The following is a 57,671-nucleotide window of genomic DNA, read 5'->3' on the forward strand; positions in this document are numbered from 1 at the left end:
GATCTTCTGCTTCAAATAAACCACGCAATGCGTAAGCGGTTGAAACTTGTGTACCATTTAACAGTGCCAAACCTTCTTTTGCTGCTAAAGAAATCGGTTCTAAGCCCGCGATTTTGAGTGCGTCAACAGCAGGCAACCATTCACCTTTATAACGTGCTTTACTTTCACCGAGTAAAATTAAAGACATATGTGCAAGTGGTGCCAAATCACCAGAAGCACCCACTGAACCCTTTAATGGAATATGTGGATAAACCTCAGCATTGATCAGCGCCATAATCGCATCAATCACTTTACGGCGGATACCCGAAAAACCACGTGCTAAGCTATTGACCTTTAACAGCATGATTAGGCGAACCATGGCATCATCAAGCGGCTCGCCCACACCTGCAGCGTGAGAAAGCACTAAAGAACGTTGTAGCTTTTCTAAATCTTCAGGTGCGATCTTGGTCGAAGCCAATAAACCAAAACCAGTATTAATACCGTAAGCCGTACGCCCTTCATTGACGATTTGCTCAACGCAAGCAACGCTGGCATTAATCGCAGCAGCTGCACTGTCATCAAGTTTGACTTTGATTGGGTTTAAGTATGCGTGGCGCAGATCTGCTAACGTAAGTTTGCCGGGTTGAATTAAGAGTTCCATTTTGGCGTCCTGTTTTGCACTATATTATTTTCTTACGGCGCTTGTTACACAATTGCAAAAAACGCCGTAATCGTTGTTGTGATGTTTTTTATTGAGTGATCATCGGCAAGTTCAAACCCTGCTCTTTAGCACAATCAATCGCGATGTCATAGCCAGCATCTGCATGACGCATCACACCTGTTGCAGGGTCATTGGTCAATACACGTGCAATACGTGCTGCTGCTTCATCTGTACCATCACAGACGATGACCACACCTGAGTGTTGCGAGAAGCCCATGCCAACACCACCACCGTGATGCAATGACACCCACGTTGCGCCACCTGCGGTATTTAGCAATGCATTGAGTAACGGCCAATCTGAAACTGCATCTGAACCGTCTTGCATCGCTTCAGTTTCACGGTTAGGACTTGATACTGAACCAGAATCTAAATGGTCACGACCAATCACGATTGGCGCTGAAAGTTCACCACTACGCACCATCTCATTAAATGCCAAACCGAGTTTTGCACGTAAACCTAAACCTACCCAGCAGATACGTGCTGGTAAGCCTTGGAAGCTAATACGCTCACGTGCCATGTCTAACCAGCGATGTAAATGTTCATCATCTGGAATTAATTCTTTGACTTTGGCATCCGTTTTATAAATATCTTCTGGATCACCTGAAAGTGCGACCCAACGGAACGGTCCCACGCCACGGCAGAATAATGGACGGATGTAGGCTGGAACAAAACCTGGGAAATCAAAGGCATTTGCAATGCCTTCTTCTTGTGCCATTTGACGAATGTTATTGCCATAGTCAAATGTTGGAACGCCAATTTTTTGGAAATCTAGCATCGCTTGAACATGCTTCGCCATAGATTGCTTTGCCGCTTTCACCACAACTTCAGGTTCAGTTTTGGCACGTTGACGATATTCTTCCCACGTCCAACCCAGTGGTAAATAACCATTCAATGGGTCATGTGCGCTGGTTTGGTCTGTAACCATATCTGGGTGTACACCACGACGAACCAACTCAGGTAAAATCTCAGCAGCATTGCCATGTAATGCAATCGAAACCGCTTTACCTTCTTTGGTGTATTTATCAATACGCGCGAGCGCATCATCCAAGTCTGTTGCTTGCTCATCGATATATCGTGTACGTAAACGGAAATCAATACTGGCTTGTTGGCATTCGATATTTAAAGAACAAGCACCAGCAAGTGTTGCTGCTAATGGTTGCGCACCGCCCATACCACCTAAACCAGCAGTGAGTACCCAACGACCTTTTAAATCACCATTGTAATGTTGGCGACCTGCTTCCACAAAAGTCTCGTATGTGCCTTGTACAATTCCCTGACTACCGATATAGATCCAAGAACCAGCGGTCATTTGACCGTACATTGCTAAGCCTTTTGCATCTAACTCATTAAAGTGTTCCCAGTTCGCCCAATGTGGAACAAGGTTTGAGTTGGCAATAAGTACACGTGGTGCATCTTTATGGGTTTTGAACACGCCAACTGGTTTGCCTGATTGAACCAATAGGGTCTCATCAAGCTCTAAGTTTTTTAGTGTTTCAACAATTTTGTCATAACATTCCCAATTGCGAGCAGCACGACCAATCCCACCGTAAACCACGAGTTCTTTCGGATTTTCTGCAACATCAGGATCAAGATTATTCATCAACATACGTAATGGTGCTTCAGTCAACCAACTTTTGGCATTGAGCTGTGTACCGCGCGGTGCGCGAATTTCTACGTCACGAAATTTTGTGGTCGTTGTCACAATGAGACTCCTTTCAATCGAATATGGTCTGCAAATTAAACTGCTTTTACGATACAGCATGTATTAACTTGTATATACATCCATATACTACACAAATCTTTTCTCTTGAAAAGATGCATTTCATTCCATTTCTAAAAATAAATTTTAAGCCAATGAAATAAAATAATTTATTTTTTATCGAATAAGAAAAAACCCATACAACTACAATTTGTATGGGTTTTAAAAAAAGCAACTAATTTAGATTTTTGTGAGTTCGATTAGACAAGTTTGTTTCAAAAGCGACTCTCTTAATACAATAAATCTCAACAATTTTTCATACTGAATTTTTAGACTTTCTTGATGCTTCAAATGAAAAACCTGTTGATCAATTTCAATTTCTAACAATTCAAGGCTTTGATTAAAAATAAAGATTAAATCGGCGGAACTAAATATTTCTGATGATTTAGGTTCACATATCCACTGATATCTGGCATTTACCTTTTGAGGATCATAGATCAGATTAAAGTCTTGAATTTGCCCATGAGGTAATTCACAACTCACATCACGCTCACCGCTAAATTGGACAGACTGCAAAGTTTTTAGATGCCGATGATCATCATCGACATTCAATACAATGCCTTGACCATCTAACACTGTCAGAATCCGTTGCATCCCATGAAACTTGGAAAACTCACCAGCTGATTTCACATCGGCCATAGAAATACGCCAATCAAATACATCTAAACTTTCGCCCTCGCTACGTGCAAGTTCGACAGTGTAGCCAGCGCCATTTTTCCATCGCATTTTTTTATAATGTGCTGTCGTTAACTGCTCAATCATTGCGTAAATTTACCTTCCAGATAATAACGACTACCCGGATAAATCAAACGCGCACTGGAAATCAATTGTTTATTTGACCAAGTTCTACGGCGAATCAATAAGCAAGGCTCGGTCTTATTGATCTTCAACCATTTACATTCTTGTGCTGAACCAAGTACCGCTGTTACTACGTGCTCACCTTCTGTTACAGGTGCTTTTGACATCAAATAAGCGTTTGGTGTAATGCTGCTAAAGTCTTGAGCTAAATAATCTGGAATCAGTATAGGATCAACCAAACGGTCTTCAATTTGTACAGGCACATCATTTTCATAATGTACGATAATCGAATGAAAAAGCTTTTGCCCTTCCCGCATTTGCATGAGTGCACTTTGTTCAGCATTTGCTTGAATCTGTTCTAATACCAATACTTCAGCACGATGTTTATGATTCCGAGCAAGAATTTCTTCTGCAATATTATTGACATGAAAAAGTGCGGTACGACCTTGCCCTTCTGCTACAAACGAACCGACCCCTTGTATACGCACTAATAAACCTTCACTGGTCAACTCTCGTAAAGCTCGGTTAATAGTCATACGGCTACAACCGAGCAAATTCACCAATTCACTTTCTGAAGGAATTTTTTTATTCACCGTCCATGTGCCTTCATAGATTTTTTGTGAAATCATTTGTTTTACACGCAAATATAAAGGGACAGGACTATCTTCTGCGAGTGATAAATCCAAATCTTGTTGCTTGGACGTTCTTGACATTGGCTAAAACTCATACACAATACTTTGAGCTATTGTATATAGATTAACGCCAATTTGTATATACAAGCTTATACAATTAAACTTCTAAAATTAAATTAATGTTGAATTTCATTTGCTTGATTTTTCAAAATTCTATACTTGTATAACCCTAAACTGTATACCGCTTACTCAAACCCCAATCTGCTAATATACGACGATACATGGTCGAAGAACGATCTGCTTCAAAATGTGCTTCCATCGTAATATCTAAGGGTAACTCTTCGGGTTTCTGAGACTCCACCATCTCCTGATCTTCGGCAAAAATCTGCGCATTGAAATCATATACTCCTTGTAAATCACCCGTCGTATCAAAGTTTCGAGTTAAAGGCACAAACAAACGGGTTTTGTTATGCGAAGTTGGGCAACAGGCATTGAGGATTTTCAACACACCAGCATTCGGAAAATGGATGGTGAGTACTGCTGAAAATGGTGGGTAGACATCAAAAATACGTTCCCAAAGAAAATCATCAGGCGCTAAATGCTGCATCCCATGTGGGTAATTACTGACGTTACTCACATATTCAGTGTGTAAACCATAATCAGTGCGTTCAGTTAAATATTTTGGAACAACAGGATTTTCTCGATCTGCAAATGCGTTGTGATGCACCCAAGCAAAATGAGCGACATCAATGAACCCTTCCAATTGACGACCACTTGAACCCGCAATATCCACATACGGCGGCAAGATCGCTTGATGCTGTTCTGCATCCCACGTATCCAAAACAGGGAAATTAGCCAAGCTTTCATCTCGTCCTAAAATACTAGTCCACACCAAACCATATTTTAAAACCACAGGAAATTTGGTTAAAGAAAAACGATCCGAAATTTTGATTAAATCAGGTTGCGCAGGAATTTTGGTGCATTTGCCATCTTCATTGAAATGCAAACCATGATAAGGGCAAATAATCGTTTCACCTTCGACCCATCCCTTGCTTATCGGTACACCGCGATGTGGGCAAATATCACGCACCAAATGAATATTTCCCTTTTCAGTTTTATAAATCGCCATATTCAAATCAAGTAAAGTGACTTGCTGAGGGTTTGTAGTTACATCTTCAACTCGTGCAACGGGATACCAATGTTGCGCCAGTATTTCCCAATCTCGATCATCAAACTGGCTATGACAAGGTTTATTCGGCACATTAATTAAAGGGATTGCATTCATTGTTTGCTCTCAATTTTCTGCTATAGATCGAGGATCTGTATTGCTTAAAAGCAGTTTGGAGCAGAACAAAAACCTCGTCTATTAGAATGAATTTGATCAATCATTCTAAAAATTAGAACACTTGGGCACTAAAATTGCTTTTGCATAAATACTCATTTTATTCAGCGTGTTTGCAATGGCATTACCTTTTTCCCGTTTTGCAGAATATTTTATTGCTGTCGCCAAAACAGGTAGTTTGCGAAAAGCGGCAGATCAACTTTATATTTCTGTCTCTGCAGTGCATCGTCAGATTGCTTTGGCTGAAGAAGAACTCGGCGTTGCACTATTTGAACGTCTGCCAAATGGACTAAAACTGACTTTAGCGGGTGAGTTGCTATATGCTGATTTACGCAATTGGCAAAAAGACTTTCAAATGACACAAAAGCGCTTAAATGAGATTCAAGGTTTACAGCGTGGGGCAATTGATTTTGGAATGATTTCAGCACTCTGCGAAGGTTTCGTCACTCAAGTGATCCAATCTATCCATCAAGATTATCCTTGGATTAATTTTAATATTTATGTGCTCGATAGTGAAAGTGTGGCAGAGATGATCATTAATGCTGAGCTGGATTTTGGCTTGATTCTCAATCCTAAACATCGGCATCAATTGCAAATCAGTTCTTTTATTGAAGTACCGCTCGGTTTTGTCATTCCCAAACAACATCCCTTAGCAAATAAAGAAAAAATCTATTTCTCAGACACCATAGAATGCAACCATATCAGCCCTGCTGCACCTTTAATAATTCACGATCATGTTACCGCTTTATACAAGAAACATGATTTTAACCCGCCACATAAAATCGAATGCAACGACATTCGTATGATGATTTCCTTGCTGAGACAGAATTTAGGCATTGGCATCATGAGTTATTTGGATGCCTATCCTTTTATTGAAAATGATGCGTTCGAGTTTAGAGTAATCCATGAAAATGGACTGCATCCCATTACCCTTGCCTTATGTGTTGCACCAAAACGGCAACTCTCTCGAATATCACAAATCATGATGAATCAAGTCATTGAAGAGATGGAAGCACTAAAATTGCGCGTGACTGAAATTTATCAATAAATAAATTCAATTAATGCACCAAAATAAGACAACAAGTATTTGATTTATATTGTTTTATAATTTGACACCAAGTTATAACATCAAGTAATTTGATGTGAAGTTTCACATTTTAATGATTCAGACAAACTCATGACCATCTCAGATCAAGCTAATCATTTTTCAACAGACTATCCTCGAGATATGTTGGGTTATGCCAATCATCCTCCTCACGCCCAATGGCCAAATCAAGCCAAAATTGCCGTTCAGTTTGTATTGAATTATGAAGAAGGTGGTGAAAAACATATCCTGCATGGCGATGAGGGTTCGGAACAATTTCTATCTGAAATTAGCGGTGCGGAAAGTTATCCCGATCGTCATTTGTCGATGGATTCGATTTATGAATATGGTTCACGAGTCGGATTTTGGCGTATCCAGCAAGAGTTTGCCAAACGTCATTTGCCAATGAGCATTTTTGCGGTAGCGATGGCATTACAACGAAATCCATTGGTCGTGGAGACAATCAAACAACATCATTATGATGTGGTTTCGCATGGTTTACGTTGGATTCATTATCAAAATGTAGATGTTGAAACCGAGAAAGCACATATGGCTGAAGCCATGCAGATTTTAAAAGATTTATTTGGCGAATACCCTACAGGTTGGTACACAGGGCGTGATAGTCCAAATACACGTCGACTCTTGGCTGACTATGATCAGATTCAATATGACAGTGATTACTATGGTGATGATCTACCCTTTTGGACCTCGCTAACCAAAGTGAATGGCGAAACTCGTCCTCATTTAATTATTCCGTATACGCTTGATACCAATGACATGAAGTTCGCTTCACCAACGGGCTTTAACCGCAGTGAGGATTTTTTTGAATATTTAAAAGATGCATTTGATGTGTTGTATGCAGAAGGTGCCACATCACCGAAAATGTTATCCATCGGGATGCATTGTCGAATTCTAGGTCGTCCAGCGCGTTTTAAAGCATTACAACGCTTTTTGGATTATGTTCAGAATCATGATCGAGTTTGGGTCTGTACTCGTCAGCAGATTGCTGAGCATTGGTATAGACATCATCCTTATCAGGAGGAGTAAACCCCAAAATATAAGACCAAGAGCTAGGGTCTGTGAAATATCAACAGACCCTAATTTAGTTTATATCTTTTTATAAATGCTATCCCTTTTATCTACATCAATCACAAGGATCACGACCCTTTCATCAATGACTTGATATACCAGTCTATAACCTGCTGACCTAAGCTTAATTTTGTATAAATCACTAGATCCATTCAATTTATTTTTAGGTATCTTTGGATTTTCAATAATTGCTTCCAACTTACGAATCAATTGGTCAGCAATTTGAGGGTTTAATTTATCAAACTTTTTCAGAGCTGTTTTTGTGAACTCTAGCTCGTAAATCATTCATTGATACCTTTACTGTCTCTTCAGTATCGACCTGTTCAGCGAGTTTGATAAGCTCCTGATCTTCAATTAAATCCATCAGCTTTTCGTACATATCGGCTGGAACACAGTAAAAAGCAGGGTTATTCCTATTCAGAATAGCGACAGCTTCACCGAATCCATTATTTACGACTTGCATCGGATTCTTTTTAAGCTCAGAAACACTAGCCACAAATCGACTGTGAATGATGTGATTCATGCTTATTGCACCTTCTAAACATAGAAGAAAAGAATAAGATAAATTGATATCTTATTATCCAATTAAAAGAATAGCCAACTGATTGACTACTTTTCTTTATTCTCAGGTTTTTTATTGCAACCAGAGTTGTTCATCTGCAAACCACCAGATATGTAATTAATATAATCCAATAAAAGACCTAATACAAGCCCTTTAAAAGACACCCTTAACAAGTCATAAAATAATAAAAATTCGTATGTCTGATTTTACATCATCTTTCTTGCTTAGGCTATTTTAGCCATTTCCATACTCCGCTGCTGCAACACTTTTACGGATTGCTTCGCTTGCCAAGCCAATTCCATCATATCTAGATCTGGAATTTGATCATTTTCAATCACTATTTTCCCTGCAACAAACATCGCTTTAATACGTGCTCGCCCACCGCTCGCCACAGGACCAATCGCCATATCATGTAATCCAAAATAGCGTGGATCATCTAACTCATACACAACTAAATCGGCTTGTTGCCCAACTTCAATGGTTCCAACTTGATCTAAACCTAAGATTTTGGCACCACCAGCAGTGCCCCAGTGGATAATATCTTCAATACTGGCAGCATCTGCACCACCCTCAAACAGTCCACCTTCATACTGTGGTTTTGCCAACATCCCTTTTCTGGCACGTTGCAATAACCATGCAGCATGGGTTTCTGACAGCATGTCGGCGGCTTCATTAGAGCCTGCACCATCAACCCCAATCGAAATCGTCATGCCTGCATTTTCTAAACTGACCAGATCGGCAATCCCACTGCCCAAACGCGCATTACTTTGAGGACAGTGAGCAATGCCTGTTTGGGTTTGACCTAATAACTGGATTTCTTCTGGTAATAATTTCACAAGATGCGCAAACCAAACATCATTGCCAATCCAATCATGTTCAGCACAATACTGCACTGGAGTCATGTTAAATTTAGCTTTGGCGGCATCCAAATAATCGACTGTTTCTGATAAATGACTGTGCATCCGAATGCCGAGTTGCCGAGCGATACGAGCACTTTCCCTAAGTTGTTGAGGTGTCGTCGAATGTAAAGTTGATGTCGGCGCCATAACAATCTTTCGGAATGCAGTTCCACTTGACTGATGATATCGAGCGACCAGACGTTCAATATCTATCATATAGTCATCAAATTTTTCAGGTCGCAAGGCTTGTGGCAGCTCACTTTCCAAACCACGTGTTAGGGTCGCACCACCACGACACAGCACAAAACGCATGCCTAGCTTTTCCGCTTCATCAAATAAAATGGCTGCGCCATCAAAAGGCATCTTCGGCCAGTATAGATAATGATGATCTGCAACTGTGGCACAACCAGAACGTAATAGTTCAATCAAACCAATTCGTACAGCGACCCGAAATGTGGCTTCATCGAAAGCGCCACGAAACCGATATGGCGTACTCGCAAGCCATGACGTTAAGTTCTGATTTAAACCTTGTGGCTCGCCTTTTAATAAAGATTGGAACAAATGATGATGAGTATTCACCCATGCCGGATAGATAACGCAGTCTTTGGCATCAATCACCTGTTCATCCGCATGTTGTGTAAGTGCCCCTAGCTCGGTAATTTTTCCATCTTGTATCCGAATCGCTGTAGCTGACGAACGTGGGGTATCCTTAGATAAACCAGTCAAAATGGCATGGGCATTTTTAATTAAATAACGTTTACTCAAAGAATCTTGGCTCATGCTTGTTCACTCTCATGCCATTTACTTAAAAAGATACGGCTTAACAAAGACATCAATACAAACAGTCCCAAGCCAGTGCAGGTAATTAAAAAAAGTGCTGCAAACATGAGCGGTAAATCAAGTTGAAATCCTGCCTGTAAAATCTGATAAGCCAACCCCGCACTCGTTCCACCTGCACCTGCAACAAACTCAGACACGACTGCACCAATCAGCGCTAAACCACATGAAATCCGCAATCCACCAAAGAAATAAGGTAAGGCATTGGGTACACGTAAATGCATGAGAATTTGCCAGCGACTGGCTTTATTGATCTGAAAAAGATTGAGTAAACCCTTATTGACACTACGCAAACCTAAAGTGGTATTGGTTAAGATTGGAAATACTGCCACCAACATCGCACATACGACTAATGCCAAAGTGGTGTTTTGAATCCAGATAATCACCAAAGGTGCAATCGCCACAATTGGCGTTACCTGAAATAAAATTGCATAGGGCATAAAACACGCTTCTAGCACACGACTTTGCACAAATACAAATGCAATTAAAGTTCCGATGACCACCGCACAAGTAAAAGCCAATAAGGTGATTTTTAGCGTCACTAGCAAACTACCAAACAGCAATGAAGATTGATTGATCATCGCCATCACAATATCACTTGGCTTCGGCACGACATAAACAGGCACTTCTAATTGCTGAAAGCTCAATTGCCAAAACAATAACAATAAAAAACCAAGCATCATGGGTGCTGCTATTCGCTGTATCGCAGGATTATTTATTAATGGTTTAATCATGATTATGCTCCCCACTTGCTTTAGCCAATAACGCTGAAAATTGTGCACATTGTTGAATAAAAACATCAGATGTTCTGAAGGACTCATCGCGCAGATAAGGACCTTCAATTTCCAAATCAGCAATCACACGCCCCGGACGCGCCCCCATCACAATCACCCTTGAGGACAAATACACCGCTTCATAAATACTGTGGGTGACAAAAACAACGGTTAAATCTCGCTCAGACCAAAGTTTTCGGATATCACGATCTAATTTATGACGGGTAAATTCATCCAATGCCCCAAAAGGCTCATCCATCAATAACAAATCAGGTTCTGTGACCAGTGCGCGAGCCAAAGAAGCACGCATCTGCATCCCACCTGAAAGTTCCCGTGGATAGGCTTTGCTAAATTTATCTAAACCCACTGCTTTTAGTGCATCTAAAACTTTGGGAGTGCTCACAGCTTTGGAAATATGCTGTAAATCTAAAGGTAGACGAACATTGTCTTCAATATTTGCCCACGGCATTAAGGTCGCTTCCTGAAACACCATTGCCATTTTACATTGCGATTGAATATCAGCCTTGCCATTCCAACGCACTTGCCCAGCTGATGGTTGTTCAAGATCAGCAAACATTTTCAATAAAGTACTTTTGCCACATCCAGATGGTCCAAGTAATGAAATAATTTCACCCCGTGCAATATCTAAATCGAGCCGTTGTAATGCATGGGTACCATTGGGATAGGTTTTTTCTACCCCTCTCACCATGAGCATTGGTGTTACAAAATTTGATGATGTATTTACTGGAAGATCGACAGATAAAACTGAATTCATGTGGTTTCCCCTTGGTGCGATTGCCCTATTTTCTTAACCGTTAAATACAGCTTTTATTTCTTCACAGGACTGACAAACTGTGTGGTATAAGCCGATTTCCAGTTGGTTTTAGCATCTAACAATTTTGCATTCACCATGAAATCACGCGTCGCTTTCCAGCGTGCATCGGTCATAACTCCGACACCTTGTGTTTTGGCATCGCCACCATCAATTAGTTGTAATTTTTTCATTTGACTGCCTGCAAAAGCGAGCAGCTCATCATTCATATTTGGATTTTCTTTTTTGATAATGGCATTGCCGAGCTTGGGATCAGCCAAATAGTTTTTCCATCCCTCCATAGATGCTTGCACAAAACGGCGGACCACATCAGGCTTGGTCTGGATCACATCATTGCGTGTCACTAAAATGCCACCATAAGCTGGATAACCCGCCTCAGCAAATAAGAAGAAGTTGCTGGATGGTGCTGCTTTTTTTGCTTGAAAAACTTCAGAGGTTGCATAGGCTTGTTGGGCGACATTTTTGCCCGCTAAAAATGGCTGCATATTGAAAGTATAAGGACGCGCCTGAGCTGGATTTAAACTGTATTTTTTTCTTAACCAAGGCCACCAGCTTGCTTGTCCACTGGTTGAAACCAAGATGGTTTTGCCTTTTAGATCAGCCAAGGACTTTACATCGCTATGCGTTAATACACCTTGAGGATCGAACTGAAATGGTGCTGCAATCGCTTTGATTGGAAACTTACTTTCAATTCCTTTTAAAACCTGCAAATCATAATTAATAATAATGTCGGCACGTTTAGACAATAATAAAGACATATTATTGACTTGTGGCCCACCGATTTTAATCTCGACATCTAATCCATATTTTTTATAAATACCCTGTGCCAGAGCTTGATAATAACCACCCTGCTCTGCTTGCGCATACCATGTGGTTTGTAATACCAGTTTATCGGCAGCATGGGTAAATGAACCAAAGAATAATGCGCCAGCAATAACAGTGAACCGTGCTTTGCCTACATAGTGCTGAATTTTCATAAGTAAACCCCTAAATATATAAGAACTCATCTCGCTATTCTTTTAGGGGAATAAAAACCAAATGTATAAGTACATAGATTCTCTCAAAGCCAAACATTGGCTTTGTCCCCAAAAGAGGAACAGCAAACGCTGTAGAGCAATGTCCCGTGTGAAAGTACACACTGACCGCTTATACTCAGTAAAGATTTAGCAAACACCATGCCAGTATTTATTTAATCTTTATTTTTCAATAAAATAATCCAAAATAATTTATTTTAGGTTGTCATCCATCACCTATTTTTAATCGAATACTATTTTCAAGTAGAGATAATTTTTAATCAAACTCAAAAACGCACCATTCTAAAACATCATAATGCGCAAAAAAGAATCATAAAATCAAATTTTGATTTTTCATTCACCATTTAGCTTTATTTCTATCCATTAAATATCTTCACAACAGCATATTTTAAATTTGGTATAAAAAATGCTTATATCAATGAGGCAGAGTAGAAGCGTTCAGCATATATAGTTGATTCGACATATATGTGGGTCATTGCTCAGAAATAAGCTCATTTTCTATTGATTTAGAAAGTGCTGCTCTTTTTTGAAAAAATGATCCAGTCTCTTTCATTCAATTTGATTGGGTCATGGTTTATCCAAAAATTGAGGTGAAATATGAATAGCGCAAATATGACCAACTTAACTGACGATCACTACAACTTAGAAGAGTTACAAAAAGAAGTGCGTATGGGTGCTTTAGGTCAAGAAACCTTTGAAAGAGAAATTCGGGTGATTGATTTATCAGACTTTGAAAAGCGTAAATATGAAATTGCAGAGCAACTTTGGAGTGCTGCAACAGATATAGGTTTCTTTCAAGTCTCTAATCACGGTATTGATCTTGCCCAAATTCACAATGCTTTTGACATGACAAAAAAGTTCTTTGATCTTCCTGAACACATCAAAGCACAATATCCTCTAAATCGAAATGCAGGCTGGGAAAGCAAAGCACAAATTCGCCCATCGACCAGTACGCCCGATCAAAAAGAATCCTATCAAATTACGCGCCCACGTATGGCAGGGTTGTATCCTAGCGAACAGGAATTACCAGCATTTAAGACCACAATGCTTGAGTTTGAAAAAGCATGCTGGCAAGTGGGTATGAAAATTCTATCTTGCTTCGCTTACAAACTCGGTTTTGCAGATGATTTCTTTGCACTCGCCCACGAGCCTGATCAAGAAAGCTATCAAAGTACCTTACGCATGTTGCATTACTATGCGCTTGATCCTGCTTTGAAAGATCAACTCGGTTTATGGCGAGCAGGCGCACATACTGATTTTGATTGCTTAACCTTACTGTTTCAACGTAAAGGTCAAGGTGGTTTACAGGTTTGTCCAGGTAAAGACATGGAACAACAGCAATGGACCAGTATTGAACCACGTGATGATGTGATTACTTGTAATATTGGTGATATGTTGATGCGTTGGAGCGATGATCAACTTCCATCTAATTTTCACCGCGTTAAAAACCCTAAAGCCAATGAATATCAAGGTGCGCGATATAGTTTGGCATTCTTCTGTCAGGCGAATGAAGATGTAATCATTGAAAGTCCAAAGAAAAAATACCCAGTAATCACTGCAAAGGAATATTTAAAACAACGAATTAGTGCGAATTTTGAAGGGAAATATTAAACACTGATACAGTCAGAGATTCACAATCTCTGACTGTTGCTACTCGACAACCCATTTCGATTGAGTCAAATGATACACATCGCAGTTCTTTCCCTCACCAATACGATCCACCACTAAAAAATCACTTTCAGCTTCTAATGTAATCAATGGATGATGCCAAACCCCTTGGCGATAAGTAACTCCCTGCTTACCATTAGTTATAAATGCATAGATTTGCTGTTCATCTGGTTGTGTTTGATCCATAGGCAAAGCCACAATAATGATAAATTTTTGCTGTTGTAATGGAATGAACGACTGTGAACCACAAGGATGACGCTCAAGCATATCAATTTTAAATGGAACTTCTGTTGCACATAAATTATGAAAAATACTCATACCTACCGCAGCATTTTCACCTGACACTTGTGCGAGAGAAAGTGCATGATAGCGCTCAGTTAAACCTTGGTTAATCGGAAAAAAATCATGGTTGTCTTTTTCAATCACATCACCAAAAGGTGCGAAGTTGGCTTGAGTTAAAGGCTGAATCTGGATGTTTTTTCTCATATATTGAACTTCACTTTATTTTAGCAGAACGAAACTTCGTAGATTTTGCCTCTCTAATTCAATGCATAATGAACATTTGCTATCGAGCTAGACGGCATGGATGCCGCCCGTTAGGCTGTGGCATCAAGGATGTGCCATCAGCCTAACGAAAGATTTTTGTTACTTTTGATCTTTCAAAAGTAAGCAAATACCAATACAAAAATGATCTGTTTTATCAAAACTTATATGACTCTGCTCATTACTGAAAAAACAATTTTATTCTGTGATTTTGCCCCACAAGCGAATCCGACTAATCCCCCCATCTGGAATCATATTGACACGGATATAGTTCACTTTCTGATGCCGCAAAATCTCAGCAATATATGCATGAATGGCATCCATCGATAATGGTTGCTGCTCCAATAAGAAAGACCAAAACATACTTTGAGGAATCAATTGAGCATCCGTTGCATCCTCAACATACGCTGCTTGTATCGAACAAAATGCAGGATAATTGCCTTTAAAATGCGCTGTATCAATTTCGATTTTTTCTACTTGTCCAGCTTGACCTAAAGCAATAATGCACCAGTCAAAACCAGGTTCACGGCGACGCTTGGTTTCCCAACCATCTCCCATATTGATGCCGCGATCTGGGCTGAGTAAATTATTTGGATGACCGTAATGCGCATCGCTAAATGCCACAATACGTCCACCATTTTTCAAAGCAATCAGATCAATTTGTTGAGTTGAATCTATATTTTCAAGGACGACATTTCCATACACGCGTAAGCGAGCAATCCCACCATCAGGGAAAATATTAATGCGAATATGAGTAATTTTTTGTGCTTCGCAATTAAAAAAATGATGATGGTCTGGAGATAAAACTGAATTTTCTAACAATGGAGTCCAAGTGATATTTTCCAATTGATCATCAGGTGCATAACACCCCTCTATTGAGGCGGAAGCAGGATAATTCCCTGTAAAAAAAGAAGTATCAATATCAAAGCCAGAGACTGTTCCTGTTACACCTAAACGAACGATGCACCAATCATAACCAGCTTCACGCTTACGACGTGTCTCCCAGCCATCCATCCATTTACCATGATCATCAAATTTACCTTCAATAAACTTGGCGGGTTCAGTTTGCAACATTCTTTCCGCACATGCGAAAAACTCATCAGAACAAGACACTATGCTCGCGCCAATACGCGCATCAGCTAAATTGGTTAAACCCTGTAAGTTATCTGGCAAAGTCACTGCTTTGGCAATATGCACCGTCATTGATCAATCCTAAAACATTTTATATGATTCATTATATGCAAAATCCAGTCCAACTGGTCTGACCTGTTATAAAAAATTTGCTTAATTTCAGTTTGAGTCAATCTAAAATTATGAATTTTGTGTAGAATCAAATTGATTATTTTATTTAGGTTAGACCACTGATGAGCCCACAAGCAATGCTCAATGGAAAATCATCTCAAGTGACTGAGCAAGCTGTGGAAGTCATCCATCAACGCATTCAACAAGGGACTTATGCGATTGGTTCGACATTACCCTCTCAACGTGATTTAGCGCTCCAACTCGGAATAAGTCGTGCTTCTTTGCGTGAAGCTTTGACACGTCTTGCCGCTTTGGGATTGTTGGAAATCAAGGCTGGTAAAGGGGTTTATGTCATTTCACAACACAGTAAAGCCGCTGAACAATGGGAAGGTGAACACCGCATTTCCTTAAAAGATTTCTATCAATTACGCTACGTACTCGAAGGATTTTGCGCCCTACTCGCCTGTGAATATCTAACAGAACAAGATAAATCGATTCTAAAACAGCATTATGAAGCACTCGCAAATGCAATCTCGGAACAGAATTGGCAAGCAGCTTCCGAATTTGATTATGCCTTTCATCAACATATTATCGAATTAAGTCATAATCAGTCGATTATTCAGACACTTAAAATGCACACTGCATGGATGAAAAAAAGCCAGATCCTCCCTTTTGTCCAACCTAATCTTGCCTTTAAAACCATTCAAGAACATGATGTGATTTTACAAGCGTTATTTAAACAAGATGCTGTAGCGGCTGAGAAAGCCATGCAAGCGCATATCATTGGTGCTGCTCAACGTGCGGGTGTCTATTTTTCTCGGCATGAGCAATGATCTGATTCATTTAAGATAAATATAAAGCTATTTCTAAAACTAAATAATTCAAATTTTATTTGCGCACCACTTTGCCTCAAACTTTGAACCACAGCAACACACTCACCCCATTTCTGCTTTTTAATGAAGCACAATAACTGGTATGACCAGTAAAACCACATAGTAAAACTGGCATGCTTCTCGCTTAAGACTGTTTAGAAATTTTATATTTTTAACAATCAGGGTCTAAACGATGAATATTGCGATTATAGGCGCAGGTATGGGCGGTTTAACTGCTGGTATCGCTTTAAAAAAATTTGGCCATCAGGTTACGATCTACGAACAAGCAGCAGAAATTCTACCTGTAGGTGCAGCGATTTCGCTATGGTCAAATGGGGTGAAATGCTTAAACTACCTTGGCTTGACTGATCAAATCCAAGCTTTGGGTGGACAAATGGAGTCGCTGGCATATGTCGATGGAATCGCGCATCAGACCATGACTCAATTTAGCTTAACACCTTTATACAAAGAAGTAGGACAACGTGCCTACCCTGTCGCTCGTGCAGATTTACAACAGCTCCTCATGCAACAGTTTGGTTTAGACGATATTAAACTCGGCATGAAAATGACCGAAATTGAAAATCATCCTGATCATGTCAACATTCATTTTGCAGATGGCTCTCAAATAACGGCCGATTTATTGATTGGTGCAGATGGCACCCACTCCGCCACCCGTAAGTTTGTATTGGGTCATCAAGTCGAACGACGATATGCAGGCTATGTCAACTGGAATGGTTTAGTCGAAATCGACGAAAACATCGCTCCAGCGCAACAATGGACGACCTATGTGGGTGAAGGAAAAAGAGTTTCTCTCATGCCCGTTGCCCAAAATCGCTTTTACTTCTTTTTCGATGTACCTATAGAAATAGGTCTACCAAATCAACGTGATCAATATAAAACTGAGCTGAAAAAATATTTTAAAGACTGGTGCTCACCTGTACATCAACTGATTGATTGCTTAGATGAACAAAAAACCAATCGAGTTGAAATCCATGATATTGAGCCTTTTATGAATTTTTATAAAGGTCGGGTGGTTTTACTCGGTGATGCAGCACACAGTACCACACCTGATATTGGTCAAGGCGGTTGCCAAGCTATGGAGGATGCCATTTACTTGGCACGTGCTTTGCAGATAAATACTTTTGGTTTAACTGATGCACTAGAACGATACCAAAACAAACGTAATGATCGTACTAGGGAAATGGTTTTTCGTGCGCGTAAACGTTGTGATGTGACCCACATGAAAGATCAAAAAGTGACTGAGGAATGGTATCAATCACTTTATCAAGAACAAGGTTCACACATCATGCAAGGAATTATTAGCAATATTGTTGGAAATCCATTAGATTAATAAAAGAAAGTTTTAACTCCCCCCTTAATTGGGGGCTTTTTTTATCTCAACGCTTTTCAAGCAATCGCCAAAAAGACCATAAAAAAGCCCATTTCATATCTGAAATAGGCAATTGGGATAAGCAGACTTTAAAACTTATAGCTCAATGTAAATCGATTTTGTAGAAAGTCTTTTTCATAGCGTGGTGAAGTTTGGATACCAAAGAAATTACTAACGCTAAAACCTTGTAATGCGCCAGTAAAATTATAAATACCAAAGATCATATATTCAGACTGATTACGACTCGCAACCTTGTTAGACTCTTTTAAATCCATAAAAGAATATCGAGCACCAGCAATCACTTGATCTGTAAGCTTTCCTTCCAAAGAAGTCATGAAAGCATTTCCTGCGCCTAGGTCTTGGGTACTGGTAAAAAATGGCTGAGCAAAAATTTCACCTGATGAGGTTTTAGTCGCATAAGGCGTTAGCAGAGCACCGTTTAAATAACGATCTGTATGCGGTTTAATATAGTTATATGCAACTTTTAGATTGGCTTTTGGCAAAATTTTAAACGCCGCCTGAACACCAAAAATTTGGCTATCTACCTCTCCAGCTAAAGCTTTACCTTGATCTTTTCCTGAAATATATTGCAGTGAAAGTTCAGGTGTATATTTGAGTTTAGGCAATGAAAGATCTGCTTGTGTATAAATTAAACGGGTATAGTCATCATAGTGTTGATACCAAATCTGCGCTTTAAGTTTTTGATCTTCAGCCAAATCAAAACGCTTCCCTATACCAACTGACCATACGCCATCGGTTTCAATATTCGCATTTTGACGGGTACTTTTGCTAAATTCATCATCAGCATAACTTTTGAATTTATTCACTTTGGTGAGACGCAAGAAATCAGTATTGTTACCCACCTGAACATCGGCGGCTTGATACAAAGCCATCAAAATTCGTCGGTCTGCATAATCCCCCATAAACGGTAAATTAAGACGCTGATTCCCGATCGTAACGCGTGCTAAATCATTCTTCCATGTGATGTAAGCTTCAGCCAAACCATCACGATCTTCTTTTAATTCAGAAACTTCATCATTGTTGTTTTTCTCGTCTAAACGGCGTTGTAGATCATAACCAATTGCAGCTTGCACCCCATACAATGGCGCTGTTTCATATTTAAGATAGCCTCCAATTGCGACAGTATCTTGGTTTAAATTATTGACAAAATATCCATTATTTAAAGAATAATAAGCTGATTTCACAACGCCATGCACTGCCCCACAGCCAAACATTTGTTGCACAGTTTTGACTGAATTGTCCTGAACGCTACAGTCCTGATCCAATTGAAACAGCCCATTTAAACTAGTATCTGCTGCCCCGCTTTGCATCGCTGCACTCATTGCGAACACCAATATTGCAGATTTTAAAGTCAAATTTCTCATAAAATTTCCCCGATAATGTCATTCAAACAGTGATTTAAATCTATTCAAATAAATTTTGTTGTGTTTTAACTTTTGCAAAGCCAAAACTCCCCTAGACCTATTCAAAAATGAATAAGCGACGTTGAATGGTGAATGATTAAAAAATGTTACGGTTTTGGAAAATAAATAAAACCTGCCATCAATGCCCTGAGTTGACAGGCAATGTAGCGTCCTCAACTGATTTTTTGGTAAAAGGTAAATGGTGAAATAAAATATTCAACAAAATGGCAGTAATACATGCCGAGCTAATTCCTGAATGTAATAAGGTCCCGACCCATTTTGGAAATTGTGCATAGAACTCATGGTTTGCAATTGGGATCATGCCGATTGCCAATGACGTTGCGACAATAATGAGATTCTTGTGATCGTTATAATCTACTTTTGCTAGAGTACGGATACCACTGGCTGCCACAGTGCCAAACAAGACAATACCAGCACCACCTAAAACAGGCATTGGAATCGCTGCCACTAAACGCCCGACAATCGGTAATAAACCAAGTACCACCAGAATCCCACCTGCTGTTGCCACCACAAAACGACTTTTTACCCCTGTGATCGCGACTAACCCTACATTTTGCGCAAATGCGGTTTGCATAAATGAACCAAAGATTGGGGCAACTGCACTAGACAACATATCTGCTCGTAAACCATCACCGATACGTTTTGCATCCACTTTGGTTCCAACGATTTCCCCAATCGCAATAATATCGGCTGTGGTTTCCGTCATAATCACTAAAGTTACAATCACCATCGAAAGAATGGCGGTAAATTCAAACACTGGCATGCCAAAATGAAAGAAATGAGGAAAAGCGAACATTGAACCGTTAGCGACTTTGGAAAAATCTGCAAATCCAGCCAATGAAGCGAGTACTGTACCTAAAACAATCGCAATTAAAATCGCCAGACGACGCATGAGCTGACTCTTTAACATACTGAAAATAATCACAATCGCTAAAGTCATAGCAGCTAAACCAATATTTACTGGATCTCCCCAATTTTCAGCTTTCTGGTTTCCCCCCATCATCCAGCGAATCGCAACTGGTAATAACGAAATACCAATCATGGTAATCACACAACCTGTCACCACAGGTGGAAAAAAACGAATAATTTTTGAAAAGAATGGTGCGAGTAATAAACCAATCAATGAAGCAACAATCACCGCGCCAAACGCTGAGGCTAATCCCCCACCTGTGGTGACAATGGCTAAAATCGTTGCAACGCCTGCAAAAGATACACCTTGGACAATCGGAAGTTTTGCGCCAAAATGTTTAAAACCTAAGGTTTGCAACATGGTTGCGATACCACCAACAAAAAGTGCGGCAGCAACCAATAGTCCTATTTCCGAAGCCTGTAACCCTGCGGCAGCACCAATAATAAGTGGTGGTGCAATGATCCCACCATACATGGTCAGCACATGTTGCAAGCCATAAATGACGTTTTTATTCATTCCTAAATATTGGTGTTCTGCAGAAACGGTTGCACCCGTATCTCTGTGCTTTTTATCGTCGTGCATGGTGGTCTTTCCTCAATCAAAATTTATATTTTCTTCATTGCTTGTATTAACTGCCGCGATAGGTGGAATAAGAAAATGGGCTGATCAATAAAGGCACGTGATAATGTTGTTGAATGTCGTTTACCTTAAAATCGATACACACTCTGGGATAAAAGCTTTCAACCTCTAGAGATTGAAAATAATCATCAATGTGGAAAATGAGTTGATACTTGCCGTGTGTAAATGAATCAATATCAAATGCTTTAATACGACCATCAACATCTGTGAGTTGTTGATCCATCAAAACATAGCCGAGAGACGTTTCCTGCAATAATTCAACGACAACACCCGCAGCAGGCTTTCCCAGTGATGCATTTAAAATATGTGTACTAATACCCGCCATTATTGAATCTCCTGCTTTAAGCGAATTAATGCGATTTCACTGAGTTGTTGTTTGACTTCAAGCTGTTCTTGCTCGGTTGTGTTTTCTAAGCGGCGGTTGAGTTCTGCTAACATTTCCGAACCTGAACGTCCTGCGGCCCGAATTAAAAAGATATGACCAAATTTGTGCTCATACGCTAAATTGCCCTGATACAGTGCCTGTTGAAAATCATGCTCCGTATCAAGCTGAGCTTGTTCTTTTTGCGAAAACTGTTGCTCTTTTTCAGATAATGTCATGGCAGCTTTTTTCTCACCAATTCTTGGATGCTGTGCAAGCGACTCTGAGATTTCAGACCATTGCCATGTTTGGGCATGTAAGGCAGCGGTTTGATATAATTCATCTGCTGAAACAAAAGGACGTTGCATAACAATACTTTGAATCCAAGATGGGATAAGCACACACGGCTTTAATGCGTCCATCGCTTGCTCAACTTTTAATTGATTGAATTGATCTAAATCCATGTTTGCTCCAATTTGTGACACTGTCTGACTGGTCTGACCAGATAAAACATATGAAGCAATGAACATGCCAATTCAAAAGGCTTCGTTCATAAATCCTTTTATTTCTCTCAATGGAAAAAATACGAAGAAAGTGCCCTTAATGATGAAAGGGTCTAAAGAAAATATTTTTGAACAATAAAAAAGCTGCAATAGAAAATCTATTGCAGCTTTTTAAAGATTAAATTGAACTTAATCTAGGCTATATGCAATCACATAATCACCATGATCAGGGGATTGACGAGCACCACCCGCGGTAATCATCACGTACTGTTTACCATTTTTAGGTGAAACATAACTAATCGGTGTGCCTTGGCTACCCACTGGCATCCGTGACTTCCACAACTCTTTCCCTGTAGACGAATCAAGTGCACGCAGATAGTAGTCTTGCGTTGCAGCAAAGAATACTAAACCACCTTGTGTCGCCATTGGCCCGCCAATCGTCGGCATACCAATCGGTACTTTCAGCCCCATTTTGATCCCCATAGGTCCAGTATCTTCTACTGTCCCCATCGGTACTTGCCAAGCAATTTGACGTGTACGCATATCAATTGCGGTCATCGTACCGTAAGGTGGTTTTTGACATGGGATATTGAACTTCGACCAAAAGCGATCTTTGTTTACTTTATATGGTGTACCTTTCATCGGTACTGCACCCATACCTGTATTGACCTTTTCACCGCCACTTGCTTCCAGCGCTAAATCTTCTGGTGTTTGCTGAATTAACTGAATCCATAAACCCAAGCGCATATCATTAACAAACATGTATTGATGGCTAGGATCAAAAGCGATGCTACCCCAGTTCATCCCACCCAAAGAACCCGGAAAACTTAAAGATACATCTGTTCCTGGTGCAGTAAACAAACCTTCATAGCGCATCGACTTAAAGTTAATACGACACATCAGTTGATCAAATGGTGTCGCGCCCCACATATCCGATTCAGTAATTGTTTGATTACCAATTTGCGGCATTTCTACTGAACGAGGTTGCGTCGGGCTATATTGCTCATTAGGAATATCGGCAGGTTTAACAGGCTGCTCAATCACTTTTGTTAAAGGTTTTCCTGTTAGCCGATCAAGTACAAAGAACTGACCTGATTTTGTTCCAATTACCACCGCAGGCTTATTTGTTCCGTCCGTCATTGGGAAATCAACAAGACTCGGTTGCATCGGCAAATCAAAATCCCATAAATCATTATGGACGGTTTGATAAACCCATTTCTCTTTACCTGTGGTTGCATCTAAAGCCAATACTGATGAATTGTATTTATGATCCAAAGGTTGGCGATTACCTCCCCAGACATCAACAGATGAGCTACCCATTGGCAAAAATACGGTATTCATCTCAGGATCATAAGATAATGCAGCCCATGCGTTAGCAGAACTCCGCTTATATATTTCACCTTCTTTAAGCATATAATTTGGATCAGGATTACGTGGATCAAATACCCAACGCAATTCACCTGTAATGACATCGTATGCACGGATTACCCCACCCGGCATGTCTGCAGCAAAGTTATCAGCAATACGGCTACCAACGACCAAGACAGACCCTGCCACAGTGGGTGCTGAGGTGACTTGGAAACGTGGTGCTTTAGTGCCCTCACCTAAACCTTTATGCAAATCAACCGTGCCATCGACACCAAAATCTTTACAACGCTCTCCCGTATCCGCATTCACCGCGATTAAACGTCCATCAGGAGTATTGGTATAAACACGACGTAAACATGCAGTATTGGTTGCAACCGTTTGTACAGGTGTAGCACCCGCTAAACTTGGTTGTTGAATGGGTTGAGTTGTATCGAAATAAGCAACACCGCGACAACGTTCCCAAGCATCCGCCTTGGAGTTAACCTCTGCCTTCCAGATTTGTTTACCAGAATCTGCTTCTAAAGCAAAAATATTGTTATGTGGTGTACATAAAAAGACTTTATTTCCAACTTGCAACGGCGTCATTTGATCTTCTGCACCATTGCCCGAACCCGTTGTAAAGTCACCTGTGCGAAAGCGCCACGCTTCTTTTAACTGATGGACATTGTCACGGGTAATTTGATCTAAAGCTGCGAAGCGACTCCCTCCTGCATCTTGACCATAATGTTGCCAATTGGTTTGCTTCATATCTGTTTGAACAGGCACCAACGGTAATTGTTGTCCCGATGCAGCAACGGTTGGATGGGGTTGGAACATTTGATAAAAACCAATGATCATACCAACAACAGTCAATGTTCCTACAGCATAAGCTGGTAAATCAGCACCCGATTGAAATTGATAACGGCGAATTGATGGCAGGGTAAACATCAATGCAGCAAAAATACCTGCTGGGAACATTAGGCGCGAGAATAGCGGCCAAAACTCCCAACCTGCATCAATCAAAGACCAAATAACCGTACCGACAAAAACGATCGCAAATAACCAAACACCCAAGACTTTACGCTTAAAAATGAACAGTGCAGATGCCAATGTTAATAGCCCTGCAATCATGAAATACCATGAACCGCCGAGAGCAATCAGCTTTCCACCACCAATGGTGAAAAATAGTCCGGTAAGCAATAAGGCGAGACCTAAAATAAAACACCATATTTTTAATATGGTATGACTGTTGGTAGATTCTGACATGGGGTCATACTCCTAAATTAAAAATTCACTCGCATGCTCAATCCAGCAACCCAAGCATCATCCACCTCTTTCACACCCGCAGGTTGATGGATATATTGTAGATTTGGTCGTAACATAATTGCTGGTGACCATTGATAGGTATAGTTCAATTCAACATTGAGCTCATCTCGTTGAACAGGAACATAATCTGCTGCGAATGCATCATATTGGTCGTAACCACGACTATGATTGATATCGATTTGACGATCTTTATAACGATCATTGACTATGTAATTTGCGACCCCCAAACCAATCGAGTCATTTGGTCGTTGATCAAAAGCACCCTTGTACCAAAGGGCAAGTTGTTGTGTACTTCGCACAGCAGTCGTGTCTTTATCGTTTACGACGACATTAACACTGGTATACAAACCACGTTTTGGATCATCGCCCTTCTGTATCAATTGTTGTTGCGCATTAAGCCAAAAGCTATGTTTGCTATCATGCACTTTATCTGCAATCGCGATGTTATTTGCCTCAGCAGTCGAATATAGTGCGCCAACTTTATATTCACCTGCCAAACCATTAAATGCCGCCAATTTAGGTTTCCAAGCCAGCTCTACTGGTATAGTTGCCCCTTTGACGTTATTCATATCCAAGTTAAAACCATCACTATTTTTATCGGTTTTAACGTTATCAGGATTAACTTCATAAACACCGACACCGAGCGTCCACTCAGGTGCAAACTGGTATTTCACATTTGCACCCCACAGACCGACTGGTAGGTTGTACCAAATTGAGCCAATCGATTTACCGAGTTGGCTTCCACATAACAATAAATTTTGGAATTCACATTGAGAACCATTAAAGTCCTCAGACATGCCCATACGACCAATTTTGAATTGAACCGTATTATCAACAAAACCTGTTTTAATCCATGCCTGCGATAAACGCCAGATTTTGCCGCGACCATAGATTTCTTGCGAGTTGCTTAATGCACTTGAGCGTGGGTCTTTAATCCTTTCCAAAGTCAGAGCATTACCATCACGCTTGGTAATTAAAATATTTGCCGTGGTATCTTCCCAACCGAGTATTTTATTTAAATCAAAATTTGCACCTAAAGAAAGTTGTGCCGCATTCTCAAAACTATTGCTATCGTTATAACCACCATCCAAATTGGTTGCTGCTTGACTCATGATCGATGCGGTAAACTTATAACCCTCTTGTTCCAGTTGTTGGCGTTGACCATTCCAATTACCCAATAACCATTGACGATCTTGCGACCACGGTTGATCTGCAAAAACCTGCTGTACAGACAAAATTGAAAATGCCAGTACCGTCGTTTTAAATAAAAGTGAATGCTGTTTCATCGATAAATTCCTTGTCTTTCTAATCTAAGTAGCACCCCATGAAAGGTGCTACTTTTATTGTTATTTGACTCGCACGGCTGAACTCAGTTCAGATGTAGCGCCTAAATGATCCGTCACATTGGCAGTTATGGAGGCAACTTGAGCAGTTGGTTTCCATGAAACTGTTGCTACACCTTGAGCATTGGTAACAGCAATCGCTGAACCTAAATAAAGTTCGGCTTCATTTGAACTAGCGATCGAGTTTCCAAAAAATTCGACTTGATAACGCTGATTTGGTTGTCCTTTTACTTCAACAGCAAGTTGACCTTTTGAGAGTGTCAGTTTTGGTGCTTGAATGGCTTGGTTTGGTTGTGGATTACAGCCTTGTTGATTTGGTTGCTGACAAGTTTTTTGTAAGTTTTCAGGATCAATCTTGACACCATGCCCACGAGAACCAACAAAATGTGCATGCTCTAATCCCGGAATATCAAAAGTGATCGCACCTAAACGTTGGTTTGGTTCACAGCTTCCGCCTGCTTCACAGCGTTTAATATCCTTCGCATTATTCCAAATTTGATTTTTTGTTAATGTAATACGTGCATTAGCTTCTTTTTCAGAGCGAATCGCAATTCCAATGCGATTACCATGAATTTTGTTGCTATCTAAAATATTACCATCACCTGTTAGGTTAAATCCTAATGAGTTATTGGTCAGTTCGTTATAAGCAATGTAATTGCGTTTACCCCAATTAATCTGCAAACCATCTGAATAATTTTCAAACTTATTACCTACCACTGCATTGTCATTGCCCCAAAGGATTTCAATCCCTTGTGATGGCTCTGGATTTGCTGAAGTTGAAATAAAATGGTTATTTGCCACTAAGTTGAATGCAGCACCACGTGTTAGCTCTAAGCCATCACCATTGTCTTGGAAATAGTTATTGAGGACTTTGTTGTTATTGGTAGTGGTTGCAGTTGGATTGCCTTTACCATCATCACCTGTCAACATCACCCCCGCGCCACCATAGTTGTGCATAATGCGGTTATGTTGAATCAAGTTGTTGCTGGCACGATTCATCAAAATACCAATACAGAAGTGACGAATTTCTAAACCTTGGATGGTCACACCATTGATGTCACGTAACACAATTCCCGGTAAAGTGGTTGTACGTACATTGGTTCCGAACTGCCCTTCTACAGCGCCAGGACAGGCCTCAACGCCACGACCTTTAATATAGTTTGAACCATCAATGGCAATATGCTCGCCTGTTTTCGTCCATTGCGTACCAATGATTTTGACTGGTGCTTTAATTTCAGGAAGTGGGCTATTTACCTTGATTGCATACGGTGCTTCCCCTACCGCCTGAATCAGAATCTCGCTGGCTTCTGTCGGCTTGCTATTGACTTGTTCAATCGCCCAACGTAGTGAACCTTTTTCAGTGTCGTCCTGATAACGGTCTACGATGTAAGTTTCAGCTACTGCCAAACCTGATACTGCTAAACCGATTGCGAGCGCGCTTAAACGTAAAGAAATAACTTTCATTTTAAAAATCCTTTTCAATTATTCTGTCGGCTGAACTGTTTTTAACAACTGTTTCAGTTGGGTCACATCAATTTGACCCGGCGCTGATGCTTCACCAATCATGCCGAAGCTAAAACTGCCCCCCATATTGGCTGTCGCAATACGTGAAATTGTGCCTAGTTTGCCCATCGACATGGTCAACAATGGTTTATTTGAAAGTTGGCTAACTTTTAAGGTGGCATTCATCAAGGTAAAAACATCTTGTTTGTTTTGCGGCATCACTGCAATTTTTAAAATATCCGCACCAAGTTCATCTTGTTTCAATAAACGTTTAACGATTTCATCTTCACTTGGTGTTTTCTTAAAATCATGATTCGACATCACGATCAGCACTTTTTTATCATGTGCCAGTTGAACTGTATTTTTGACGATCTGCTGATCACGGAACATTTCAACATCCAGCATGTCCATAAAAGGCTGTTTTAAATAGGCTTGATAGGTCTTACCATAATCAGCATCGCTAATAGTGAGTTGACCACCTTCGTTATGGGTACGAATGGTAGCGATCACTGGTTTATTGCCTAATACCTTTTTTAATTCATGTCCTAAAGCAATTACCTGTTTGGTATCAGCAGCAAAATCGAGCAAATCAATACGAAATTCTGCTAGATCTGCATCTTGATTGGCTGCAATCACTTTAGCTTGAGCGATCGCTTGTTCTTTGGTTTTTGCAGTAATCGGTACAATAGTTTTAACTGGTGACTTGGCAAGCTCAGCCAATTGAACTGGGCTATGAACATTTTCTTGAGCCTGCACCATTTGAACCGTAAATAAAGGGCTAACAAGCAGTGTTAATGCTGCCAGTGTTTTCATTTTCATCATCATCGTCCTTAATGGATTGCCTGTCTTTCACAAGAACAAGCAATCATTGGTTATTGAGTTAAAATTTAAAAACTTTAAATATCAAAAAACACAGTTTCATCTTCGCCTTGGATACGAATGTCAAAGCGATACACCACTTCACCATCCACTTCTGTGCGTTTTGCAATTAAGGTTTGACGACGTGTTGCCCATTCAATACTGTTTAAAACTGGGTCGTTGGCATTTGCTTCAACTTCATCATCAAAGTAAATACGAGTATGCAAACCGAGATTGATACCACGCGCAAATACAACTACCGCAATATGCGGCGCTTGTATTGTGCCTTTACGGCCTGCTACTGCACCCGGTTTGATGGTGTTGAAACTCCAGAAACCTGTTTCAAAGTTTGCACCCGTGCGTCCCCAACCTAAAAAGTTTGGATCAACGGCCTTACCTTGCGTATCGGCTTGACTTGGGTAACCACCATTGGCATCGGCTTGCCAAATTTCTAACAACACATCTCTTAAAGGTAAACCAAGCCCATCAAAGACTTGCCCCTCAAGACGAATGCGCTGACCTTGCGTTTTTTCATTGACCAATTGGTGATTAAAATTGTGTTCAAACACTTCGATATTGGCTTGCTGAGGTAACAAACCGATATGCACATAAGGACCACCCGTTTGTGATGGGGTTTCCTTCAACTCCTGAAAATTCCACGCTTTCATTGTGTTACTCCATTAAGTCAAATCATTTTCAAAATAAGTCGCACGACGACCACGAAGATGAATATCAAAGCGGTAACAACGGCTATCAGCTTCAATGAAATTGTTTTTATCTTCCAATGCGATCAAAGCACGGCGTTGATCTTCAGATGGAATCGTTTTCAAGATTGGGCATGAGTCAATTAAAGTATCGCCTTCAAAATAAAACTGCGAAATCAAACGTTGCGCCCAACCGTCTGCAATTAATGAGAAATGGATATGTGCAGGACGCCATTCATTGATACGGTTACGCCATGGATATGGGCCTGGTTTAATGGTGCGGAAAATATAGAAACCATTTTCATCTGTTAAAGTACGACCACAACCACCAAAATTCGAATCCATCGCACCAATAAATTTGTCATTTGGATGACGGTAACGACCTGAAGCATTCGCTTGCCATACTTCTAATAAGGCATTTTTAACAGGACGACCAAACTGATCACGCACATAGCCATGCACGATGATGCGTTCTCCAACAGGCAAACCCTCTTTGGCATAGTTCAAAATCAAATCATTGTCTTTAGGGCCAAAGATGCTGGGTGAAAAATGTGGTGATGTCACCTCGGTTAAAGTTTCATTGATCGAAATCAACGCATTTTTTGGCGAGCGTAATACACTGGTTTTATACCCCGGTGTATAAGCTGGTGGGTGATCATCAGTATTCCGTTGCGGATATGCACCCAAAGTATGATTAAACATGCTCATCTCCTTAATCCTGTTGTTGTGCTGAAATGGGTAGCACCTCTATTCCAAGTTCTTTGAAAACCTCTTCTGCCATGTGCATTGCAGCATTTGCCGCTGGTAAGCCTGCATACAGTGAACTATGTAAAATCAGTTCTTTGAGCTCATCCTTGGTCACACCGTTGTTAAAACAAGCACGTAAATGCATTCTGAGTTCGTCTTCGCGTCCCAAAGCCAACAAAATAGCGATGGTAACTAAGCTACGGGTATGACGTGGCAAACCTTCACGTGACCACACTTCACCCCAAGCAAAACGGCTAATAAAATTCTGAAAATCTTGGTTAAAGTCATTTAGGTTCTCTAGAGAACGCCCGACATGCTTTTCACCCAGTACTTCAGTACGGACTTTCAGACCTTGTTGATAACGTTGTTCATCATTCATTGACGTTGTCCCGAATTGAAAGAAAGTTAGGTTGCATCCGTGTGCGCAACGATCGATTTAATAAAGATCGCCACAGCAGCAGCCGTTGCAGGAATAAACAACATGCTTAAGATCATGGTGAATGACCAATTATTCCCAAGTAAAACAGCCCCGATCCACGCACCAAATACAGCACCGAAACGACCGATACCTGTCATCCATGCAATTCCTGTTGCACGACATTGGGTTGGATAGAAACGAGCACTCAATGCTGGCATAGCAGACTGCGCGCCATTGATGGCGATACCAGCGCATAGAACTAAAACAGCAAGTAAAGTTGGATTTGCTAAGCTTTGACCGACTGCAATCGCAAATAGCCCTGCAACAAAGTAGAAACCTGCAATAATTCGATTTGGGTTGAAACGATCCATTGCCCAACCAATAAATAAGGCACTGAGCACGCCACCAAATTGGAACAGACCACCGATAAATGCAGCACGCTCCATGGTTGCGCCAGTTTCACGCATTAAAGTTGGTAACCAACTGGTCAGTAGATAAATCACCACTAAACCCATGAAGTAGGTTGACCACAATAAAACGGTACCTTTGGAATATTGTTTAGAGAACAACATGCCAAACACATTTTTCTTTTGCGCTACCGCAGACTGTTCTTCTGGGATATGAAACTCGGTTATCCCTTGAACTTTTGATGGTGCGATACGGGTTAAAATTTTGCGTACTTTTTCAGGATTCTTGCCTTTCACAATCAAATAACGATAAGACTCAGGTAAGAAAAAGATCACCAGCAGCATCAAGATCAGTGGCGACCATCCACCCAATAAAAATAGGCTATGCCATCCAAAGGTCGGAATCAGCCAACTACTGATAAAACCACCTGTTGCCATACCCAAGTTATAGCCACAGAACATACAGGTCACTAGTAATGAACGAATACGATGTGGACAATACTCTGAGAACAATGTCGTCGCATTCGGCATCGCCGCGCCTAAACCAATACCTGTTAAGAAACGTAATAGCACCAAACTATCTAAATTGGTGGCGTAGGCAGAAGCCAAAGTAAAACCACCAAAAATCAGCATGGAAATCGTTAAAACAATCTTACGGCCAAAACGATCGGCTGTAGGCCCTGAGACCAATGCCCCAATGATCATGCCGCCAAGTGCAGCACTCATCACAGGACCAAGTTGCGAACGGTCAATGCCCCAATCTTGCGCCAAAGCAGGTGCGATAAAACCCATCGCCGCAGTATCAATTCCATCTACAAATACGATGAGAAAACAAATGATTGCAATCATCCACTGATACTTACTAAGCGGTGCATCATTAATCAGCGCCTGTGCATCCATACTTTTTTTTGGGGCAGCAAATTCCTGTGCCATAGTTGCCTCCTTGTAGGCGAATTCCTTTCTAACCCGAAACGGTTATATTTTCTGAATAAACGTTGACAATGCTTGATTGAAAACCTGAGGTTGCTCAATATTCGATAAATGTGAAGCTGCCAAGATTTCAAGCTGACTGTGTGAAATAGACTGATGCATAAATGTTGCATCATGAACCGTGGTAACAGGGTCAAACTGACCTGCAATAATGCACGTCGGGATTTGGATCTGTTGAAGTTGATCTCGTAGATCTGCATCCGCTAAAGCTCGACAGGCATGTGCATAACCTTGCACAGGTGTCACCGCTAAACTTTGAATGGTTTTCTGTGCCAGCACATCATGGGCATAATCAAAGTGTTCGCTAAACCACCTCGTATGGGTGGTTTTGACGATATCCGCTAGACCTTGCTGCTCAACACTATCAGCACGTGCATTCCAACCTTCTGCTGTCCAAATCTTTGCAGCTGAATTTGCCACCGTAATGCTATGCAAACGTTCGGGAAACTGGATCGCTAAAGCCAGTGCAGTAATGCCCCCCATTGAAATGCCACAAAAATGTGCCTTTTCAATTTTGAGTGCATCTAAAATATCAACAACATCTTCGGCAAGGTTTTGCAAAGTGCTACTCTCAATAACACTACTCGCACCGTGACCACGGCTATCGTAAGTTACGATTTGATATTGTTCTGACAATGCTTCAACCTGTGCTTGCCACATACCCTGATCTGTTCCAAGCGAGTTAGAAAACATAATCACTGGCGCATCTTTCTGACCCTGCACTTGCACTGCAAGTTGATATCCTTGACGATTATGAATATTGATCATCATTTTGAGTCTCCTTGCGCTGCTTGTAGTACTGCATCAATTTGCGCCTGAATATTGCCCAAATAAGACTCGGGCTGGAAAAGCTGATCCAATGCTTCAGCTGAGAAATGAGCATTCACTTCATCTAAGTTGGATAAAATATTTTTCAAATGTGTATCTTGTTCAACTGCTTGCTGACATGCTTGCTCAACCACATGATGTGCATTTAAGCGTCCAATCTTGCTAGCAAGTGCCATCATGACTGCTTCTGCCATAATCAAACCTTGTGTCGTTTCAAGATTCCGTTGCATTGCATCTGCATTGACTTCTATGCCTTGTAAAACCTCATTACTGCGCTCTAATGCGCCCGCACATAACTGAAAAATCTCAGGTATTGCTAACCATTCCGCATGCCATGCACCTAAAGCACGTTCGTGGTCTTGAACCATGCTTTGATAAACACTAGCCATCAGCGCTGGAACGCGATTTGCAGCTGCAAGAATTGAAGCGGCTGCAACAGGATTTCGCTTGTGAGGCATTGTCGATGAACCACCACGCCCTTTTGCTGTTGGTTCATAAACTTCAGCGATTTCAGTCTGCATCAATAGGGACCAATCTTTTGCCATCTTGCCAACATTGCCCACAATCATGGCAAGTAGACTAGCAATCTCAACCATACGATCACGCTCGCCATGCCAAGTGCATTCAGGTGTTGAGAGCCCTAATTCAGCTGAAAAGGCTTGAACCACAGCAGAACCTTGATTTTGCAAAGATGCTAATGAACCTACAGCACCACCCAGTTGTGCAGTGAGTACTCTGGTTTTCATTGCTTGCAAACGATCAAGATCACGTTTTAATGCAGCCGCATAACGTGCAAACTTATGCCCTAATGTAATTGGCAAAGCTTGCTGCAACCATGTACGCCCAATCATCACTTGGTCACGATAACGCTCAGCCTGTTGTAGAGAAATTTGATATGCAGATTGAAGTTGCTTTGCGATCAATCCCAAGGCATCACGACACTGTAAAATCGTCGCAGTATCAATGATGTCTTGACTGGTCGCCCCCCAGTGCACATAGCGAGAAGCATCTTCATCATGCTGCTTCACAATCGCTGTAAATTGCTTCACAAACGGAATCGCAATATTTCCAGCTAAACCCGTTGCTACTGCCAAAGCATCGAAATCAATTTTTTCTGATGCGGATTGACCAACCTGTTCAATCATCGTTGCGGCTGCTATAGGAATGACATAGACCTGAGCCTGAGCTTTAGCCAAAGCCACTTCGGCTTGCATCATATAATTCAATAAAGCTTGATCACTAAATATGGTAGTGACATCAGGCTGATAAAATAAGCTGGCGTATAACTGACTCATAGCAGTCCTCACTCAACTCGCTGAATAATCAAAGCGATGCCTTGACCGACCCCAATACACATTGAACATAAGGCATAACTACCGCCTGTTTGCTCAAGCTGATTCAAGGCTGTGGTGACCAGTCGTGCACCCGATGCACCGAGTGGATGACCTAAGGCAATCGCACCACCATTTGGATTGATACGCGCATCATCATCTGCCAAACCTAAATCACGCGTTACTGCCAAAGCTTGAGCTGCAAATGCTTCATTCAACTCAATCACATCCATCTGAGCTAAAGTCAGGTTGGCTTGTTTCAGTAACTTTTTGATCGCAGGTGCAGGTGCAAAACCCATAATGCGTGGTTCAACACCCACCGTAGTTGCTGCAATGATTTTGGCACGTGGCTTAAGTTGGTATTGAGCAACCGCTTCATCTGAGGCGATCAACAGTGCTGCCGCACCATCATTAATCCCCGAAGCGTTACCCGCGGTGACGGTACCTTCTGCCTTCACTACAGCTTTGAGTTTGGTCAGTGCTTCGATGGTGGTCGATGCACGAGGATGTTCATCAGTATCGATAACGACCGCATCACCTTTACGTTGCGGAATCGTGACTGGGACGATCTCTTGTTTAAAAAAGCCTTTGGCTTGCGCTGCAGCAGTGCGTTGTTGGCTCACCAAGGCAAACTGGTCTTGATCGGTACGATTGATATTGAATTGTTCCGCTACGTTTTCAGCGGTTTGTGGCATGGTGTCTACACCATACATTTCTTTGAGCTTTGGATTGATAAAACGCCAACCCATAGTCGTGTCTTCAATCTTTTGGCTACGCCCAAAAGCACTGTCTGATTTCCCCATCACATACGGTGCACGGCTCATGCTTTCGACACCACCCGCAATGATCAGATTTGCTTCACCCGCTTTAATCGCACGCGCTGCCATGGCAATCGCATCTAAAGATGAACCACAAAGACGGTTTACTGTGGTTGCAGGGACTTGATAGGGCAAGCCAGCTAATAATGCGGACATACGCCCCACATTACGGTTATCTTCACCCGCTTGATTGGCACAGCCGTAAATCACATCATCCACCTGTTGCCAATCGACCGTTGGATTACGTTGCATTAAGGCTTGAATCGGAACTGCACCCAGATCATCAGCACGTACAGGCGCTAAACCACCTGCATAACGTCCAAAGGGGGTGCGAATCGCATCAATGATATAAGCGTTTTTCATATGTTTTTCCCTATAATCCTCCCTTAATCCCTCCTTTAAAAGGAGGGAGACTTCACTCTATTGTTTTGGTGAAGTCCCCCTTAACAAAGGGGGATTTTGGGGGATTTCAATCCTTATACTTGCGTCGCATCAATCAATTGAGCACCCGTCAAAGCCTGTAGTTCTTCAAAGCTAAGACCAACCACTTTCTCAATCACTTTTAAACCTTCTGTGGTCACATCAATCACACACAGATCGGTATAAATACGATCAACACATTTCAAACCTGTGGCTGGATACGAAAGCTCTTCAACGATCTTAGGTTCACCTTGTTTGGTGACATGATCGGTAGTGATAAAGACTTTCTTTGCACCTACGGCTAAGTCCATTGCACCACCCACAGCAGGAATCGCATCGGCTGCACCTGTATGCCAATTGGCAAGATCACCGTTGGCTGCAACTTGAAATGCACCCAGTACCGCGATATCTAAATGACCCCCACGCATCATGGCAAAGGAATCACCATGATGGAAAAAGCATCCCCCTGTGAGCATGGTCACATATTCTTTACCTGCATTAATCAGCTCAGGGTCTTCTTCACCTTTGGCTGGTGGTGGGCCAAATGCCAATAAACCATTTTCAGAATGCAGAAAAACATCTTTATCCGCAGGTAAGTAATTTGAAATCTTAGTGGGTAAGCCAATACCTAAATTGACATAGGCACCATCAGGAATATCTTGTGCCACACGTGCTGCAATCTGGTCACGGCTGAGTTTTTGATAGCTCATTGTTATTCTCCTTATTGCGCAGTGACAGGTGTTGTTGCGTCAACCGCAACCACATGCTGAACAAAAATCCCAGGGGTAACGATGTGTTCAGGATCAAGCTGACCGAGTTCAACCACTTCAGAGACTTGAGCAATGGTGACATCAGCAGCCATGGCCATAATCGGACCAAAGTTACGCGCAGATTTGTTATAGACAAGGTTGCCCCAACGATCGCCCTTATAGGCTTTGATCAAAGCAAAGTCCGCTTTGATTGGATATTCAAGGACATAGTCTTTCCCATCGATATGACGGGTTTCTTTGCCTTCTGCCAATAATGTTCCGAAGCCAGTCGGCGTAAATACAGCACCTAAACCCATACCCGCAGCTTGGATACGGCAAGCGAGATTGCCTTGTGGGACAAGTTCTAATTCGATTTTTCCTGCATGGTAGAGTTCATCGAACACCCATGAATCAGATTGGCGTGGGAAAGAGCAGATGATTTTACGGACTGCGCCTGTTTTTAGAAGTTTGGCAAGACCATAATCGCCATTGCCAGCATTGTTATTGACGATCACCAGATCTTTGACACCGAGTTCAATGAGGCCATCGATCAGTTCAGCGGGTTGTCCTGCGGTGCCAAAACCACCAATCATAATGGTTGAACCGTCTTTTATTTGGGATAAAACCTCGGTCAATGAGGTGCTACTCTTATCAATCATCTGCCTACTTCCTGTACGATAAGTCACTCAATCTTTCAGGCCGAAAAGCGAGCCAATGAAGTTGAGTGTTCTGTTCGGATTGCTTGTATTTATTCTTGATAAATTTTGAACGTACTTCTATGCTTTAAAGTGTATTTTGTTCGATATATGATTTTTATGTTCGATGATCGAACATTATCCAAGTAAAACAGTCGCCTTTTGATTAGACTAATAACGAGAGATTAAAAAGACGAATCGGAGTTTCGCCATATGGATCGTGATCAAGAAAAAACTGTTCGATTTATTCATCACAGTGAAAATAAAAAATCAATTCGGCATGAGGACTTTATTGCAGGCATTGCGAAAGGTTTAACCATTTTGGAATGTTTTGGTCCAGAACGACACCGCTTAAACATTAGTACCGCGGCGGAAAAAACAGGCATGACACGTGCCGCTGCTCGACGCCATTTACTTACTTTAGAATACTTAGGCTATTTAGAATTTGATGGCCATTATTATTTTTTAGCCCCTAAAATCCTTAAATTTTCAGGTGCTTACTTAGATGGTTCGCCACTACCTAAGATCTGTCAGCCTTTACTCAATTTGCTCACCAATCAGACTTCATTGATTTATTCGGTTATGGTTTTAGATGGCTATGAAGCCATTACGATTGCACGTAGTGCGGCACATCAACAAACCGATCGAGTGAATCCATACGGTCTGCATCTTGGTAATCGACTCCCTGCACATGCCACTTCAGCAGGTAAAATTTTACTTGCGCATCTTGATTTGGATGCACAAAAACAATGGTTGGAAAAATATCCACTCAAACGATTGACCAAATATACACATACCGATAGTGAGGAATTTTTAGCACTTCTACATGAAATTAAAGAACAAGATTGGTGCTACTCATGTGAGGAACATGAGCTTGGCGTACATGCTGTTGCTGTGCCGATCTATGACTCGAATGCAGATGTTGTTGCGGCGTTAAATATCGTCTCGCCCACCATGCGTACAACAAAAGATTATTTAATCACTCATATTTTGCCTTTACTGATGGAAACCTCACGTGATTTACGCCAAGTGATCTGATCAATCGTCTCCCGCTCCTTCCAAAGTCACGCACAGCTTTGGGAGCGAGTTTCAAATTTTTATAAAAAACGCTTTTATTTTTATCGAACTTGTTCACATCCTGTTCACATCAACACTTTTAGTATAGATCTTAAAGTGGAATTGGATATTAGATATGGCTCTCTTCAGAACATTAGCAGTTTCAACGCTGACCTTGATTTCATTAGTCGGATGTAAAAGTGTTCCAAGTTATACATCTGATTATCAAAATGCAGATAAACAAATAACAGGGATCACGCTAGACAATGAAAAAGCTCAAATAATTGGTCAACGCTTCGTTACCGCTTTTAATACGTTAGGAACAGATGATTTCGTAAAAAATGCAAGTCAACTGTATGCAGATCAGCTTTTTATAAATGACACACTTTCTCAATTTTCCAATAAACAAGATTTAATACAACATTTTGAAGGTATGAATAAGCGTGTGAGTAATGTGACTGTAAAACTGGTCAGTGCCACACATCAAAGTGATTCAGCTTATATACATTGGTATATGGCCTATGATTTTAAAATGTTTGGTCGTACTAAATCGATGGCATCCTATGGCATCACCCAAATCAAGATCAATGGTTCAAATCAGATCGTTTTCCAACAAGATTACTGGGATCCTGCCGATGGACTTTTTCGTTCTCTGCCTTATGTCGGCAAAGCTTACTCAATGATTTTACCTTTTAAAAATAACTTAAAATCCAGCTCACCCCAGTAGAAAATCATGGAAATAAATTGAGCACCTTCATGATTAAAGCGAAGGATAGATAGACAACTTAACTTTTAAATATTGAGGTCTGAGATGCATGGCTATTACAGAAATTTATTACTGCTATCGAGTACACTTTTTTTATTAACGACTGCCTCTCAGAGTTCTGCGAATACGCAATTGTGTAAAAATGCCGCCCTTATCGTCACCAAAAAAGAGGTCGGTAATGTGAGCTACTATGCAGCAGACTGTACACAAAAATGGGAAACGCAAGATATTCAATTAGATTTCTTCTACACTCGTGACATTCCTGAATGGGCATTCAAACGTGCAGCAACACATTTCCTCAAGAAAAATATTCCTGACTTTTCAGAAAACTCACCTTTAAATCGAATTACAGCACTGTATAAACCTGTACGAAAAGGTGATCTATATTCATTAAAATATACTCAATCCAATCAAACCCTTTCATTATCTTTAAATCAAAAGCCACTGGGAAAAATCACTGACAATCAAGCCAATCAGTATTTCAAAATTTGGTTTGGAAGTTCGCCATTCAATGCTAAATTAAAGCAACAACTACTAAATCAATAACTTGAATCTAATTATGAACAATCAATTTATTCTGATGGTCGAAGATCACTATGAGCTTGCTGCAACTGTATGCGAGTTTTTAGAAGAACATGGCTTTGTGATCGACCATGCGCGGAATCTAGATGCTGCAAGAAATTTTCTAAAGCATCAACCCTATCATTTGTTATTGCTTGATATTAATTTACCTGATGGATCAGGTTATGATTTATGTGAATGGTTGCGGAATGATCAAGGCAAAGATATTCCGGTGTTGATGCTGACTGCGAGAGATACGCTAGATGATAAATTAAAAGGATTTACTGCTGGTACAGATGACTATCTGGTTAAACCTTTTGATTTTAATGAATTGGTCATGCGCATACGTGCTTTAATCAAACGCTCTCTTGGCGAAGTTTCTTCAAACAAAATTCAGATCCACGATCTTATTTTAGACAGTTCCACTCAGACCGTAACTCGTGCTGGTCAACAAATCGATTTGGCACGCATTCAATTTAAATTATTAAAAATTTTGATGAGAAACTCGCCCAAAGTCATTACCAAACAAGAAATTATTATTGAGCTTTGGGGCGATGAAGAACCAGAAAGTGATGCCTTACGTAGTCATATTTATAATTTACGTAAAATGGTTGATAAACCGTTTCAACAAAAGCTGATTCACACCGTTTCAGGTGTTGGATTAAAGGTCGCATTAGAAGATCACTCAAGTTAGTTCATATAAACAACAACAATTAGACCTGTTGTATTCTCGAGTTGAAGGTGCGGGTGTGTGTTTAAATAGTATTGTCGATCAAACAACTCTACACGCCACCCCAATTGATTACAGAGTTTCTGCACCAGTTGTAATCCAATACCATGCCCTTTTGCTTTAATTTGAAGCTGACTTGCGTTTAACTCTTGTACTTTAGAATCATTTGGCATGTTGATTCCGATACCATTATCAGCGATCACAATACTATTCTTGCGTTGAATAATATGAATATGTGTCCCTTGTGAGTAATTCAATGCATTGCGTAAAATATTGCTCAGCACCATCTTGGTCATCGAAGGATAGATAAGTCTTGGAAATTCGTGCGGATCATATTGAACCAAGATTTCAATGCCCTTAGTTTGGCCGACGGACTCGAGATCACCAACCAATTCACTGATAATATTCGATAGACAAATTTGCTCTGCCGTTAAAGTGTTGGTCGTATTCCGCGCGATTGCCAATAAAGTATCAACAAGTAGTTGCATATCCTCGATGGTATTCGAAATACGACTTAAAGATTTGTCATTGCCATAACGAGACTGACACAGTTGCACATTTCCCTTTAGGATCGTAAGCGGAGTGCGTAACTCATGGCTCACATCACCAGTAAACTCGCGTTCTCGGTTGATAAAGTCATTCAGCACTTGGTGATATTTTTCTAATGCTTGCTTCAGATATTCAGCCTCCATATTGCCATTGGTACTGATCCCTTGAAATGGAGATGCTTCTTTATTTTGATGCGCCCAGTCAATATGTTCTAAAGCATTTGCCAATCGTGTGATCGGTGAAAAATATCGTCGCGCTCGACGGTTAGACCACCATAAAAAACTATACAACACGATGAGGCTAAACATCAAAGGCGCGAGACCGAACATCCAAACGATTTTATTGACGTTGCTTTCGCCAAAAACCAGCAGCACATGCTGCCCTTTTTGTTCGCCATACACCGTCATTCGCTCTTTACCATCAACAAATATTCGATGCACTCCTGCTTTTAAAACTTGATGTTTAAATGCCATTGGTGGTGTTTCAGTTTCCCAACGATAGCCATATAAATTTTTTGTATCAGGCAGATCAGTATTGGGATTACGCTCAATTCGCATCCAATAGTGATCCATTTCTTGTTCAAGGGCCGTTTTTAACAATGAGCCCTTGATGACCCAAGCACTACAGGCTATTCCGATAATAATCGAAAGTGCGATCAGCCCAATTTGCAACCAATAATGGCGATTAAACATCTCACTGAGTGGATGCGTATTTGCATCATTTTTATTGCGTCTAAACATAGGCTGATCTACTAGCAGATTCTCATTTCATTATACGGCTTTCTTTTTGAACAGGAAGTGACCAACCACCCATTCTTGACCTTGCTCAAAACCAAATAACTCTGCGCAAGCCATGAAGAATATACGCCAACGTTGCCACCATGCCTCAGCATCTTGTACATACACTTTTGCAAAAAGTGGTTTTAATTGTTCAGCGTTGCGATCCATATTTTCCAGCCAAGCATTGGCAGTTTTTTCATAATGAGTACCTGACCATTGCCAATGCTGTGCAAGTTCTAAATGATCTTGGAAGTGTAAAAAAGTTGAACTTGCCGGCATCAATCCACCTGAGAAAAAGTATCTCGACATCCAGTCATATTCACTTTTGATTTCAAAAGGATAATGTAAAAAACGATGACAAAAAATGTGACACCATAACAATCCATCCGTTTTAAGCCATGATTGAATTTTCTCAAACAGCTTGTGATAGTTTCTGACATGCTCAAACATTTCCACGGAAACCACGCGATCAAATGAATTCTTTGTTAATTCAATGACATTGACATCACAAGTCATCACTTCAATATTATTTAAATGACGCTTTTCGGCTTCCGCCAAAATATGTTTACGTTGAGTTGCGGAGTTAGATACGGCAGTAATTTTTGCATTGGGATAGCGTTCTGCCATCCATAATGTAAATGAACCCCAACCACATCCAAGCTCCAAGATGTGTTGACCATCCTGCAATTGCGCCCGCTCACTATAAATGTGCAGCGAAAATTCCTCTGCATCATCCAACGTGGTTTTTTCATGTGGAAAGAAACATGCACTGTATTTTAACCTTTTTCCTAAAACAGCCTGAAAAAAAGCAGTTGGCAATTCATAATGTTGCTCGTTGGCTTTGTCCGTTTCGATTGCAATTTCACTGTGCTTCAGCATGTTCAGCACATCCATATAACGTTGAGCACCTTGTTCAGGGTCATAGCGCCCTTCTTGAATCAAGCGCTTTTTGCTCAATGCACGGATTGCAGCACGAATCGCCTGATCAGGTACTAGACCGCTCTCAACGAGTTTTAATGATTTTTGAATAATAAAGTCCATGCGCGTACCTACTCTTTGGGTTTCCACGGAATAAACATAGAAGTTCGTTTTTGATAATCGAGATAATTTTGACCTCGATTCTTTAAAGCCTGTTGTTCGCTAAATGGAATACCTGTGATGTAGTACAAGAACAACCACATCAACACTGGATATATCCACAAGCTATATAAACCAGCTGCCAATCCTAAAACTGGATAAGCAAACCAATGTATCCATTCAAAGAAATAATTTGGATGACGTGAATAACGCCATAGCCCTTGATCCATGGTTTTGTCATGATTTTGCGTGTTTTGCTTAAACCGATAAAGTTGTTGATCTGCGATCACCTCACCGATAAAAGCAACTGCCATGATCATGCCCGCAATAATCAGAAAATCATTGCTTTGAACACTCCATACGGCGCTTGGAACATTGAGCAAACTCCACATTGGAATCGTAAACAACATCGCCAAGCCTGCTTGAAACATAAAGAAAGCGAAAAAACCAAGATGTTGATATTTCCCCATCGCACGACGCATATTGGCATAGCGTCGATCTTCTTCATGCTCTGCTAAATAACGGCGTAACAAATGCCAACTCAAACGCAAGAACCAGATTGAACTGAATATTCCAATGAATAACTGGACATTGACTGGGGCAACGTCAACCAACCATGCTGTCATGACGATATTAAGAACAATACAAAAACTCCATGCCACATCAACGATGCCTGCACGATGATTGTATGTTGCCCATAACCAACAAACGGTCATCACCACTGCATCAAGTAAAAACAATTGCCACAACATACTGCCTCCTTAATGCATCAAATAAGTGACTTATTAATACGGACTTGCTTCAAATAAGAGATGCACATCACTGATCACCCCTTCTTTAAAGCCGCCTTCGCAATAACAAAGATAGAAATCCCACATTCGAATAAAGTTTTCATCAAAACCTAGCGCTAAAACTTGCGCTTTGGCATTTAAAAACCGCTCCCGCCATTGATGAATGGTTTCCGCATAGCTCAAACCAATATCTTCAAGATGTTTTAAACGTAACTGTTGTTCAGATGCAGCTTGGGTCAACACACTGATACACGGAATAAAACTGCCAGGGAAAATATAGCGTTTAATATAATCCACGGTATGCAACGCTTTTTTATAACGTGCGTCTTCAATCGTGATCGCTTGAATCAAGCCCAAGCCATTGGGTTTTAATAAAGATCTACATTTATTAAAATAGGTCGATAAATATTGCTCGCCCACCGCTTCGATCATCTCGATAGAGACTAATTTGTCGAACTTACCTTCCAATAAACGATAGTCTTTAAGTTGAACATCTACACGGTGGCTCAAGCCAGCATCTGCAATGCGTTTGGTTGCTTCGTCATATTGAGCTTGTGAAATAGTAATGGTGGTGACTTTACAACCGTAGTTTTGCGCGGCATAAATTGCAAAACCACCCCAACCACTTCCAATCTCAACCAAATGATCCATCGGCTTGAGTTGTAGTTTTTGGCAGATCAACTCTTTTTTATAGTCTGAAGCTTGTTCTAAAGTCATGTCCTTGTGCTGATACACTGCACTGGAATACATCATTGAAGAATCGAGAAATAACTTAAAGAAATCATTGCTCAGATCATAGTGTTCAGCAATATTTTTACGGCTGCCTGTGAGTGAGTTTTTACGGGTTTTGTACCACGCTTTTAACGCCAGTTGACTCACTTGAGAAATGACATTTTGGTTGATTTTGTCTAGCACATGACGATTTCTCGCCAATATCTGAATCACTTCCACTAGATGCTCACTGCTCCAATAGCCTTGAATATAACCTTCAGCCGCGCCGAGCACACCATTTTTAAAAATGAGATTGATTAACTCTTTATTATGAACCTCTATCGTCGCTTCTAAATCTGAAACCTCACCAACAGTGCCATTCCATTCTCCACGAAAATGAATTTGACCATGACGAAGTTTAAGCAAGCTTCGTAGAACCAAAGGCAGTGAATCGTGTTCACCGAAAATTAGCGTTTTCATCATGTTGTTTTAAATCCTTATCTTTTTTAGGATGCCGATAAAAAGGAACTTTCTTTCGCCACAGATGAAATGCTTGTATATAAATTGAAGCTAACATCTTGAAAGGTTCGAAGGCATGATGAATAGCATATCGATTGAGCTGTGAAGGAAGTGTGATGTTCACCAAGTTGAAGCGCATCGTTGCATCAAAAATCATTTTTTGCGACTGATACAGTTGCATATGAATGACATGCTGCACGTCAGAAAAACTAAACTTCCATTTATATTGAATGTCCATTGGCATAAATGGGGAAACATGGAAACTTTTCTCAAACTCGAACTCTACCGCCTCATATTGGCTATGGTTTTGGAATTTATGTCGGCAATCATGTACATAGACTTTCCGTTCATTCCACGGCGTATTGCTAATCTCAGTTAATATAAAAATAGGTTGTTGCTGCTGATTGAGAACAAAATAAAACACCACCGAATTAAAACTAAAACCAAGCGTTCGCGGTAAAGCCAATACACGAATTTCTGCTTGAGCTGACAAAATGGTATCGGCTTGCTGCAACAGGATTTTTTTTATTTTCTGTCTGATTGTCCCTGTGTGCTCTCGAAGAAAATCATCTTCATAAATATTTAAGATATTCCAGCGACGTGTAGAACACAGCCATGATTTGCCCAAATTTTCCGTTATTTGATCGGGATCAAAGCATAGATAACTCAACGATGCCTCGAAGTGATGTAGTTTGGGCGCAAAACGGCGATGCCTGATTTTTGCTTTTGCGATAGAAAGTGAATCATTAAACATATCATCACTCCCAATATCAATCAGATATCTTCAGTAAAGGTTCGACTACACGTTCAGCACTACTTGCTCCGTCCTCATGGAATCCCCATCCCCAATACGCACCACAAAAGGAACTGCGATTTTTGCCATTTAGTTCATACCAACGCGCTTGTGCTTGGATTGCTTTTTTGTCAAATACAGGATGTCGATAATGACGTTCGACATAAATCTTGTTTTTTGCAATTGGCATATTCGGATTGAGTGTCGAGAATACCTGTGTTTTGCACGGCAGCTTCTGCAAACTGTTCATCCAATAGGTAAATCCATAATGCACATTATTCACTTTAGATTTTGTATTAGACTGATCTTGAGCTGTCACATGCACATGCCAACTCGCCCACTGTGATCGACGTTTTGGCATGATCGAGCTGTCACTGTGCACGACCATAAAATTATCTTGATAATCGAAACAGCCTAATATATCTCGCTCAATTGCCGAAGGATTTCGGATCAGCTTTAAAGTGTCATCCGCGTGACTAGCAAACACAACCCAGTCAAAAGTTTCCTGATCTTTTTCGGTAATAATCGTAACGGAATCATCAGCACGTATTACCTGTTGCACTGGGGCATTCTTCCACTGTATGGAAGGACAAGCCGCTCGAATTGCGTGAATATAAGATGCCGACCCACCTTTTACCGTCTGCCATTGCGGTCGATCTTTTAATTGCAACATACGGTGGTGTTGAAAAAAACTCACCACAAACTTATAAGGGATTTTGCCCACTTGATCGACAGGACTTGACCAAAGTGCGCCACACATTGGATATAGATGTTCGTGTCTAAACACCTGCGAATAATCATTTCTATTTAAATAGTCTTCAATTGTTAAATCAGCATCACACTCATCTACCGAAACATCTTTATTGTCCTGATAAAAACGAATTAAATCAGACAACATGATCCGAAAGTTTTTATTTAAAAAGTTGTGTGGTCTGGTCAATAGTGACCATTTTTTTGAAGGGTTGTACTGTAGCCCTGTCACCTGATTATTAACTGAAAAACTCATATCACTGCTTTGAGCTTTTACTTGCAATTCAGCAATCATGGCACTGAATAAGGGATAGTTATAATCATTAAACACAATAAAACCGCTATCAACCGCCACGTTTTTATCATCAATCGATAAATCATGCGTATCAGTATGACCACCAAAATAATTTTCTTTCTCAAAGATAGTGACTTGATGCTGTTTAGATAATTTCCACGCAGCATACATGCCTGAAATACCAGAGCCTACGATTGCAATCTTCATCAAGACTCCTTGCTATGAATTTTATTTGAGTTCATTTTGAATTTTTTGAGTTGGCTTTTACGTGCAGTGTAAATACGTTGTGGCACAGGCTTTATTCCCCATATCAGTCCCAGCCAAGACATGACTTTTAAAAGATAATAGGTAATATCTATTTGCCACCAAAAGAAACCCTGTCTGGTACTACCTGCATAATAGTGGTGGTTGTTATGCCATCCCTCACCTAATGTGATAATGGATAAGAATAGATTATTTCGACTATTGTCTGGGGTTTCAAAGTCCCGACTGCCATAGAGGTGCGCAAGCGAATTGATACATAAAGTCGCATGGATCAACAAAACAGTTGAAACAACAAAACCCCAAACCAGCAACTGTAAACCCGATGTACCGAAGCTTGGATAAGCACCGGCTAACCACTCACCAAAACCGTAAATGGCCAAAGCCGTGATCAACACCACAGGCAAACTAAACCGATCTAGCCACACAATCTCAGGAAATTTAAGCCAGTCTTTGATCACTTCTTTACGGGTAGAAAAATTCTGCTCATTTAAAAACCAACCCACATGACTGTACCAAAACCCATGTTTTGATGAATGTGGATCATGATCCGTATCGGTATATCGATGGTGATAACGATGATGTGCCGCCCACCATAGTGGACCACGTTGAGCGCTCATTGTGCCAATCAGCACAAAAATAAATTGTACAACTCGAGAGGTTTGAAATGTCTTATGCGATAGATAACGATGGAAGAATGCGGTAATCGCAAACATTCGAATAAAATAAAATATCAGCATGAAAAACACAGCAAACCATGAGACGCCGACCCAAAATACGGCTAAACACGCAAGATGCAATATGATAAATGGTAGAATTCTGAGCCACTGAATTTTCGGATCTTTTGAGGTTTTTGAAGTATCAAACTCATTTGTCTCGGAAGTATGCGTTATCGACCAACTGTCTATCCATCGCAGAAAAAATTTAAGCATTGATTCTTCCTGACCCATCTCTTTTTTATAGTTTTGATTTTAGTTAATTTGACATGAAATTTATGTGAAGCTCGAACGCAATTGATTAAGCTACTCAATGCATCATAGTATAAAATTATTGAATAAGCATATATTTTTGTTGATTTTTTATAAGAACAAACAAGATTGATTTAGACGAAGTATTGAAAAAACAGAATTGGTAAATAAAAAAGCGAGTCATACATAACTCGCTTTTCTACACTTCTATCTTTTATTAACTTTTTAGATGAGGATTTTCTGGGATCAAATCATTTTCTAAATGCTCATCAAAGATATCGGTCAGCATGCTGTCATAGCGTTTTGCGTTGTATTGCAAGAGCTTTTCTGCTTCGCCTGAGTCAATGAAACCAACCGATACTGCATCCGCAATGTGCTCTTCGAAAGTAAGCCCTTTAAACTGATCTTTGGATTCAGCTTTTTTAAACTTATTCCATAGGGGTTGCACAGTGAGCAGCATTTGGAATGTTGACTCCATTCTTCCCATCACATCATTTTCTTCAGTTGTATAATAAACATGTTTTTTCAACTCTTCTCGGAACGCATGTTCCTGTAAAAGTAATTGAGCAACATCTTGTTTAAGTTGATCAGAAGGTTTTGAAATAGGTCGACCAAATGGGAAACAAATCAATTTCACCAACTGAGCTGCTATCTTGACTGGAAAATTCTCGTAAAATCCGAAAAATGCTTCTTGTGCATTATATAACGCTTTATTTAGTGCCAATTCTGCATGCTTCTGTTCAGCCTCAGTTCGTTGACCATTTTCATAATATTTTAAAATCGCAGTTGCGATGAATAAATAAGAATGGATATCAGCCAAACGTCCTGAAAGCATTTCTTTACGTTTTAAATCCCCCGCCAAAATACCGAGAGCCATATCTGCTGTCAAGGCAAAATCTGCACTCATACGGTTGATGATGCTGTAGTAAGGTTTTGAAAATTGATCAGACTGTTTAGAACCATGATCTGAGCCACCTGTGATGCCAAATGCAACTGCTTTTGCTGCACGGTTGAATGTATAAGCAAGGTGTTTAAACAATAGTGGATTAAATTGTTTTAAGGCAGATGCTTTATCTTCCGATTGCAACAGCTGTAACTCTTCGAATAAATAGGGATGACAGCGCATCGAACCTTGACCAAAAATCATCAAAGAACGTGTCAGAATATTGGCGCCCTCAACTGTAATCGCAACTGGAATTGATTGATAAGTCAACGCAAGGAAATTACGCGGCCCAAGTTGAATTGCACGTCCACCTACAACGTCCATGCCATGATTAATGACTTTTCTCATCGCTTCAGTGGCATAGTACTTCGCCATCGCGGTCATTACTGCGGGTGTTCCGCCTTGGTTCAAACCACAGGTTACTAAGTAGCGGAATGACTCCAGCATATAAGCATCACTGGCGATATCGCTGGTCGCTTCTTGCACACCTTCGAACTGCCCAACAGACACTTTGAACTGCTGACGAACACTGGCAAAAGCACCGACCAACAGATAACTCATTTCACCCGCAGCCGTTGCCAATGCAGGCAGTGAAATACCACGACCGACACCTAAACATTCCATCAGCATGCGCCAGCCTTTACCTGCATTTTGCTGACCACCAATAATCCAATCAATCGGGATAAAAATATCTGTCCCTTCAACCGTACCATTCATAAATGGTGCACCGGGATTGTGTCTTGCTCCAATTTTTATGCCTTCGTGACTTGCAGGAATTAAGGCACAGGTAATGCCATATTCGCCTTTGCTTTTGTCCCCTAACAAGCCATCTGGATCATGGAGTTTAAACGCCAAACCAATAACAGTTGCAATCGGTGCAAGTGTGATCCAGCGCTTGGAAAAATTCATTTTCAGACCAAGGACTTCTTGACCTTGATATGTTCCATAACACACCACACCTGTATCTGGAATCGCGCCCGCATCTGAACCCGCTTCTGGACTGGTTAAACCAAAACATGGTACTTCCGTTCCGTTTGCTAAACCGGGCAAATAACGCTGCTTCTGTGCTTCAGTTCCATAATGCAGCAACAACTCACCGGGACCCAGTGAATTTGGAACCATACAACTCACGGCAGCAGTCAATGAACGCGAAGCAATTTTGCTCATAATTCGGCTTTGTGCAAAAGGTGAGAATTCTTTGCCCCCAAATGACTTGGGAATAATTAACCCTAAAAAACCTTTATCTTTGACGAATTGCCAAACTTCAGGCGGCAAGTCTTTATCATGGTGATGAATTTTCCATTCATCTAGCATTGAGCACAATTGCTGCACTTCATTATCTATAAATGATTGTTCTTCTACTGAGAGCTGAGGATAAGGATACTCATCAAATTTTTCCCAGTCGGGAGAACCCATGAATAATTCCTTTTCCCACCAGCTTGTGCCTGCTTCTAACGCCTCTCTTTCTGTGCTGCTCATACTTGGCATCGCCTTGGAGAGTATGTTGAAAGCGGGACGACTAATAAGGGCTTCACACAAGGGAGGAATGAGTAAAATCACACTCATTATGATGATCGGTAATCCAATCAATAAACTCCACGGTGTGATAAAAACACTACACAGGATAGCGATGAGAATAGAAAGAATACTACCGGTTGTTCGATTGAGTTCGAAATAAAATACAGCCCACAGTATAACAAACTGAATCAACAAGCTAAGCAATATCAATAGTAGAGTCATGGTTGCTCCTTTGCCTTGAACTTGAACTGAGAAAAATGAAGTCTAATTAATTAACGTTATGTTTGAATCTGGTCTTAAATGAGTAAAATCGAATTTAGTCTTAAGTGAGTGAAGAAAGAGTGAAATTTTATTGTACAGAGAGTTTTTTTATTTTCCCTATAAGCTACCAAACATTACATAATTCTTGCAAAACAAAACCTAAGTAAAAAATAGTGATTATTTTAATAATTCATCTGTGATGTAATTTGAAATCAACAGATTTATTTAAAGCACAAACAAAAAAATATAATAAATAGATAGATGAACAATAACTGAAACCTATAGGTTCACTGGCGATAGCAATGAGAAATATCAACAAATAGCGACCGTTTGGAGCACGTCTCGCATCAATAAGGTCAATCACATTTAAAAAAAAATTATTATTTTCACAATAAATTATTCTATGACTAAATATATAATTTTTTTATTTAAAGAAAATACCAATAGAATTTTTTAGCCACCGTGAGCATATAAGTTAAATGAGATCATGTTATCCCAGTGCTTGATTTAAAGATCTAGGCATTGCCTACTACAAAATAGGGCAGAGTAAAACTTGAAGTGCGACATAAACCACCTAATTAATTTAAAGGGTTTATGGAGTATATAAAATTGTCATACCATCATCTTAACTTTGAAGATCGTACTGCATTAATGCTTGAGTCAAGAAAAGAAGGCTTTTCAGCCAGAAAATTTGCTGAACTCATTAAAAGACATCCTAGTACGATCTATCGTGAGCTTAAAAGAAATAGCATCAATGACGTTTATCAAGCTCGATATGCTTCTGATAACACCTTCGCTAGACGTAGACGTGGTCACAGAAAACTCAAAATCGATTCAATCCTCTGGAAATTTATTGTTGAAGCGATCCGTTGTTTATGGTCTCCTCAGCAAATAGCAAAGCGTTTAAAGACATTTCCTGATTTGGATCAAACAATGAATGTAAGCCATACAACGATTTATTCAACGATACGAGCATTACCAAAGGGTGAGTTGAAAAAAGACTTATTATCCTGTCTGCGTCATGAAAATAAAAAGCGAAAAGCTAACGGTGAACCTAAAAAAGATTCTATATTACAGGATATTAAAACTATTCATGAGCGCCCAGCCGAAGTTCAAGAAAGAAAAATACCGGGTCATTGGGAAGCTGATTTAATTAAAGGTAAAGACAATAAAAGTTCGATAGCAACACTTATTGAACGAAATACACGGCTCTGTATCTTGGCAACATTACCTGATGCAAAGGCAGAATCAGTGCGCAAGGCTTTAACTGAAGCTCTGAAATATTTACCTGCAGAACTGCGTAAAACGTTGACCTATGACCGTGGACGCGAGATGGCAGAACATAAAATACTTGAAGAAGATTTAGGCATAGATGTATATTTCTGTGACCCACATTCACCCTGGCAAAAAGGCACATGCGAAAATATGAATGGTTTAATTAGGCAATATTTACCTAAAGGGATTGATTTAAATCAGGCAGATCAGCATTATTTAAATCAAGTTGCCATGTCACTGAATACTCGTCCTAGAAAAGCGTTAGATTGGCTTACACCATTAGAGAAATTTGCTCAGCTTGTTGATTATCATAAGACTTTTCAAACTGTCGCACCTCATGTTTGAATTCGCCTAGCTTAAAACCTATCTGACTGCTCAGATAACCATTAAAACTTTAACACTGAGATATCACTATAGCTGGATAATAAAAACTAGAGTTCCCTATTTATGCAATTACATCTTTTAGAAAACTCTAGCTCGCAAACAGTTATAGATCGTAAACCACTTTCATCACTATTCAGACTCTTTGTATTTACTTAACGATCATATCCGCCCATTCAACAAACGGGTTATCAAACTTTTCCCATTCTTCTGCACCTAATGCCATTTCGTCATCAGTTAATAAACAAGCATCGAATTGTTGGATTAAATTTGATTCATCCATATCCATGCCAATCAATACGATTTCTTGACGTGCATCACCCGTTAACTCATCCCAGTTTTTCTCTATGGCTTCACGACTGGGTTGATCTTCAGGCCAATGCTCATCACCTACAGCCGCCCACCAATAACCTGCGACACCATGTCGCGCCATCGCGCCTGCCTGAGACCAAGTGCCTGCAAACTCAGGATTGGATGCCAACCAAAAGAAGCCTTTTGAGCGAATAACGCCTTTCCATTCTGAGTTTACAAAATCAAAAAAACGCTGTGGATGAAAAGGTTTTCTGGCACGATAAACAAAACTGCGAATGCCATATTCTTCTGTTTCAGGAGTATGCTCACCACTGAGCTCTTTTAGCCAACCCGGCGCTTGCGCCGCTTCATTAAAATCAAAGAGATTGGTATTTAATATACGATCTAAATTTACTTGGCCAAAAGCTGAAATTTCAATTTTTGCTCTCGGATTAAGTGAATGCAAAATTCCAAATAACTGTTCTTTTTCTTGAGCATTAATTAAATCAACTTTATTTAATACGATCACATCACAAAACTCGATTTGATCAATCAAAAGGTCAACCACATTTCGCCCATCTTCTTCACCCAGTGATTCACCACGCGATTGCAAACTGTCGAGTGAACTATAATCCTTTAAAAAATTATAAGCATCGACCACCGTGACCATGGTATCTAGACGAGCAAACTCACTCAGTGAAACGCCATTTTCATCTTCAAAAGTAAAAGTTTCAGCAACAGGTAATGGCTCGGAAATTCCTGTAGATTCAATTACCAGTTGATCGAAACGATTATCTTCAGCTAAGCGACGCACTTCAATAAGCAAATCTTCTCGCAAGGTACAACAGATACAACCATTACTCATTTCAACGAGCTTTTCATCAGTACGAGATAACTCTGCCCCGCCTTCACGAACTAAAGCGGCATCAATATTGACTTCTGACATATCATTCACGATCACGGCGATTTTTCTCCCTTCACGATTATTCAATATATGATTGAGTAACGTGGTTTTTCCTGCGCCTAAAAATCCTGATAATACGGTGACAGGAAGTTTAGATGGAGTGGCTAAAGAATGATTCATTGGCTTTCTCACTTTTTAAATTTGCTGGGCTTCATGTTTGGAAATACATGAAAAACATTGACCTAATACTTCTAAATATGGGTATTTAGGATTGAATCTTTTGGCTTTGATAGATGATTCCACGCAGTTTTTTAGTTGTGGAATAGCAAGGGTTTGTACTTTTTGGCATTCGGTACACACGGTAAATAATTGATAACTTGCTGTGAGTTCAGCTTGATTCAGAACATACATATTTAATGTATTGAGTTTTACGATGAGACATTGATCAGTGAGCTTTTTAAGAATTCGATAGATTTGGATGGGGGCTTGAAAACCATAGGGTTTTGCCTTTTCCAACAACTCGTAAGCACTCATGGCTTTGTTTTCTGCTTTTAATATCGCTAAAATATTTTGCTGAGCTATGGTTAATTTCATTGCGATTTACTCATTGTTATTATTAGAGAAATTATTGACACATGGCGATGAGGTATAACGATGATCGACACCCCATGTCCGATATCCCGATGCATCAATATGGATTTGTCCTGATGCATAAACACCTAAACCCATATTCAGTGCTGCGCCTTGATCTCGCCAAAACTGGCAAAGTTTAGTTTTTGTTTTCTCGATACGGATTTGTTCAATCGAATCTGGACTTTCACTGCCAATACGAAAATCGAGTGCCGCATTAAAGACGTGTTTAGATGCGCCCGCTCCGCCAGCACACTGATTTAAAGCATAGCTTCGATACACTGATGTCACCGTGAACTGATCAATCAGCTTTTGTTCTATCAATTGATTAAGAATATTCAAAGTTGGAACAATGTTCCTCCATAGTTCTCTCGGTGGAACTTCATATTCAGCATAATTGCATTTCTGCCAATCTCTCGCTGTCTGGAAAAATTCAAAATTTGGAATATAAGAAGAAATGCCCTGACGGTTTAAAAAACTCTTGTATGCCAAAATTTGTTGTTGATGATTCGCTTGGGCGATCCATTGGAGGTAAGAAGATGGAATACGCTTTTCTTGTAGAATAATTTTTGAAATAGCATGTTTCTGTTCAGTCTTTAATTCTGGATTCAACTGAGCAGCTTTATTCGGGTAATGACATGCAGAAAGACAGCAAATGAATCCGAGAAGATAGATTTTGTTCATTTTGATTCTTCAGAGTCTCTCAAGTTAAATTAACTACGCAGCGATCTTGTAGATGCTTGCTGTAATGTTATAACATAACAACAAGCATTACAACGTAAGCAAACAAACAAATGAATCTTGTTCTTCCAGATATATCTGCTGAATCTACCTTACCAAAAGCATATAGCCATTCCCTTGACTGGGTCGGTATGGAAAACATTGCGCTACCAGTACATATCGAAAATACACGTTGCCCAAGCCAAATCAACGCCTTTGTCAGCCTAGATGATCCTTTCACCAAAGGGATCCACATGTCACGCCTATATACCCGACTTTTAGAACTAACCAAAATCAGCAATCTCAGCCTATTTGATATCAAACATGTTTTAAAAGACTTCTTAGAAAGCCACAAAGCTTTATCTGAACATGCCAAAATCGAAATTCATAGTGAGCTTTATATCGAAAGACCCGCATTGATTAGTAATTTATCAGGCTGGAAAAGTTATCCTTTTGTGCTGTCTTGTCAACTTCTAAAGGATCAATTTGAAGCGAGATTAAAAGTCGAGATTCCTTATTCTTCGACTTGTCCTTGTTCCGCGGCGCTCGCTAGAAATATTATTCAACAACGATTTCAAACGGCATTGGCTAATCAAGAAATCAGTTTAGATCAGCAACAAATCGTGGACTGGCTCAATACCACGGACGCGATCGCAGCGACACCGCATAGCCAAAGAAGCTTTGCCATTCTAAATTTCAAACTCGATCAAAATATTAAACACATCCCTTTAATTTTATTCATTAATCAAGCTGAACAGTCACTCATGACAGCCGTGCAAACTGCGGTAAAACGTATTGATGAACAAGCATTTGCAGTCGCTAATGGTCAAAACCTTATGTTTTGTGAAGATGCATTAAGACGTTTATATAGCACATTTCTAAATCATCAAAATATCAAAGGCTTCAATTTTAAAGTCATTCATGCCGAAAGCCTGCATGCACATGACGCGGTGGCTCGGGGTTCATGGCAATGGTAAAACTGCCAATTTTTGAGCGCATGGAATACGGTGCCTTAGGACAAAAGTTTGATTTCAACAGTGTTTTTGAGCAGATCAAGTGGAATCAAGATGGCCTCATCCCTGCCATCACACAAGATCACCATACCAAAGATGTACTGATGATGGCTTGGGTCAATGCCGAATCTTTAATCGAAACATTGACAACAAACCAAGTGTGTTACTGGTCGCGCTCACGTAAATGTTTGTGGCGAAAAGGTGAAAGTTCAGGTCATCGGCAGCATTTGATTGAAGCCAGACTTGATTGTGATGGCGATAGCCTTTTGTTTCTGGTTAATCAAATCGGCCCTGCTTGCCACACCCAACGCCCCAACTGTTTTTATCTTGGTCTGAAAGATGATCAGGTCGAGATTTTAACCCAACCGATGATTTAACTTTTTTAAAGTGGTAATTCTATGCTTCGTAAAAATCCATCTGGTCATCTTCCTGTCATTGATCAATCTGCTTATGTCGATCAAACCGCGATTATTTGTGGGAAAGTGATTGTTCATGCCAATGTGTTTATTGGACCCTATGCGGTGATTCGAGCAGATGAAACTGATGAAAATGGAGAAATGGAACCGATTATTATCGGCGCAAACTCCAATATTCAAGATGGCGTTGTGATTCACTCCAAAGCTGGTGCAGCAGTGACAATTGGAGAAAACTCATCGATTGCACATCGTTCGATTATTCATGGTCCTTGTGAAATTGGTCACCATGTTTTTGTTGGTTTTAATAGCGTTTTATTCAACTGCAAAGTCGGTGATCATAGTGCGATTCGACACAATGCAGTGGTCGATGGGCGTGATTTACCGAGTCACTTTTATGTTCCTGCCATGAGCTATATCAATCCTAAAACCGATTTAAGCCAATATCCTCCTGTTGATGTTTCGATCAGTGAGTTTTCTGAAAGTGTGGTCAGCACCAATATCCATTTAGTCAAAGGTTATAAGGCGTTGCACAATGAGTTTTAAACAATTTCCCAAGATCATTATTCGCAATGCCAATCTAGTGAATGAAGATAAACAGTATATTGCAGACGTGCTGATTCAAGATGGACGAATCGAGAAAATCGCTAGCAATATCACAGGTATTTTCAATGCGAAAACCATTGATGCCAATGGTGCTTGGCTGATTCCTGGCATGATTGATGATCAAGTTCATTTTAGAGATCCTGGCTCACCGCAAAAAGGCTGTATCGCATCGGAATCTATGGCAGCAACGATTGGGGGCATTACCAGTTATATGGATATGCCCAATACCAATCCCGCGACATTGAACTTAGAAACCTTAGCGCAAAAAAAGCAGATTGCTGCACAACACAGCATGGCCAATTATGCATTTCATTTTGGTGTGAGTTCTGACAATTTAGACATTATTGAACAACTTGATCCAAAATTGGTCAGTGGCGTCAAAGTGTTTATGGGTGCATCAACTGGCAATATGCTAGTCGATGATCCTCAAATCCTTGAACGGTTGTTTGCCAATGTACCGACTATCTTATTGACCCATTGTGAATATACGCCTCGGATTAAAGAACAGGAAAAACTATATTTAGAAAAATATGGCGAAAATATTCCAGCAGCAATGCATCCTGAAATTCGAGATAAACAGGCCTGTTATGAAAGTTCACGACTGGCTGTTTCATTGGCTGAAAAATATGGAACGAAACTGCATGTTTTACATATTACAACTGCCAAAGAACTTTGCTTATTTAAAGACTTACCCTTGAATTTAAAGCATATTTCTGCTGAAGTTTGTATTCATCATCTCAGTTTTGATGATTCTGACTATGCTGCACTTGGACATTTAATTAAATGTAATCCAGCAATCAAAACCCAACAAGATAAAGAAGCGCTGATCAATGCAATATCAAACAGCAACCGTTTGGATATTATTGGGACAGACCATGCACCCCATACTTGGAATGAAAAACAGCAATCCTATATGAATGCGCCTTCAGGTCTGCCACTAGTGCAACATGCTGTGCCCTCATTGATGGAACTGGTTGCAGATGGATTGCTCAGCATCGAAACGATGGTGCGTAAGACATCTCATCAAGTTGCCGATTTATTCAAGATCAAAGACCGTGGTTATATTCGTGAAGGCTATTGGGCTGATCTCGTTTTACTTAGAGAAAATACGCAACGTATCGCTGTGAAAGATCAACGAAATTACATGAAGTGCAATTGGAGTCCTTTCCAGGATAAAACTTTCCGTTATGAGGTTGATACCACGATTGTTTCAGGACAACTTGCGTGGCATCAACAACAATTGTTTTTAAGTTGTCGAGGAAAAGCGCTAGAAATTGATCGATAGAAAGGATATTTGATTAAATTCCTAACTCGCTTGCTCTACAACTTTTAGTCCTGTTTCGGTCTGCTCAACGGCGTAAGTATTATATTGCCCCGTTGAAATTAGACCAAATTGAAGTTGGGTTCTTATAATTAAGAAAATCTCATTTCTCTCATCGATCAATACGGGATTGATGATTTGTAAGTTTTCTACAAATTGTTGTGCAAAAAAAGGATTATTTAGCTTTTCAGGGCGATTTATTTGAATATCAAAGAACTGAAATTCGTATCAGAAATTTGTTTAATATGAAGAATTTCTGGTTGCGTATTTTTGAGTTGCATATTCGTCATCTCATTATTCTGCTTTTTAGAGACAGCCGAAGATATTCCACTCACTAAACAAACAAGTACCGTTAAATAATATAAAAATCTTAATTTTTTTTCTTCAAATA

General features: G+C 40.3%; 56 protein-coding genes (2 of these 56 only partly in view). 14 read left to right on the top strand and 42 right to left on the bottom strand.

Translation table 11 applies throughout. The annotated features are described in order from the left end of the window. The 5 genes from hutH to F991_RS12170 all read right to left on the bottom strand — a co-directional run. Positions 1-640 carry the 5' end (the start) of a histidine ammonia-lyase gene (hutH, locus tag F991_RS12150; protein ID WP_004671734.1) on the bottom strand. 899 nt of this gene lie to the left of the window's left edge, so 640 of the gene's 1,539 nt are visible here — the first part of the coding sequence; its start codon is at positions 638-640; the stop codon falls past the left edge of the window. A gap of 88 nt (positions 641-728) precedes the next feature. After that, positions 729-2,405, bottom strand: coding sequence for a urocanate hydratase (hutU, locus tag F991_RS12155; RefSeq protein WP_034595646.1), 1,677 nt, complete (start codon positions 2,403-2,405; stop codon positions 729-731). 234 nt (positions 2,406-2,639) lie between these two features. Continuing rightward, the gene (locus tag F991_RS12160; protein WP_004671736.1) at positions 2,640-3,221 is read right to left on the bottom strand and encodes a HutD/Ves family protein; all 582 of its coding nucleotides are present in this window, start codon (positions 3,219-3,221) and stop codon (positions 2,640-2,642) included. Next, positions 3,218-3,970 carry a histidine utilization repressor gene (hutC, locus tag F991_RS12165; RefSeq protein WP_004671737.1) on the bottom strand — a complete coding sequence of 251 codons (753 nt, stop codon included), beginning with the start codon at positions 3,968-3,970 and terminating at the stop codon, positions 3,218-3,220. The genes F991_RS12160 and hutC overlap by 4 nt, the downstream gene beginning before the upstream one ends. A 148-nt stretch (positions 3,971-4,118) precedes the next feature. Continuing rightward, positions 4,119-5,174: an aromatic ring-hydroxylating oxygenase subunit alpha gene (locus tag F991_RS12170; RefSeq protein ID WP_004671738.1), complete on the bottom strand. Its 1,056-nt coding sequence runs from the start codon at positions 5,172-5,174 to the stop codon at positions 4,119-4,121. A gap of 175 nt (positions 5,175-5,349) precedes the next feature. On the opposite strand from F991_RS12170, the gene F991_RS12175 reads away from it, so the two are divergent. Further along, the gene (locus F991_RS12175) at positions 5,350-6,279 is read left to right on the top strand and encodes a LysR family transcriptional regulator (protein WP_004671739.1); all 930 of its coding nucleotides are present in this window, start codon (positions 5,350-5,352) and stop codon (positions 6,277-6,279) included. Positions 6,280-6,408: 129 nt separating this feature from the next. Next, positions 6,409-7,362, top strand: coding sequence for an allantoinase PuuE (gene puuE / locus F991_RS12180; RefSeq protein WP_004671740.1), 954 nt, complete (start codon positions 6,409-6,411; stop codon positions 7,360-7,362). A 60-nt stretch (positions 7,363-7,422) separates the two neighbouring features. On the opposite strand, the gene F991_RS12185 is transcribed toward puuE, so the two are convergent. The 6 genes from F991_RS12185 to F991_RS12210 form a co-directional block, all read right to left on the bottom strand. Continuing rightward, entirely contained in the window at positions 7,423-7,689 is a 267-nt protein-coding gene (locus F991_RS12185; RefSeq protein ID WP_004671742.1) for a type II toxin-antitoxin system RelE family toxin, read from the bottom strand. Next, a complete protein-coding gene (locus F991_RS12190; RefSeq protein WP_004671744.1) occupies positions 7,643-7,927 on the bottom strand; it encodes a type II toxin-antitoxin system Phd/YefM family antitoxin in 285 nt (94 codons plus the stop codon). The genes F991_RS12185 and F991_RS12190 overlap by 47 nt, the downstream gene beginning before the upstream one ends. A 263-nt stretch (positions 7,928-8,190) precedes the next feature. Further along, a complete protein-coding gene (locus tag F991_RS12195; RefSeq protein ID WP_004671747.1) occupies positions 8,191-9,645 on the bottom strand; it encodes an amidohydrolase family protein in 1,455 nt (484 codons plus the stop codon). Beyond that, a complete protein-coding gene (locus F991_RS12200; RefSeq protein ID WP_004671749.1) occupies positions 9,642-10,436 on the bottom strand; it encodes an ABC transporter permease in 795 nt (264 codons plus the stop codon). Before F991_RS12200 ends, F991_RS12195 begins: the two co-directional genes overlap by 4 nt. Next, positions 10,429-11,250: an ABC transporter ATP-binding protein gene (locus F991_RS12205; protein ID WP_004671750.1), complete on the bottom strand. Its 822-nt coding sequence runs from the start codon at positions 11,248-11,250 to the stop codon at positions 10,429-10,431. The genes F991_RS12200 and F991_RS12205 overlap by 8 nt, the downstream gene beginning before the upstream one ends. Positions 11,251-11,303: 53 nt before the next feature. Further along, positions 11,304-12,284, bottom strand: coding sequence for an ABC transporter substrate-binding protein (locus F991_RS12210; protein ID WP_004671752.1), 981 nt, complete (start codon positions 12,282-12,284; stop codon positions 11,304-11,306). Positions 12,285-12,938: 654 nt separating this feature from the next. Here F991_RS12210 and F991_RS12215 point away from each other — a divergent pair. Continuing rightward, positions 12,939-13,952 (top strand): isopenicillin N synthase family dioxygenase, encoded by a 1,014-nt coding sequence (locus tag F991_RS12215; RefSeq protein ID WP_004671753.1) that lies wholly within the window; start codon positions 12,939-12,941, stop codon positions 13,950-13,952. Positions 13,953-13,991: 39 nt separating this feature from the next. On the opposite strand, the gene F991_RS12220 is transcribed toward F991_RS12215, so the two are convergent. Together F991_RS12220 and alc are read right to left on the bottom strand one after the other, a co-directional pair. Then, the gene (locus F991_RS12220) at positions 13,992-14,495 is read right to left on the bottom strand and encodes an ureidoglycolate lyase (RefSeq protein WP_004671755.1); all 504 of its coding nucleotides are present in this window, start codon (positions 14,493-14,495) and stop codon (positions 13,992-13,994) included. A gap of 255 nt (positions 14,496-14,750) precedes the next feature. Further along, positions 14,751-15,755: an allantoicase gene (gene alc, locus F991_RS12225; RefSeq protein ID WP_004671757.1), complete on the bottom strand. Its 1,005-nt coding sequence runs from the start codon at positions 15,753-15,755 to the stop codon at positions 14,751-14,753. Between the two features lie 161 nt (positions 15,756-15,916). Between alc and F991_RS12230 the strand changes: the two genes are divergently transcribed. Then, positions 15,917-16,627: a FadR/GntR family transcriptional regulator gene (locus F991_RS12230; protein ID WP_034595562.1), complete on the top strand. Its 711-nt coding sequence runs from the start codon at positions 15,917-15,919 to the stop codon at positions 16,625-16,627. A gap of 232 nt (positions 16,628-16,859) precedes the next feature. Continuing rightward, complete coding sequence (hpxO, locus tag F991_RS12235; RefSeq protein ID WP_004671761.1) at positions 16,860-18,017, top strand: FAD-dependent urate hydroxylase HpxO; 1,158 nt, start codon at positions 16,860-16,862, stop codon at positions 18,015-18,017. Between the two features lie 128 nt (positions 18,018-18,145). Here hpxO and F991_RS12240 read toward each other — a convergent pair whose 3' ends face one another. The 17 genes from F991_RS12240 to F991_RS12320 form a co-directional block, all read right to left on the bottom strand. Next, positions 18,146-19,441 (bottom strand): OprD family outer membrane porin, encoded by a 1,296-nt coding sequence (locus F991_RS12240; RefSeq protein WP_004671762.1) that lies wholly within the window; start codon positions 19,439-19,441, stop codon positions 18,146-18,148. Between the two features lie 178 nt (positions 19,442-19,619). Beyond that, positions 19,620-20,993, bottom strand: a complete 1,374-nt coding sequence (locus F991_RS12245) for a nucleobase:cation symporter-2 family protein (RefSeq protein ID WP_004671764.1) — start codon at positions 20,991-20,993, stop codon at positions 19,620-19,622. A gap of 46 nt (positions 20,994-21,039) precedes the next feature. Then, positions 21,040-21,375 carry a hydroxyisourate hydrolase gene (gene uraH / locus F991_RS12250; RefSeq protein WP_004671767.1) on the bottom strand — a complete coding sequence of 112 codons (336 nt, stop codon included), beginning with the start codon at positions 21,373-21,375 and terminating at the stop codon, positions 21,040-21,042. Further along, a complete protein-coding gene (gene uraD, locus F991_RS12255; RefSeq protein WP_004671769.1) occupies positions 21,375-21,875 on the bottom strand; it encodes a 2-oxo-4-hydroxy-4-carboxy-5-ureidoimidazoline decarboxylase in 501 nt (166 codons plus the stop codon). Before uraD ends, uraH begins: the two co-directional genes overlap by 1 nt. A 228-nt stretch (positions 21,876-22,103) precedes the next feature. Then, entirely contained in the window at positions 22,104-24,527 is a 2,424-nt protein-coding gene (locus F991_RS12260) for a glucose/quinate/shikimate family membrane-bound PQQ-dependent dehydrogenase (protein ID WP_004671771.1), read from the bottom strand. 17 nt (positions 24,528-24,544) lie between these two features. Then, positions 24,545-25,873 carry a carbohydrate porin gene (locus tag F991_RS12265; RefSeq protein WP_004671774.1) on the bottom strand — a complete coding sequence of 443 codons (1,329 nt, stop codon included), beginning with the start codon at positions 25,871-25,873 and terminating at the stop codon, positions 24,545-24,547. 60 nt (positions 25,874-25,933) lie between these two features. Beyond that, entirely contained in the window at positions 25,934-27,394 is a 1,461-nt protein-coding gene (locus tag F991_RS12270; protein ID WP_004671775.1) for a right-handed parallel beta-helix repeat-containing protein, read from the bottom strand. An 18-nt stretch (positions 27,395-27,412) separates the two neighbouring features. Beyond that, on the bottom strand, positions 27,413-28,246 hold the full coding sequence (gene aroD / locus F991_RS12275; protein ID WP_171063488.1) for a type I 3-dehydroquinate dehydratase: 834 nt from the start codon (positions 28,244-28,246) through the stop codon (positions 27,413-27,415). Between the two features lie 83 nt (positions 28,247-28,329). Further along, entirely contained in the window at positions 28,330-28,959 is a 630-nt protein-coding gene (pcaG, locus tag F991_RS12280) for a protocatechuate 3,4-dioxygenase subunit alpha (RefSeq protein WP_004671779.1), read from the bottom strand. Positions 28,960-28,971: 12 nt separating this feature from the next. Next, positions 28,972-29,697 carry a protocatechuate 3,4-dioxygenase subunit beta gene (gene pcaH / locus F991_RS12285; protein WP_004671780.1) on the bottom strand — a complete coding sequence of 242 codons (726 nt, stop codon included), beginning with the start codon at positions 29,695-29,697 and terminating at the stop codon, positions 28,972-28,974. A gap of 10 nt (positions 29,698-29,707) precedes the next feature. Continuing rightward, positions 29,708-30,121 (bottom strand): 4-carboxymuconolactone decarboxylase, encoded by a 414-nt coding sequence (gene pcaC, locus F991_RS12290; RefSeq protein WP_004671782.1) that lies wholly within the window; start codon positions 30,119-30,121, stop codon positions 29,708-29,710. Positions 30,122-30,147: 26 nt separating this feature from the next. Beyond that, on the bottom strand, positions 30,148-31,500 hold the full coding sequence (locus F991_RS12295) for a 4-hydroxybenzoate transporter PcaK (RefSeq protein ID WP_004671784.1): 1,353 nt from the start codon (positions 31,498-31,500) through the stop codon (positions 30,148-30,150). Between the two features lie 42 nt (positions 31,501-31,542). Continuing rightward, positions 31,543-32,328, bottom strand: coding sequence for a 3-oxoadipate enol-lactonase (pcaD, locus tag F991_RS12300; RefSeq protein WP_004671786.1), 786 nt, complete (start codon positions 32,326-32,328; stop codon positions 31,543-31,545). Further along, the gene (locus F991_RS12305) at positions 32,325-33,680 is read right to left on the bottom strand and encodes a 3-carboxy-cis,cis-muconate cycloisomerase (protein ID WP_004671788.1); all 1,356 of its coding nucleotides are present in this window, start codon (positions 33,678-33,680) and stop codon (positions 32,325-32,327) included. The genes pcaD and F991_RS12305 overlap by 4 nt, the downstream gene beginning before the upstream one ends. Before the next feature lie 8 nt (positions 33,681-33,688). Continuing rightward, entirely contained in the window at positions 33,689-34,897 is a 1,209-nt protein-coding gene (gene pcaF / locus F991_RS12310; protein ID WP_004671790.1) for a 3-oxoadipyl-CoA thiolase, read from the bottom strand. 113 nt (positions 34,898-35,010) lie between these two features. Further along, on the bottom strand, positions 35,011-35,664 hold the full coding sequence (locus F991_RS12315) for a 3-oxoacid CoA-transferase subunit B (RefSeq protein ID WP_004671791.1): 654 nt from the start codon (positions 35,662-35,664) through the stop codon (positions 35,011-35,013). An 11-nt stretch (positions 35,665-35,675) separates the two neighbouring features. Continuing rightward, positions 35,676-36,362, bottom strand: coding sequence for a 3-oxoacid CoA-transferase subunit A (locus tag F991_RS12320; protein ID WP_004671793.1), 687 nt, complete (start codon positions 36,360-36,362; stop codon positions 35,676-35,678). A 249-nt stretch (positions 36,363-36,611) separates the two neighbouring features. Here F991_RS12320 and pcaU point away from each other — a divergent pair, with 249 nt between their 5' ends. The 4 genes from pcaU (at position 36,612) to F991_RS12340 (ending at position 39,475) form a co-directional block, all read left to right on the top strand. Next, positions 36,612-37,436 (top strand): IclR family transcriptional regulator PcaU, encoded by an 825-nt coding sequence (gene pcaU / locus F991_RS12325; protein WP_004671795.1) that lies wholly within the window; start codon positions 36,612-36,614, stop codon positions 37,434-37,436. A 154-nt stretch (positions 37,437-37,590) separates the two neighbouring features. Next, on the top strand, positions 37,591-38,181 hold the full coding sequence (locus tag F991_RS12330) for a nuclear transport factor 2 family protein (protein WP_004671797.1): 591 nt from the start codon (positions 37,591-37,593) through the stop codon (positions 38,179-38,181). A gap of 84 nt (positions 38,182-38,265) precedes the next feature. Continuing rightward, positions 38,266-38,766 (top strand): chalcone isomerase family protein, encoded by a 501-nt coding sequence (locus F991_RS12335; RefSeq protein ID WP_004671799.1) that lies wholly within the window; start codon positions 38,266-38,268, stop codon positions 38,764-38,766. 13 nt (positions 38,767-38,779) lie between these two features. After that, positions 38,780-39,475 carry a response regulator transcription factor gene (locus F991_RS12340; protein WP_004671802.1) on the top strand — a complete coding sequence of 232 codons (696 nt, stop codon included), beginning with the start codon at positions 38,780-38,782 and terminating at the stop codon, positions 39,473-39,475. On the opposite strand, the gene F991_RS12345 is transcribed toward F991_RS12340, so the two are convergent. From F991_RS12345 to F991_RS12380, 8 genes are all read right to left on the bottom strand, one after another. Next, entirely contained in the window at positions 39,472-40,800 is a 1,329-nt protein-coding gene (locus F991_RS12345) for a sensor histidine kinase (protein ID WP_004671804.1), read from the bottom strand. The two genes, F991_RS12340 and F991_RS12345, sit on opposite strands and share 4 nt — an antisense overlap. A 30-nt stretch (positions 40,801-40,830) precedes the next feature. Then, entirely contained in the window at positions 40,831-41,880 is a 1,050-nt protein-coding gene (locus tag F991_RS12350) for an SAM-dependent methyltransferase (protein ID WP_004671806.1), read from the bottom strand. Positions 41,881-41,888: 8 nt separating this feature from the next. Then, on the bottom strand, positions 41,889-42,668 hold the full coding sequence (locus tag F991_RS12355) for a DUF1295 domain-containing protein (RefSeq protein WP_004671808.1): 780 nt from the start codon (positions 42,666-42,668) through the stop codon (positions 41,889-41,891). A gap of 33 nt (positions 42,669-42,701) precedes the next feature. After that, a complete protein-coding gene (locus tag F991_RS12360; RefSeq protein ID WP_004671810.1) occupies positions 42,702-43,901 on the bottom strand; it encodes an SAM-dependent methyltransferase in 1,200 nt (399 codons plus the stop codon). Beyond that, positions 43,876-44,691: a DUF1365 domain-containing protein gene (locus F991_RS12365; RefSeq protein WP_004671812.1), complete on the bottom strand. Its 816-nt coding sequence runs from the start codon at positions 44,689-44,691 to the stop codon at positions 43,876-43,878. Before F991_RS12365 ends, F991_RS12360 begins: the two co-directional genes overlap by 26 nt. Before the next feature lie 16 nt (positions 44,692-44,707). Then, positions 44,708-45,982 carry an NAD(P)/FAD-dependent oxidoreductase gene (locus F991_RS12370; protein ID WP_004671814.1) on the bottom strand — a complete coding sequence of 425 codons (1,275 nt, stop codon included), beginning with the start codon at positions 45,980-45,982 and terminating at the stop codon, positions 44,708-44,710. Then, entirely contained in the window at positions 45,982-46,968 is a 987-nt protein-coding gene (locus F991_RS12375) for an acyl-CoA desaturase (RefSeq protein ID WP_004671815.1), read from the bottom strand. Before F991_RS12375 ends, F991_RS12370 begins: the two co-directional genes overlap by 1 nt. 253 nt (positions 46,969-47,221) lie before the next feature. Further along, positions 47,222-49,687, bottom strand: coding sequence for an acyl-CoA dehydrogenase (locus F991_RS12380; RefSeq protein ID WP_004671818.1), 2,466 nt, complete (start codon positions 49,685-49,687; stop codon positions 47,222-47,224). 690 nt (positions 49,688-50,377) lie between these two features. Here F991_RS12380 and F991_RS12385 point away from each other — a divergent pair. Beyond that, the gene (locus F991_RS12385) at positions 50,378-51,346 is read left to right on the top strand and encodes an IS30 family transposase (RefSeq protein ID WP_014538385.1); all 969 of its coding nucleotides are present in this window, start codon (positions 50,378-50,380) and stop codon (positions 51,344-51,346) included. Between the two features lie 187 nt (positions 51,347-51,533). Here F991_RS12385 and zigA read toward each other — a convergent pair whose 3' ends face one another. The 3 genes from zigA to F991_RS12400 are packed head-to-tail and all read right to left on the bottom strand — an operon-like array spanning position 51,534 to position 53,891. Then, positions 51,534-52,757 carry a zinc metallochaperone GTPase ZigA gene (zigA, locus tag F991_RS12390; protein WP_004671819.1) on the bottom strand — a complete coding sequence of 408 codons (1,224 nt, stop codon included), beginning with the start codon at positions 52,755-52,757 and terminating at the stop codon, positions 51,534-51,536. 15 nt (positions 52,758-52,772) lie between these two features. After that, entirely contained in the window at positions 52,773-53,171 is a 399-nt protein-coding gene (locus F991_RS17755; RefSeq protein WP_004671820.1) for a transcriptional repressor, read from the bottom strand. A gap of 6 nt (positions 53,172-53,177) precedes the next feature. Next, entirely contained in the window at positions 53,178-53,891 is a 714-nt protein-coding gene (locus tag F991_RS12400) for a D-Ala-D-Ala carboxypeptidase family metallohydrolase (protein WP_004671821.1), read from the bottom strand. 110 nt (positions 53,892-54,001) lie between these two features. Between F991_RS12400 and folE2 the strand changes: the two genes are divergently transcribed. The 4 genes from folE2 to F991_RS12420 are packed head-to-tail and all read left to right on the top strand — an operon-like array spanning position 54,002 to position 57,244. Continuing rightward, positions 54,002-54,904, top strand: a complete 903-nt coding sequence (folE2, locus tag F991_RS12405) for a GTP cyclohydrolase FolE2 (protein WP_004671822.1) — start codon at positions 54,002-54,004, stop codon at positions 54,902-54,904. After that, entirely contained in the window at positions 54,898-55,317 is a 420-nt protein-coding gene (gene hisI / locus F991_RS12410) for a phosphoribosyl-AMP cyclohydrolase (RefSeq protein ID WP_034595567.1), read from the top strand. Before folE2 ends, hisI begins: the two co-directional genes overlap by 7 nt. Before the next feature lie 21 nt (positions 55,318-55,338). Next, positions 55,339-55,899: a gamma carbonic anhydrase family protein gene (locus tag F991_RS12415; RefSeq protein ID WP_004671825.1), complete on the top strand. Its 561-nt coding sequence runs from the start codon at positions 55,339-55,341 to the stop codon at positions 55,897-55,899. Beyond that, entirely contained in the window at positions 55,889-57,244 is a 1,356-nt protein-coding gene (locus tag F991_RS12420; protein ID WP_004671826.1) for a dihydroorotase, read from the top strand. The genes F991_RS12415 and F991_RS12420 overlap by 11 nt, the downstream gene beginning before the upstream one ends. Positions 57,245-57,650: 406 nt before the next feature. Here the strand turns inward: F991_RS12420 and F991_RS12425 are convergent, their stop codons facing one another. Next, positions 57,651-57,671 carry the final stretch of a tetratricopeptide repeat protein gene (locus F991_RS12425; RefSeq protein ID WP_004671827.1) on the bottom strand. It continues 954 nt past the right edge of the window, so 21 of the gene's 975 nt are visible here — the last part of the coding sequence; the start codon falls outside the window, past its right edge; it ends in the stop codon at positions 57,651-57,653.

Origin of the sequence: Acinetobacter sp. CIP-A165 (assembly GCF_000367985.1) — a bacterium.
Taxonomy (GTDB): domain Bacteria; phylum Pseudomonadota; class Gammaproteobacteria; order Pseudomonadales; family Moraxellaceae; genus Acinetobacter.

Excerpts from the sequence above, each read along its gene's own strand:
- F991_RS12295 (WP_004671784.1), bottom strand. The coding sequence starts at position 31,500 with ATGGCACAGGAATTTGCTGCCCCAAAAAAAAGTATGGATGCACAGGCG.
- hpxO (WP_004671761.1), top strand. The coding sequence starts at position 16,860 with ATGAATATTGCGATTATAGGCGCAGGTATGGGCGGTTTAACTGCTGGT.
- F991_RS12360 (WP_004671810.1), bottom strand. The coding sequence starts at position 43,901 with ATGATGAAAACGCTAATTTTCGGTGAACACGATTCACTGCCTTTGGTT.
- F991_RS12365 (WP_004671812.1), bottom strand. The coding sequence starts at position 44,691 with ATGTTTAATGATTCACTTTCTATCGCAAAAGCAAAAATCAGGCATCGC.
- F991_RS12270 (WP_004671775.1), bottom strand. The coding sequence starts at position 27,394 with ATGAAAGTTATTTCTTTACGTTTAAGCGCGCTCGCAATCGGTTTAGCA.
- F991_RS12335 (WP_004671799.1), top strand. The coding sequence starts at position 38,266 with ATGCATGGCTATTACAGAAATTTATTACTGCTATCGAGTACACTTTTT.
- F991_RS12330 (WP_004671797.1), top strand. The coding sequence starts at position 37,591 with ATGGCTCTCTTCAGAACATTAGCAGTTTCAACGCTGACCTTGATTTCA.
- F991_RS12385 (WP_014538385.1), top strand. The coding sequence starts at position 50,378 with ATGCTTGAGTCAAGAAAAGAAGGCTTTTCAGCCAGAAAATTTGCTGAA.
- F991_RS12260 (WP_004671771.1), bottom strand. The coding sequence starts at position 24,527 with ATGTCAGAATCTACCAACAGTCATACCATATTAAAAATATGGTGTTTT.
- F991_RS12375 (WP_004671815.1), bottom strand. The coding sequence starts at position 46,968 with ATGCTTAAATTTTTTCTGCGATGGATAGACAGTTGGTCGATAACGCAT.
- F991_RS12380 (WP_004671818.1), bottom strand. The coding sequence starts at position 49,687 with ATGACTCTACTATTGATATTGCTTAGCTTGTTGATTCAGTTTGTTATA.
- F991_RS12185 (WP_004671742.1), bottom strand. The coding sequence starts at position 7,689 with ATGATTTACGAGCTAGAGTTCACAAAAACAGCTCTGAAAAAGTTTGAT.
- folE2 (WP_004671822.1), top strand. The coding sequence starts at position 54,002 with ATGAATCTTGTTCTTCCAGATATATCTGCTGAATCTACCTTACCAAAA.
- hutC (WP_004671737.1), bottom strand. The coding sequence starts at position 3,970 with ATGTCAAGAACGTCCAAGCAACAAGATTTGGATTTATCACTCGCAGAA.
- F991_RS12370 (WP_004671814.1), bottom strand. The coding sequence starts at position 45,982 with ATGAAGATTGCAATCGTAGGCTCTGGTATTTCAGGCATGTATGCTGCG.
- uraD (WP_004671769.1), bottom strand. The coding sequence starts at position 21,875 with ATGGATTTAGATCAATTCAATCAATTAAAAGTTGAGCAAGCGATGGAC.
- F991_RS12355 (WP_004671808.1), bottom strand. The coding sequence starts at position 42,668 with ATGTTGTGGCAATTGTTTTTACTTGATGCAGTGGTGATGACCGTTTGT.
- aroD (WP_171063488.1), bottom strand. The coding sequence starts at position 28,246 with ATGAAAACACTGGCAGCATTAACACTGCTTGTTAGCCCTTTATTTACG.
- F991_RS12305 (WP_004671788.1), bottom strand. The coding sequence starts at position 33,680 with ATGAGTCAGTTATACGCCAGCTTATTTTATCAGCCTGATGTCACTACC.
- zigA (WP_004671819.1), bottom strand. The coding sequence starts at position 52,757 with ATGAATCATTCTTTAGCCACTCCATCTAAACTTCCTGTCACCGTATTA.
- pcaC (WP_004671782.1), bottom strand. The coding sequence starts at position 30,121 with ATGAATGATGAACAACGTTATCAACAAGGTCTGAAAGTCCGTACTGAA.
- F991_RS12175 (WP_004671739.1), top strand. The coding sequence starts at position 5,350 with ATGGCATTACCTTTTTCCCGTTTTGCAGAATATTTTATTGCTGTCGCC.
- F991_RS12195 (WP_004671747.1), bottom strand. The coding sequence starts at position 9,645 with ATGAGCCAAGATTCTTTGAGTAAACGTTATTTAATTAAAAATGCCCAT.
- F991_RS12315 (WP_004671791.1), bottom strand. The coding sequence starts at position 35,664 with ATGAGCTATCAAAAACTCAGCCGTGACCAGATTGCAGCACGTGTGGCA.
- F991_RS12170 (WP_004671738.1), bottom strand. The coding sequence starts at position 5,174 with ATGAATGCAATCCCTTTAATTAATGTGCCGAATAAACCTTGTCATAGC.
- uraH (WP_004671767.1), bottom strand. The coding sequence starts at position 21,375 with ATGGCGGGTATTAGTACACATATTTTAAATGCATCACTGGGAAAGCCT.
- F991_RS12220 (WP_004671755.1), bottom strand. The coding sequence starts at position 14,495 with ATGAGAAAAAACATCCAGATTCAGCCTTTAACTCAAGCCAACTTCGCA.
- F991_RS12190 (WP_004671744.1), bottom strand. The coding sequence starts at position 7,927 with ATGAATCACATCATTCACAGTCGATTTGTGGCTAGTGTTTCTGAGCTT.
- F991_RS12230 (WP_034595562.1), top strand. The coding sequence starts at position 15,917 with ATGAGCCCACAAGCAATGCTCAATGGAAAATCATCTCAAGTGACTGAG.
- F991_RS12350 (WP_004671806.1), bottom strand. The coding sequence starts at position 41,880 with ATGGACTTTATTATTCAAAAATCATTAAAACTCGTTGAGAGCGGTCTA.
- hisI (WP_034595567.1), top strand. The coding sequence starts at position 54,898 with ATGGTAAAACTGCCAATTTTTGAGCGCATGGAATACGGTGCCTTAGGA.
- F991_RS12215 (WP_004671753.1), top strand. The coding sequence starts at position 12,939 with ATGAATAGCGCAAATATGACCAACTTAACTGACGATCACTACAACTTA.
- pcaG (WP_004671779.1), bottom strand. The coding sequence starts at position 28,959 with ATGAAAGCGTGGAATTTTCAGGAGTTGAAGGAAACCCCATCACAAACG.
- alc (WP_004671757.1), bottom strand. The coding sequence starts at position 15,755 with ATGACGGTGCATATTGCCAAAGCAGTGACTTTGCCAGATAACTTACAG.
- F991_RS12420 (WP_004671826.1), top strand. The coding sequence starts at position 55,889 with ATGAGTTTTAAACAATTTCCCAAGATCATTATTCGCAATGCCAATCTA.
- pcaH (WP_004671780.1), bottom strand. The coding sequence starts at position 29,697 with ATGTTTAATCATACTTTGGGTGCATATCCGCAACGGAATACTGATGAT.
- pcaF (WP_004671790.1), bottom strand. The coding sequence starts at position 34,897 with ATGAAAAACGCTTATATCATTGATGCGATTCGCACCCCCTTTGGACGT.
- pcaU (WP_004671795.1), top strand. The coding sequence starts at position 36,612 with ATGGATCGTGATCAAGAAAAAACTGTTCGATTTATTCATCACAGTGAA.
- F991_RS12240 (WP_004671762.1), bottom strand. The coding sequence starts at position 19,441 with ATGAGAAATTTGACTTTAAAATCTGCAATATTGGTGTTCGCAATGAGT.
- F991_RS12210 (WP_004671752.1), bottom strand. The coding sequence starts at position 12,284 with ATGAAAATTCAGCACTATGTAGGCAAAGCACGGTTCACTGTTATTGCT.
- pcaD (WP_004671786.1), bottom strand. The coding sequence starts at position 32,328 with ATGATGATCAATATTCATAATCGTCAAGGATATCAACTTGCAGTGCAA.
- F991_RS12415 (WP_004671825.1), top strand. The coding sequence starts at position 55,339 with ATGCTTCGTAAAAATCCATCTGGTCATCTTCCTGTCATTGATCAATCT.
- F991_RS12200 (WP_004671749.1), bottom strand. The coding sequence starts at position 10,436 with ATGATTAAACCATTAATAAATAATCCTGCGATACAGCGAATAGCAGCA.
- F991_RS12320 (WP_004671793.1), bottom strand. The coding sequence starts at position 36,362 with ATGATTGATAAGAGTAGCACCTCATTGACCGAGGTTTTATCCCAAATA.
- F991_RS12340 (WP_004671802.1), top strand. The coding sequence starts at position 38,780 with ATGAACAATCAATTTATTCTGATGGTCGAAGATCACTATGAGCTTGCT.
- F991_RS12345 (WP_004671804.1), bottom strand. The coding sequence starts at position 40,800 with ATGTTTAGACGCAATAAAAATGATGCAAATACGCATCCACTCAGTGAG.
- puuE (WP_004671740.1), top strand. The coding sequence starts at position 6,409 with ATGACCATCTCAGATCAAGCTAATCATTTTTCAACAGACTATCCTCGA.
- F991_RS12160 (WP_004671736.1), bottom strand. The coding sequence starts at position 3,221 with ATGATTGAGCAGTTAACGACAGCACATTATAAAAAAATGCGATGGAAA.
- F991_RS12400 (WP_004671821.1), bottom strand. The coding sequence starts at position 53,891 with ATGAACAAAATCTATCTTCTCGGATTCATTTGCTGTCTTTCTGCATGT.
- F991_RS17755 (WP_004671820.1), bottom strand. The coding sequence starts at position 53,171 with ATGAAATTAACCATAGCTCAGCAAAATATTTTAGCGATATTAAAAGCA.
- F991_RS12265 (WP_004671774.1), bottom strand. The coding sequence starts at position 25,873 with ATGAAACAGCATTCACTTTTATTTAAAACGACGGTACTGGCATTTTCA.
- F991_RS12245 (WP_004671764.1), bottom strand. The coding sequence starts at position 20,993 with ATGCACGACGATAAAAAGCACAGAGATACGGGTGCAACCGTTTCTGCA.
- F991_RS12205 (WP_004671750.1), bottom strand. The coding sequence starts at position 11,250 with ATGAATTCAGTTTTATCTGTCGATCTTCCAGTAAATACATCATCAAAT.